At 44.7% G+C, this 57,671-nt stretch carries 48 protein-coding genes (2 of these 48 running past the window's edge); 19 read left to right on the top strand and 29 right to left on the bottom strand.

Annotated elements, in window-relative coordinates; translation table 11 throughout:
* Positions 1-3,615 carry the 3' portion of a VCBS domain-containing protein gene (locus ACE1OE_RS09885; RefSeq protein WP_449210920.1) on the top strand. 8,379 nt of this gene lie to the left of the window's left edge, so 3,615 of the gene's 11,994 nt are visible here — the last part of the coding sequence; the start codon falls outside the window, past its left edge; it ends in the stop codon at positions 3,613-3,615.
* 90 nt (positions 3,616-3,705) lie between these two features.
* Here ACE1OE_RS09885 and sstT read toward each other — a convergent pair whose 3' ends face one another.
* From sstT to ACE1OE_RS09855, 6 genes are all read right to left on the bottom strand, one after another.
* Entirely contained in the window at positions 3,706-4,923 is a 1,218-nt protein-coding gene (sstT, locus tag ACE1OE_RS09880; protein ID WP_102468133.1) for a serine/threonine transporter SstT, read from the bottom strand.
* Positions 4,924-5,152: 229 nt separating this feature from the next.
* On the bottom strand, positions 5,153-6,208 hold the full coding sequence (gene rsgA, locus ACE1OE_RS09875; protein WP_449210906.1) for a ribosome small subunit-dependent GTPase A: 1,056 nt from the start codon (positions 6,206-6,208) through the stop codon (positions 5,153-5,155).
* A 390-nt stretch (positions 6,209-6,598) separates the two neighbouring features.
* Positions 6,599-7,057: a copper chaperone PCu(A)C gene (locus ACE1OE_RS09870; protein ID WP_102468130.1), complete on the bottom strand. Its 459-nt coding sequence runs from the start codon at positions 7,055-7,057 to the stop codon at positions 6,599-6,601.
* A 29-nt stretch (positions 7,058-7,086) separates the two neighbouring features.
* Positions 7,087-7,698 carry an SCO family protein gene (locus ACE1OE_RS09865; RefSeq protein WP_449210905.1) on the bottom strand — a complete coding sequence of 204 codons (612 nt, stop codon included), beginning with the start codon at positions 7,696-7,698 and terminating at the stop codon, positions 7,087-7,089.
* A complete protein-coding gene (locus ACE1OE_RS09860) occupies positions 7,695-8,117 on the bottom strand; it encodes a hypothetical protein (RefSeq protein ID WP_449210904.1) in 423 nt (140 codons plus the stop codon). Before ACE1OE_RS09860 ends, ACE1OE_RS09865 begins: the two co-directional genes overlap by 4 nt.
* Positions 8,118-8,336: 219 nt before the next feature.
* Positions 8,337-10,187 carry an ABC transporter ATP-binding protein gene (locus tag ACE1OE_RS09855; protein ID WP_102468127.1) on the bottom strand — a complete coding sequence of 617 codons (1,851 nt, stop codon included), beginning with the start codon at positions 10,185-10,187 and terminating at the stop codon, positions 8,337-8,339.
* 499 nt (positions 10,188-10,686) lie between these two features.
* Between ACE1OE_RS09855 and ACE1OE_RS09850 the strand changes: the two genes are divergently transcribed.
* Both ACE1OE_RS09850 and ACE1OE_RS09845 read left to right on the top strand, forming a co-directional pair.
* Positions 10,687-11,682 carry an arginine deiminase-related protein gene (locus ACE1OE_RS09850; RefSeq protein ID WP_449210903.1) on the top strand — a complete coding sequence of 332 codons (996 nt, stop codon included), beginning with the start codon at positions 10,687-10,689 and terminating at the stop codon, positions 11,680-11,682.
* Positions 11,683-12,219: 537 nt separating this feature from the next.
* The gene (locus ACE1OE_RS09845) at positions 12,220-12,405 is read left to right on the top strand and encodes a hypothetical protein (RefSeq protein ID WP_102468126.1); all 186 of its coding nucleotides are present in this window, start codon (positions 12,220-12,222) and stop codon (positions 12,403-12,405) included.
* A 78-nt stretch (positions 12,406-12,483) separates the two neighbouring features.
* On the opposite strand, the gene ACE1OE_RS09840 is transcribed toward ACE1OE_RS09845, so the two are convergent.
* Positions 12,484-12,858 carry a YybH family protein gene (locus ACE1OE_RS09840; protein WP_102468125.1) on the bottom strand — a complete coding sequence of 125 codons (375 nt, stop codon included), beginning with the start codon at positions 12,856-12,858 and terminating at the stop codon, positions 12,484-12,486.
* A 109-nt stretch (positions 12,859-12,967) separates the two neighbouring features.
* Here ACE1OE_RS09840 and ACE1OE_RS09835 point away from each other — a divergent pair, with 109 nt between their 5' ends.
* Complete coding sequence (locus ACE1OE_RS09835; RefSeq protein ID WP_449210902.1) at positions 12,968-13,843, top strand: LysR family transcriptional regulator; 876 nt, start codon at positions 12,968-12,970, stop codon at positions 13,841-13,843.
* 159 nt (positions 13,844-14,002) lie between these two features.
* Here the strand turns inward: ACE1OE_RS09835 and cspE are convergent, their stop codons facing one another.
* Positions 14,003-14,215: a transcription antiterminator/RNA stability regulator CspE gene (gene cspE / locus ACE1OE_RS09830; RefSeq protein ID WP_102468123.1), complete on the bottom strand. Its 213-nt coding sequence runs from the start codon at positions 14,213-14,215 to the stop codon at positions 14,003-14,005.
* A 739-nt stretch (positions 14,216-14,954) separates the two neighbouring features.
* Entirely contained in the window at positions 14,955-15,893 is a 939-nt protein-coding gene (locus ACE1OE_RS09825) for an aldo/keto reductase (RefSeq protein ID WP_449210901.1), read from the bottom strand.
* A 126-nt stretch (positions 15,894-16,019) separates the two neighbouring features.
* On the opposite strand from ACE1OE_RS09825, the gene ACE1OE_RS09820 reads away from it, so the two are divergent.
* Entirely contained in the window at positions 16,020-16,889 is an 870-nt protein-coding gene (locus tag ACE1OE_RS09820) for a LysR substrate-binding domain-containing protein (protein WP_449210900.1), read from the top strand.
* Between the two features lie 170 nt (positions 16,890-17,059).
* On the opposite strand, the gene ACE1OE_RS09815 is transcribed toward ACE1OE_RS09820, so the two are convergent.
* Entirely contained in the window at positions 17,060-18,109 is a 1,050-nt protein-coding gene (locus ACE1OE_RS09815) for a DUF1214 domain-containing protein (RefSeq protein ID WP_449210919.1), read from the bottom strand.
* A gap of 272 nt (positions 18,110-18,381) precedes the next feature.
* On the opposite strand from ACE1OE_RS09815, the gene ACE1OE_RS09810 reads away from it, so the two are divergent.
* Positions 18,382-19,335 (top strand): LysR family transcriptional regulator, encoded by a 954-nt coding sequence (locus ACE1OE_RS09810; RefSeq protein ID WP_449210899.1) that lies wholly within the window; start codon positions 18,382-18,384, stop codon positions 19,333-19,335.
* Between the two features lie 181 nt (positions 19,336-19,516).
* Here the strand turns inward: ACE1OE_RS09810 and ACE1OE_RS09805 are convergent, their stop codons facing one another.
* The 4 genes from ACE1OE_RS09805 to ACE1OE_RS09790 all read right to left on the bottom strand — a co-directional run bounded on the left by ACE1OE_RS09805 (position 19,517) and on the right by ACE1OE_RS09790 (position 23,360).
* Positions 19,517-21,271 (bottom strand): sodium:solute symporter family protein, encoded by a 1,755-nt coding sequence (locus ACE1OE_RS09805; RefSeq protein ID WP_449210898.1) that lies wholly within the window; start codon positions 21,269-21,271, stop codon positions 19,517-19,519.
* Between the two features lie 161 nt (positions 21,272-21,432).
* Positions 21,433-22,056, bottom strand: coding sequence for a bifunctional 4-hydroxy-2-oxoglutarate aldolase/2-dehydro-3-deoxy-phosphogluconate aldolase (locus ACE1OE_RS09800; RefSeq protein WP_102468118.1), 624 nt, complete (start codon positions 22,054-22,056; stop codon positions 21,433-21,435).
* A 13-nt stretch (positions 22,057-22,069) separates the two neighbouring features.
* Positions 22,070-22,999, bottom strand: coding sequence for a 2-dehydro-3-deoxygluconokinase (locus tag ACE1OE_RS09795; RefSeq protein ID WP_102468117.1), 930 nt, complete (start codon positions 22,997-22,999; stop codon positions 22,070-22,072).
* Positions 23,000-23,024: 25 nt separating this feature from the next.
* Entirely contained in the window at positions 23,025-23,360 is a 336-nt protein-coding gene (locus ACE1OE_RS09790; protein WP_102468116.1) for a cupin domain-containing protein, read from the bottom strand.
* Between the two features lie 305 nt (positions 23,361-23,665).
* Here ACE1OE_RS09790 and ACE1OE_RS09785 point away from each other — a divergent pair, with 305 nt between their 5' ends.
* From ACE1OE_RS09785 to ACE1OE_RS09765, 5 genes are all read left to right on the top strand, one after another.
* Positions 23,666-25,807 (top strand): heparinase II/III domain-containing protein, encoded by a 2,142-nt coding sequence (locus ACE1OE_RS09785; RefSeq protein WP_449210897.1) that lies wholly within the window; start codon positions 23,666-23,668, stop codon positions 25,805-25,807.
* Complete coding sequence (locus ACE1OE_RS09780; protein WP_449210896.1) at positions 25,804-27,954, top strand: heparinase II/III domain-containing protein; 2,151 nt, start codon at positions 25,804-25,806, stop codon at positions 27,952-27,954. The genes ACE1OE_RS09785 and ACE1OE_RS09780 overlap by 4 nt, the downstream gene beginning before the upstream one ends.
* A gap of 68 nt (positions 27,955-28,022) precedes the next feature.
* The gene (locus tag ACE1OE_RS09775; protein ID WP_449210895.1) at positions 28,023-29,780 is read left to right on the top strand and encodes a sodium:solute symporter family transporter; all 1,758 of its coding nucleotides are present in this window, start codon (positions 28,023-28,025) and stop codon (positions 29,778-29,780) included.
* Positions 29,781-29,986: 206 nt separating this feature from the next.
* Entirely contained in the window at positions 29,987-31,357 is a 1,371-nt protein-coding gene (locus ACE1OE_RS09770) for an MATE family efflux transporter (RefSeq protein WP_372061079.1), read from the top strand.
* A 203-nt stretch (positions 31,358-31,560) separates the two neighbouring features.
* Positions 31,561-32,691, top strand: coding sequence for a DUF3080 family protein (locus ACE1OE_RS09765; protein WP_449210894.1), 1,131 nt, complete (start codon positions 31,561-31,563; stop codon positions 32,689-32,691).
* A gap of 103 nt (positions 32,692-32,794) precedes the next feature.
* On the opposite strand, the gene ACE1OE_RS09760 is transcribed toward ACE1OE_RS09765, so the two are convergent.
* From ACE1OE_RS09760 to ACE1OE_RS09750, 3 genes are all read right to left on the bottom strand, one after another.
* Positions 32,795-33,520 (bottom strand): nitroreductase family protein, encoded by a 726-nt coding sequence (locus ACE1OE_RS09760; RefSeq protein WP_449210893.1) that lies wholly within the window; start codon positions 33,518-33,520, stop codon positions 32,795-32,797.
* A 42-nt stretch (positions 33,521-33,562) separates the two neighbouring features.
* A complete protein-coding gene (locus ACE1OE_RS09755) occupies positions 33,563-34,633 on the bottom strand; it encodes an acyltransferase (protein WP_449210892.1) in 1,071 nt (356 codons plus the stop codon).
* 268 nt (positions 34,634-34,901) lie between these two features.
* Complete coding sequence (locus tag ACE1OE_RS09750) at positions 34,902-35,561, bottom strand: pyridoxamine 5'-phosphate oxidase family protein (RefSeq protein WP_449210891.1); 660 nt, start codon at positions 35,559-35,561, stop codon at positions 34,902-34,904.
* A 92-nt stretch (positions 35,562-35,653) separates the two neighbouring features.
* Between ACE1OE_RS09750 and pdxR the strand changes: the two genes are divergently transcribed.
* Positions 35,654-37,123, top strand: coding sequence for a MocR-like pyridoxine biosynthesis transcription factor PdxR (gene pdxR / locus ACE1OE_RS09745; RefSeq protein WP_449210890.1), 1,470 nt, complete (start codon positions 35,654-35,656; stop codon positions 37,121-37,123).
* On the opposite strand, the gene ACE1OE_RS09740 is transcribed toward pdxR, so the two are convergent.
* The gene (locus ACE1OE_RS09740; protein WP_449210889.1) at positions 37,116-37,652 is read right to left on the bottom strand and encodes a hydrolase; all 537 of its coding nucleotides are present in this window, start codon (positions 37,650-37,652) and stop codon (positions 37,116-37,118) included. The genes pdxR and ACE1OE_RS09740 overlap by 8 nt on opposite strands.
* Positions 37,653-37,959: 307 nt before the next feature.
* Between ACE1OE_RS09740 and ACE1OE_RS09735 the strand changes: the two genes are divergently transcribed.
* Positions 37,960-38,394, top strand: coding sequence for an Mpo1 family 2-hydroxy fatty acid dioxygenase (locus tag ACE1OE_RS09735; RefSeq protein WP_449210888.1), 435 nt, complete (start codon positions 37,960-37,962; stop codon positions 38,392-38,394).
* Between the two features lie 44 nt (positions 38,395-38,438).
* On the opposite strand, the gene ACE1OE_RS09730 is transcribed toward ACE1OE_RS09735, so the two are convergent.
* A complete protein-coding gene (locus ACE1OE_RS09730) occupies positions 38,439-39,995 on the bottom strand; it encodes a hypothetical protein (protein ID WP_449210887.1) in 1,557 nt (518 codons plus the stop codon).
* A gap of 312 nt (positions 39,996-40,307) precedes the next feature.
* Positions 40,308-41,762 (bottom strand): sodium:proton antiporter NhaD, encoded by a 1,455-nt coding sequence (nhaD, locus tag ACE1OE_RS09725; protein ID WP_449210918.1) that lies wholly within the window; start codon positions 41,760-41,762, stop codon positions 40,308-40,310.
* Positions 41,763-41,934: 172 nt separating this feature from the next.
* On the opposite strand from nhaD, the gene ACE1OE_RS09720 reads away from it, so the two are divergent.
* Positions 41,935-42,453, top strand: a complete 519-nt coding sequence (locus tag ACE1OE_RS09720) for an SPOR domain-containing protein (protein WP_449210886.1) — start codon at positions 41,935-41,937, stop codon at positions 42,451-42,453.
* A 29-nt stretch (positions 42,454-42,482) separates the two neighbouring features.
* Here ACE1OE_RS09720 and ACE1OE_RS09715 read toward each other — a convergent pair whose 3' ends face one another.
* From ACE1OE_RS09715 to ACE1OE_RS09700, 4 genes are all read right to left on the bottom strand, one after another.
* Positions 42,483-43,349 carry a glycerol kinase gene (locus ACE1OE_RS09715; protein WP_449210885.1) on the bottom strand — a complete coding sequence of 289 codons (867 nt, stop codon included), beginning with the start codon at positions 43,347-43,349 and terminating at the stop codon, positions 42,483-42,485.
* An 11-nt stretch (positions 43,350-43,360) separates the two neighbouring features.
* Positions 43,361-44,002 (bottom strand): thiamine phosphate synthase, encoded by a 642-nt coding sequence (gene thiE, locus ACE1OE_RS09710; RefSeq protein ID WP_449210884.1) that lies wholly within the window; start codon positions 44,000-44,002, stop codon positions 43,361-43,363.
* A gap of 8 nt (positions 44,003-44,010) precedes the next feature.
* Positions 44,011-44,802, bottom strand: coding sequence for a hydroxyethylthiazole kinase (gene thiM, locus ACE1OE_RS09705; protein WP_372061065.1), 792 nt, complete (start codon positions 44,800-44,802; stop codon positions 44,011-44,013).
* Between the two features lie 102 nt (positions 44,803-44,904).
* The gene (locus ACE1OE_RS09700) at positions 44,905-45,861 is read right to left on the bottom strand and encodes an AEC family transporter (protein WP_449210883.1); all 957 of its coding nucleotides are present in this window, start codon (positions 45,859-45,861) and stop codon (positions 44,905-44,907) included.
* 202 nt (positions 45,862-46,063) lie between these two features.
* Between ACE1OE_RS09700 and ACE1OE_RS09695 the strand changes: the two genes are divergently transcribed.
* From ACE1OE_RS09695 to ACE1OE_RS09685, 3 genes are all read left to right on the top strand, one after another.
* Positions 46,064-46,660, top strand: a complete 597-nt coding sequence (locus tag ACE1OE_RS09695) for a TetR/AcrR family transcriptional regulator (protein ID WP_449210882.1) — start codon at positions 46,064-46,066, stop codon at positions 46,658-46,660.
* A 67-nt stretch (positions 46,661-46,727) separates the two neighbouring features.
* A complete protein-coding gene (locus ACE1OE_RS09690) occupies positions 46,728-47,579 on the top strand; it encodes an alpha/beta hydrolase (protein WP_449210881.1) in 852 nt (283 codons plus the stop codon).
* 378 nt (positions 47,580-47,957) lie between these two features.
* Positions 47,958-49,346, top strand: coding sequence for an SLC13 family permease (locus tag ACE1OE_RS09685; RefSeq protein WP_449210880.1), 1,389 nt, complete (start codon positions 47,958-47,960; stop codon positions 49,344-49,346).
* 92 nt (positions 49,347-49,438) lie between these two features.
* On the opposite strand, the gene ACE1OE_RS09680 is transcribed toward ACE1OE_RS09685, so the two are convergent.
* From ACE1OE_RS09680 to ACE1OE_RS09670, 3 genes are all read right to left on the bottom strand, one after another.
* Positions 49,439-50,053, bottom strand: coding sequence for an SGNH/GDSL hydrolase family protein (locus ACE1OE_RS09680; RefSeq protein WP_449210879.1), 615 nt, complete (start codon positions 50,051-50,053; stop codon positions 49,439-49,441).
* 135 nt (positions 50,054-50,188) lie between these two features.
* On the bottom strand, positions 50,189-50,848 hold the full coding sequence (locus ACE1OE_RS09675) for a DUF2057 family protein (RefSeq protein WP_449210878.1): 660 nt from the start codon (positions 50,846-50,848) through the stop codon (positions 50,189-50,191).
* Positions 50,849-50,972: 124 nt separating this feature from the next.
* Complete coding sequence (locus ACE1OE_RS09670) at positions 50,973-51,419, bottom strand: PACE efflux transporter (protein WP_449210877.1); 447 nt, start codon at positions 51,417-51,419, stop codon at positions 50,973-50,975.
* Between the two features lie 411 nt (positions 51,420-51,830).
* Here ACE1OE_RS09670 and ACE1OE_RS09665 point away from each other — a divergent pair, with 411 nt between their 5' ends.
* Complete coding sequence (locus ACE1OE_RS09665; protein ID WP_449210876.1) at positions 51,831-52,997, top strand: hypothetical protein; 1,167 nt, start codon at positions 51,831-51,833, stop codon at positions 52,995-52,997.
* Between the two features lie 126 nt (positions 52,998-53,123).
* The gene (locus ACE1OE_RS09660; protein ID WP_449210875.1) at positions 53,124-53,999 is read left to right on the top strand and encodes a LysR family transcriptional regulator; all 876 of its coding nucleotides are present in this window, start codon (positions 53,124-53,126) and stop codon (positions 53,997-53,999) included.
* 122 nt (positions 54,000-54,121) lie between these two features.
* Here the strand turns inward: ACE1OE_RS09660 and ACE1OE_RS09655 are convergent, their stop codons facing one another.
* Together ACE1OE_RS09655 and glgX are read right to left on the bottom strand one after the other, a co-directional pair.
* Positions 54,122-55,882, bottom strand: a complete 1,761-nt coding sequence (locus tag ACE1OE_RS09655) for a sensor domain-containing diguanylate cyclase (RefSeq protein WP_372061054.1) — start codon at positions 55,880-55,882, stop codon at positions 54,122-54,124.
* Between the two features lie 145 nt (positions 55,883-56,027).
* On the bottom strand, positions 56,028-57,671 hold the 3' portion of the coding sequence (glgX, locus tag ACE1OE_RS09650) for a glycogen debranching protein GlgX (protein WP_449210874.1). Its footprint extends 318 nt past the window's final position; the window shows 1,644 of its 1,962 coding nt (coding positions 319-1,962); the start codon falls outside the window, past its right edge — the gene reads right to left on this strand; the stop codon is at positions 56,028-56,030.

Raw genomic sequence — 57,671 nt, 5'->3', positions numbered from 1 at the left:
ATGGTCGACGTCGGTGACGTCACCATTGTGGAATCAGATGCAGTGCTCTCTACGGGCGGTCAGCTCAGTGCAACCGATGTCGACAATACGGATGATATTTTTATTCCGCAAGCTGATGTGAGCGGTAGTTACGGAGTATTCAACCTGGGTACTGATGGTACGTGGAGCTACACCACCACGACGGCAATGAACCAGTTGGCGCAAGGAGAGGAAGCCACGGAGGTCTTTAATGTGGCCTCTGAAGATGGCACGCCTTCGACGGTGACGGTGACAATAACGGGTACTAACGATGCTCCGGTCATTGAGTCAGGAAATTCTACCACCACAGGCACTGCATTTGAGAACGCCACAGAAGGCAATGATTTTGTTGCTGGCAATGTGAATTTCTCTGATTTAGATACGACCGATACGCACCGAGTGAGCTTAACCGAATCAGGCACCACGACCTCCGTTGATGGCACTTACGGTACATTGGTCTTGGTGGCTGGTGATAACGCTAAAGATGTGCGTTGGGAATATCAATTGGATGCCACGAAAGCCGCGGCGTTAGGTGATGTTAGTGTCCAAGAAAACTTTACCGTGTTTGTCGAGAGCATTCATGATGGTCAGCCTCAAGGTGATTTTGTTTCGCAACCAATTATCGTGACGGTCGATGGTTTCAATGATACTCCGGTTGTAACAACGCCAGATAGCGAAGTGCTAGGAAGTGTAGTCGAAGACAGTGGCCCACTCACTGCAACCGGGACATTAACGTCAACGGATGCTGAGTCTGAAATGGTCACTTACTCATTTGATACCGCGCAACAATCGCAATACGGATCATTCGAGGTGACCAGCGCCGGTGTATGGACATACACGTTGGACTCCGAGGATAGCAAAGCACTCAATGCAGGTAACGTCACGGAAACCTTTAGTGTGACGTTGACTGATAGTGATGGGAATTCGACGACAGAAGACATCACAATTACGTTTACAGGAAATAATGATACGCCAATTATTACTTCTACCGATGCTGATCGAGCGGGTAGTGTGGAAGAAGACAATGGACTAGCCTCCGTCGCAACCGGTCAGCTTTCTGCTACGGATAGTGAATCGGAAACCATTACCTACCAGCATACTTCTGGCAGCGCTCAGTATGGGGTGTTTAGTATCAATGCATCTGGTGGTTGGACGTATACTCTGGACCCAGACTTAAGTCAGGGTCTCGATGATACAGGGGCTGTTGAGTCGTTCGTTGTCACCCTGACTGATGGCACCAATACCACAACAGAAACGGTGAATGTTTCTATCCAAGGGTCTAATGATGGTCCTGTCGTTGATGTCCTTAGCTCAACCGTTACTGGAACCGCTTATGAGAACAGCAGTGAAGGTGCTGGGTTTGTTGCTGGTAATGTGATGTTCTCCGATGCGGATGCTAATGATACTCACCGTGTTAGTTTATCTTCGACAGGAACCACCACCACGCTGGTTGGTGCATACGGTAAGCTAGAGTTAATCTCTGGTGCAGACGCTAACGATGTTCGCTGGGAATACACACTCGACCCAGATAAAGCCGCGCTACTCGGTGATGTGGTTGTTCAAGAGAACTTTGATGTCTTTGTTGAAAGTATTCAAGGCTCAACGTTGCAAGGTGATACCGTCTCACAACCAATCACAGTAATGATTGATGGCTTTAACGATACGCCTGTAGTGACCACTCCAATGGGTCAAGATGAAGGGGCTGTCGTTGAAGATGGGAGCCCACTGTCTGTGACCGGAACGTTGACCTCAACGGATGCGGAATTAGAGACGATCACCTACAGCTTTGACCCTGCTCAGCAATCTCAATATGGCACATTTGCAATCACAAGTGCGGGTGTTTGGACTTATAACTTGAGTGCAGATGATAGCCAGGCGCTGAACACGGGTAATATCACGGAAACTTTTGCAGTGACGTTGACGGACAGTGATGGTAATTCAACAATAGAAGATGTGACCATCACGTTAACGGGTGAAAATGATGCGCCTATTATCACGTCAACTCTCTCAGATCGTGCGGGCAGTGTAGAGGAAGATAATAGCTCGGCATCCGTCGCGACAGGCCAACTATCGGCAACAGACAGCGAATCTGAAACCGTGAGCTACCAGCTAACATCGGGTACGCCGCAATACGGCACATTCAGTATCTCGGCGGCAGGAGCCTGGACATACACCTTGGATCCTGTGCTGAGTCAAGCGCTTGTTGATGCTGGTGCGGTCGAGTCCTTTGAGATCACATTGACCGACGGAACGAACTCATTAACTGAAACCGTAAACATTAATATTCAAGGTCACGATGATGACGTTGATATCACAGGCGACTTTGTCGGTGATGTTCAGGAAGGAACGCTTGAAGAGGTTGATGGAACGGTTACTGCGAATGATATAGATGGACCCGCGACAACGATGCGCTTGCAAAATCCAACGCTTCCACAAAGTGGTGATGCATTTGAGCGAACGGGCAGTTACGGTCGATTATCGTTTAACGCAGCAACAGGAGCATGGATATATGTTCTGCTAACCGACAAAGCCTTGCCAGCATTTGGTGAGACAGAAACCGATAGTTTTACGGTTGAAGTTCTGCAACAAAATGACGCTGGTCAGCTAGTGGTCACTGGTACTCAAACGATTAATATTGCGGTTGCTGGTAATAATGTCGTGAGCGGTGAAAGTGATATGAGTGATTTGCTTGCCGCGACCAGTGATGATGAATGGCTATTTGGCAATGATTACACATCTAGTGGCGATATCACTGCAGACGCTAATGCTCGCGATAGCTTTGTTTGGGAAAGTGCGACTTTAGGTGGCGCAGACATTATCAAAGATTTTGATACCAAGCACACAGGTCCTGTGGCGGCATCGAACTTTGATAGTGTTGACTTGAAAAATGTCCAGTTCTCAGATGCGTCTCGCCTTGATGAACAACTGTTGGTGACAGAAGACTCAGGCAATACAGTACTGACGATTAATGGTGTGCAAACAATCACCCTCGAGGGCGTCACGTTAGAAGGTCTGCTTGATATGGACCGCAGTGATATCGATGCGCTGTCCAATGCTGAGTTAATTGTTGCACTTCACGAGACTGGCCAGTTGTTACTGCCGAGTGAAGGCGGCAGTTCACAAGTTAAAGTCGGAGATGCTTCAGACGACAGCATAGTCGGCACCGCCGGTAGTGACATTATCTTTGGTGGCGGCGGAAACGACATCTTAACAGGAGGAGACGGGCATGATCTGTTCTTGTTTACCGAAGATTCGGCGGGCACTGATCAAAGCCCTGCGACGACAACCGTGACGGATTTCCACATTGGTGATGATCTGTTGGATATCTCTGACTTGTTACCGGCCCACAACAGCCTAGGTGATTTGCTAGGGAATATTACCGTAACCGTCAATGATGATGTTAACAATGACAGTGATGCAACCAGCACCGTCATTAGTGTGACAAAAGGGAATGAACAAACGGACATTACACTAGAAGGGGTAGGGTGGAGCGACTTGGGTATTTCTGATGCTAACGTCATCAATAATCAAGCGAGTCATCAAACCGATCTCATTAACCAATTGGACACACTCAATATCATTAAGGTCGATTTATAACGCCTGAATGAGCAGTATGAAAAAAGGCGGTACATCAAATGATGTACCGCCTTTTTTATTATGTTTTAACTATTTTATGTGATTGAACAATCAACCTAATTTTTGCTGTTCTGCTTTACAAACCGCAGCCGTAAACACAACATCAGTTGAGCTGTTCAGCGCTGTCTCAGCAGAATCTTGAATCACACCAATGATAAAGCCAACCGCAACGACCTGCATTGCTACGTCGTTTGAAATACCGAATAGGCCACAAGCCAGTGGAATCAGTAGCAACGAACCACCAGCAACGCCTGATGCACCACATGCAGAAACGGCAGCAACCACACTGAGTAGCACGGCTGTCAATAGATCAACCTCAATGCCCATCGTATGCACCGCAGCTAACGTAAGTACAGTAATCGTAATTGCCGCACCCGCCATGTTGATCGTCGCGCCTAGTGGAATAGAAACAGAGTATGTATCTTCGTCCAACTTTAGTTTTTCACATAACGCCATGTTAACTGGAATGTTAGCGGCGCTTGAGCGAGTAAAGAACGCAGTGACGCCACTTTCACGTAGGCATTGAAAAACCAGTGGGTATGGGTTTTGTTTTGTTTTCACGTAAACAATGATTGGGTTCACGATAAGCGCAATGATGGCCATTGAAGACAGCAGAACGAACAGTAGTTTCGCGTAGCCAGCCAATGCTGAGAAGCCTGTTGTTGCGAACGTAGCAGCAACAAGACCAAATATACCAAAAGGTGCTAGACGAATAATAAAGCGAACAATTTGAGATACGCCGTGGCTCAGATCTTCGAAAACGGCTTTCGTTGTATCTGAAGCATGGTGTAATGCAATACCTAATCCGACAGCCCAAGCGAGGATACCGATGTAGTTCGCATTCATGAGTGCGCTGACTGGGTTATCAACAAGCTTAAATAACAGTGTGTGAAGTACTTCAGCAATGCCTTGAGGCGGTGTTGCTCCTTCAGCACCTGCAACGAGCGTTAGCTCAACAGGGAAAAGAAAGCTTAATAGCACGGCAGTTAACGCTGCGGTGAACGTGCCAATGAGATATAACACCACAATTGGACGCATGTGTGTGGTTTGATTTTTCTTTTGGTTGGCAATGGAAGCGGCCACAAGAATGAAGACTAAAATGGGAGCAACGGCTTTTAACGCTCCCACAAATAAGCCACCCAACATGCCAAAACTTTGCGCAGTTGCTGGAGAAGCAACCGCTAGGATGACACCAAAAACGATACCCGCGAGGATCTGGAGAACCAGATTGCCATTGGCATAACGGGCCAACAAGCTAGAGTTCTGCATTTTTTTACCTTTATAGTTGTTTTATATGAATGTGTGTTTGCGCTTGTTATATTATCGTTGCGAATATATGTGTCCAGTTCTAATTTGTTTGTGGTGTAAAATAGTGCGACATGTTTTATTGTGTAGGTTTTAATGTTGCAAATTGGTTGCAAATAAGAATATAAAAAAGACCCTAGTAAATAGAGTCTTTTAGAAGTGAAAGGGGGTTTATTTGAAGGCTAATCGATAATCAATAACCTTTTTTTCGACCTCGACTTTCAGTTTGAACGGAGCGGATGAACTTGCCAAATTGTTTATCGGTGCTGCGTCTCTCTGCTAGCGAAGCGCTATTATGAGCTTGCTCGCGAAGCAGTTTGTAATAATTATCCAATCGTCTTGTCTCGATAGTCCCAGCTTCCAATGCCTGTCGAACAGCACATCCAGGCTCGTTGTTATGCTGGCAATCACTGAACCGACACTGAGTGATCAGCGCTTCAACGTCGCTAAAGGTTTCGGCTAGCCCGTCTTCACTTGCGGTGAGTTGAATCTCTCTCATCCCTGGAGTGTCGAGAAGCAACCCGCCGTCCATCATTTTGTGAATTGAACGAGACGTTGTGGTATGGCGTCCCTTACTATCATCTTCGCGAATGCCGCCGGTCGCTTGAGCTTGAGTCGCCATTAAACTATTAACGAGTGTAGACTTACCCACGCCTGAAGAGCCCATAAAGGCAACCGTTTGGCCGTTTCCACACCAAGATTTTAATCCGTTTAAGGTAGCGCTATCGAGTGCATTCACCATTTCGATCATCAGAAATGCATCTAAAGCTTGGACCTGCTGGCGTTTTTCGTTGGCATCGTCGCAAATATCGGCCTTCGTTAGCACGATAACGGCTTCTGCTTGCGATTCGTTGACTAACGTCAGATAGCGTTCAATTCGGCTTAGATTAAAATCATCGTTGAGAGAGCAGACAATAAACACGGTATCTACATTGGCCGCGATATACTGTTCTTCAATCTTTGACCCTGGTGCTTTGCGGCTGAATAACGATTTTCGCTCTAATGCGCGAAGAAAACGTTGGTCCTCATGAAGTAAAATCCAGTCACCAACCGTCATCGTTGGGTGTTGTGAGTGATGTTCCATGTGGAATTCTTCGTCTTCGGCACAGACGATGTAACCACTACGGTGGTGCGCGATCACGCGCCCAATCACAATACCTTCGTATTCATCAAGGGTAAGCTGCTGTTGAAAAAAGGACTTCCAACCAAGTTCATTAAGAGAAATAGGGTGGGTAAAAATAGAATTCATTGCTAGTACCTAAAATATTACATTTTTTAAATTTAAATAGGGTCAGGTACTTACATGTGTAAGTGTGTGCGTTCAGCACATAAACCCCGGATGTTAAACACCGGGCAAACAGAGAAGGCTACAAACAAAAAGGTGCAACTGTCGTTGCCACTTAAAGCGTCATTGCTGCCAGAGTTGCCGGGTGGCGGTGTAATACAATCATTTTGTTCTCCTTTTTGGGTCGTTTTGGTGATTCTAACATCATCCTCAAGAGCGTTCATGCTCAAAATCTTGATGTAGCATTGATGCGGTATCGATGGAGAAGGTGCAGCGTGCAGTGATGGAAATTAAAAAGCGCATCTAAGTATGCGCTTTTTAATTTTATACGTGTGACTATGTTACTCGTTAGAATCAATGATGCGCATGCTTCATTTTACTCATACCCGCCATTACTTTCTTCACTGGAACCGTGACAACTTGCACTTCACCGTTTGCAAAGGTGAGTTCTACATCAATGGTTTGGGTTTCTTTCAATGGCTCGTTTATATTTAGCAGCATGATATGCAGGCCACCTGGTTTTAACATCACGTGCCCGTCTGCGGGAATTTCAATGCTTTTAACCTGACGCATTTGCATAACTTCACCGTCCATCACTACATCATGAAGCTCAACTACCTCTGATGCTTGTGAATTGGCTTTCACTAACGTTCGTACTGTGTCACTGGTGTTTTCAATAGTTGCAAAAACGGCACTGGTGGTCGCATTTGGTGCGGTCGCGCGTGCGTAAGCGTCTGTGACATCAATGGCGGCATTGGCAAAAGACAAGGGTGCAAGAGCAATGAGAGCGAATAGTGTTTTGTTGAGCTTCATGTTGATTCCGATTCTTTTTGTTGTGTTATCTATCCCTGATTATTCAGCCTTTTAATCGCCTCAATAATAGGAGCAGGAGTAAGAGTGTGCGGCACCTTTTCAATCAGGGTGCCATCTGGTTTTAGAAAGTAGAAATACGAACTGTGATCGAGCGTGTAGTCGAGCTTGGAGCCTTCCAGTTCGGTTTTTCGAAATATGACGCCATATCGATGAGCAAGTGGTTTGGTCGTCTCAAGCGGTGCGGATAGACCCTCAATCATCGGATGAAAATAATGCGCGTATTCAGCAGACGCAGAAGCCGCGTCGCGTTCTGGGTCTAGCGAGATAAATAACGGACGAATATTGGCTTTAGCAGTGTCATCAATTTGGTTGAGAGCACCAGCAAGCATAGCAAGCGACGTCGGACAGACATCTGGGCAGCGAGTAAAGCCAAAGTAAACGATTCGAGTTCGCGGATCTTGTTGGTCGAAAATGGCCACGGGCTGCTCATCTTCGCCAAACAAAATGGCATGGTCGGTTTCAGCAAGCAGGCGTTGGGCGTCGTCTTGCTTCTGTGCTTTGTCGTGTTGTTGCAAGTACAGATTAGCTCCTAGCCCAATGGAAAACGCGCCAATAAGTAGTAGAATCCATTTTTTATTCATCGTGTCATCCTAACCGCGGCTTGTACCGATTTATCCCCATTTTCGATAGTGCCATACCAAGTCATACTGTCTTCAGTACAGACGGGTAACACAATCTCACCTTGGTAAACATCGGGTTTAATCATTTCTAGTTGGTACTTGGCCATGCCCATGTCCATTTCTTTGCCTTGCAGGGAAACCATGAGGCTTTCCGCATCGGCTTCTGGCCAAAACACCTGAACTTGGACTGGTATTAATGGATGGGCTCGGTCTTTACTGAGCTGAATCTTAACGCCATCCTGTTCGCAAATCTTGGTCGATAGCATGCAATACTCAGTCAAATCAACATGGTTATCTTGAGCTTTATTGAGAAGATTTGGCAGCACAAAGCCAGCACCAAGTGCCAGCGCGACAAACGAGAACTTTACTTTGTTGTTCAAATTGTTATCAACTCAGCAGGGAAACGTAAGCGCATCGTAACATAATCTCAAGAGGGCGCTGTGCGGTTTACCTAATAGTGTGGCTTTTATACCGAAATTTGCTGGCTTCATAGTATTTTGCTGGCTTCATAGTATAAAGCCAGCATACATGGCAAACAGAAAGGAGAGGATAACTAAAAGCTATAGGTCGTTTACCTCTTGGTGGTCTGATGCTAAAGATTATGCGACGTTGCCGTCGTTATCTTCGTCATAAATAAAACCGCCGGTTTGATGTGCCCAGAGTTGCGCATATACCCCTTTTTGAGCGATCAACTCTTGATGTGTACCTTCTTCCAGCACTTGTCCTTGATCTAATACGATTAAGCGATCCATTGCTGCGATGGTCGATAATCGGTGAGCAATTGCGATCACGGTTTTACCTTCCATCAGTTCGTTGAGGCTCTCTTGAATAGCCGCTTCTACTTCGGAATCGAGAGCGGATGTTGCCTCGTCCAAGATTAGTATCGGTGCATTTTTTAATAGTACGCGGGAAATCGCTACTCGTTGGCGTTGCCCCCCTGATAGCTTCACACCGCGCTCGCCGACTTGTGCATCATAACCTGTATTACCAAATGGGTCCGTGAGGGTGTCGATAAACTCGTCGGCATGGGCTTGCTTCGTTGCGGCGTAAAGATCCGCGTCTGAGGCATCTGGCCTGCCATACATGATGTTATCGCGGATCGAACGGTGCAATAGAGAGGTATCTTGCGTCACCATACCAATCTTGCTGCGCAGCGAATCTTGTGTGACGTCAGAGATGGTTTGACCATCGATACGAATTCGGCCGCCCTCGACGTCGTGGAAACGAAGCAGAAGGTTTACAAGTGTTGACTTCCCTGCACCGGAGCGACCAACCAATCCTACTTTTTCACCCGGTTTGATATTAAGGTTTAGGTTGCTAATGACGCCTTTATTTTCGCCGTAATGGAAACTGACATCATCGAATTCGATGCCTCCTTTATCCACCACAATCGGCTTTGCGTTAGGCTTATCTTGAATTGCAATTGGTTTCGACATGGTTTTAATACCGTCAACGACGGTGCCCATATTCTCAAATAGTGCACCGACTTCCCACATGATCCACATCGACATGCCATTGATACGCAAAGCTAAACTGATAGCAATCGCAATCGCACCAATACTGATGGCACTGTCCATCCACAAATAAATAGAGATACCCGCAATGGAGAACAATAGGATGTAGTTAGCAAGTTGCACACAAACATCAAACCCAGTCACCAAGCGCATTTGTCGATGTACGGTATCGAGGAATCCATCCATGCCTTCTTTAGCATATTCGGTCTCTCTTCTACTATGAGAGAAGAGTTTGACGGTAGATATATTGGTGTAACTGTCTACGATACGGCCGGTCATCAAAGAGCGAGAGTCTGCTTGTTCTGCCGCCACTTTTTTAAGTTTTGGGACAAAGTAAAGCTGAATACCAATATAAGCGAACAGCCAAAATAGCATTGGAAGCATGAGCCAAAGGTCGGCTTGAGCCAAGATAAACAGCATAGAGGTGAAGTACACCATGACATAAACGAAGACGTCAGCCGTCTTCATTACCGTCTCGCGAACGGCTAATGCGGTTTGCATGACTTTAGTGGCGACTCTACCGGCAAAATCATCTTGGTAAAAGGACAGGCTTTGCTTGAGCAAATAGCGATGCATTTGCCAACGAATAGACATAGGATAGTTGCCAAGCAGCGTTTGGTGTGTCAGTAACGAATAAACCAAAATAAGTGCAGGCATGACAAGCAGAATCACCAGTCCAACCCAAAATAGAGTAGAGCCATTTTCTGCCATAAAGGTTTCGGGAGTACTGGCTGTCAGCAAATCGACCAGCTTACCCATGAAGCTAAATAAGGCCACCTCAATAATGGCGACGGTCGTACTCAGCAGCGCCATAATAATTAATGGCTTTTCAAAGCCACGAGTAAAGTGTCGGCAAAAAGCAATAATACCCTCAGGCGGTTGATTGGGATCCGGTTCTGGGAAGGCTTTTGTGAATGATTCAAAGCGTTTAAACATGGTTCACCTAGGTGTTGTCAGTGCGGAATGAGCACTCTTAAAGTAGCGAGGAGGCGTCTTTGGTCGCAATCGAAAACGTCTCCCTATAAGCAATGTTTATTGATTGTTTTTATTGACTATTTACATGGTGAAGATTCCGTTTCGCAGAGAAGGTGACGCAGACCAGCGTGGCATTGGGCGCGCAACTAAGTGTATAGCTTTCGACCAAATGGCTCAAGTGATGTCATAAACTTTGTTAAACACCAGGCGATACCTGTTAATAATAAGGCAGTGTTTGTTAACGTAAAAATAATTAATTTGACTTATCCCCCTTCACCCTAAATCTGACCTTTTCCTGAGTTTTGTGGATATTCAGTGAATATTGCTGAATATTTTGACTCACAAAGGTAATAGTTGGTCTTTATGATCTTAATTAATCTGTAATTCAGTTATTTTGTGATTAACATTTTAATTACAATTCAAAAATTGTTGATGAAGTTAGTAGATGAGTGGGATCAATATGAATCAAGGAACCGCTATAAACCTGAAGTGGCACCGTCAGTCTCAACCGTTAAACACGGTACAAAACGCAACCTGTGTAGTCATGGTTCCACCTAAGGAATTTGGTTTTAATGCTGAAACCGCACAGGATAACGAATTTCAGCAGTCGTTAACTTTAGACGCCAACACGGTGAAAGCACAAGCGATGGGTGAGTACATGGCTATGGTTGCATCACTTCGTAAGGTTGGTGTGCAAGTTGTCGAGTTTGATTACCCGCAGGGTGATCAAGAGACGCCGGATGCGGTTTTCCCAAATAACTGGTTCAGCACCACTCAAGACGGGGTGTTCTATACGTTTCCAATGGCCTGCAAAAATAGGCAGTATGAGGTTCGCCCTGACGCCTTAATAGAGCATTTGCGAGCGGCGGGAAGAACTGTTGTGTCTACGGATTCGCTGGAGAAGTATGCCAAGCAGAGTGCTTTTTTAGAAAGTACGGGCGTCATGGTCAAAGATCATGTCAATCGAACGATCTACGCTGCATTATCTCAACGCTGTGAGAGAGAGGCCTTAGAGGATTACGCGAAACGTATTGGTTATCATCGTGTGGTGTCGTTTCAGACTGCGTTACCATCAGGACAACCGATTTATCACACGAATGTAATGATGGCGATTGGTGAGCACTTTGCTGTTATTTGCGCGGACCTCATTCCAGAATATGAGCGACGGTTTGTCATTAAGTCACTCGCGAAATCCAAGCAAGTGATAACGATTAGCGAACAGCAGATGAACCAGTTTTGTGGCAATATTTTACAGTTGGAAACCGTGAATGGGAACAAGGTGATTGCGATGTCGCAGTCGGCGTTCAACGCATTTACTCCCGCGCAGAGGCAACAATTAAGTACTCATGGCAAATTGTTAGCGTTTGATGTTTCGACCATAGAAACCATCGGAGGCGGGAGTGTGCGGTGTATGTTGGGGGAAGTATTTTTGCCAACAAGGGCTCAATCGTTATAGCAAGACGGCTCTGAGAATAGTTTAATTGCTAAGCGATGATTAACCAAAGCGACGTAGCATTGAATGTTGCTTTGGTTTTAAAAATGAACAATAAAGACGCTCGAAGCTTAATAACCCAGGGGGCTCGCAAGCTTTACCACGGTTTTTTGATAAGTGTTGCACAAACGTTCGCCTGAGCACCGCTATCCATCGTCGCGCTTGCGTTCGTCTCAACTAATAAAACGCGATGAATACAACACTTCCCACCATAATGATACCGTTCCCTAATTTGCTTATTGCTAGGTCTAAATAGTCGTAGATTCGCTTTGAGTGTTGGTCTTAATCGGCGGATCAAAGAGGAATTAAGCGAGGTGCTGATTTAAGTTTTATCCTTATTTTTTAAAAGGTTAAGTGTCAATACTGAGATTTTTATCACGAATTGACGGTGTAAATGTGACATTTGTTCGATTTTGATCAATTGTTTAACATCTAAGCCAAAGGTTTATACACTAGACCGCTGGAGTGCACCAAAGATAATAAACCGAAGTGAATAGGGATATGATGCTTAAGATTGTGACGGTAGTACTCGTAAGTGCAGGGGTGGTCGTTGGCGCGAAATACAGCAATGAGGTGAACAGAGTGCTCGATATTGATGGGTACGCGAATGTTGTTGATCAAGTACTGGAAAGCCGCACTGTCATTGAGGAGTGGGGGGAGGAGCTTGTTGGCATGTTTGATCGGTAGATAGAACCAGCAAAAGTTTAACGAGACTCTTTTGCTGGTAATACAATACGAGATTCACTGTCTGAAATGAACTTGTTATTATCGTTCGCCTTGTACTTCAAAATCATCGCTGTCTAGGCGAGCAAGGCCATCTTGTCCTACGACCCAAAGCTCTCTATGGACAACACCAAAAGCCTTGTTCATTGTCCATTTTGACGTTAGAACATAGCCATTATCACCATGGGCTTCCCATTGTGTTTCCGTGTAATCCACGTCTTTAAATCCCTGATCCATGATGTTTTGCCAGAAAGCTTGAATCGCATCCCTCCCTTCAAAGGTGCCAAATGGACGAGCTTGCATGACACAGTGTTGGTTATATTGTTCAGCACATCCTTGCGCATCTTGAGTGTTGAATGCTTGTTTCCAGCGTGCAATACCTTGCTTACATGCGTCGAGTACTTGATTATCTGACATGGTGATTCCTCAATAAGATGTCTGAATACGGGGGGTAGCTTAACGCTATTATTAGTGCGGAAAAATAGCTATATTAGAAAGGAATGTTTAATTAAACAGAACAATAGTAATGAATCAATTAAGACAAATGTCAGTCTTTGCTCATATCGTAGAAGCTGGCTCTATTTCAGGTGCTGCAGACGCTCTCGATCTCTCTAAATCGGTGGTGAGTCAACATCTGAAGGCTCTGGAGCTTGAATTAGGTTTAACCTTACTGAAGCGCACGACACGACGACAGGTACTTACTTCAGCTGGAGAGCACTTTTATTACCGTTGTAAATCTCTTAATAAAATTGCTAACTCTGCTTGGACTGAAGCCCAACAACGAAAAGAGGTGCCGCAGGGAAGGGTGCGAATTACCGCGCCGAATGCCTTGATGGAAACACTCATTACTCCTGTGATTGGTCGCCTGATTCAGCAATACCCATTGCTTGAACCTGAACTAGTGAGCAGCGATGACCAGCTCGATTTTTATGAGCACAATATTGACCTCGCGATTCGCGTTGGGCAGTCAAAAGATAGCAATCTAAAGCAACGGCGATTAGGGGAGTTTAGAGATGTACTATGTGGAGTACCGTCGATATTGTCTGATACAGATTTGGTTGATTTAAACTATATCTCAAATAGTTGGCAAGGAAGGAAGATCCATCACGTCTTTAGAAATCAGCAAGGCGATGAAAAGGAGTATCACCAGGAGGCTCGCTGTTTAACCAACTCATTCCATAGCTGCCTATCACTAGTAAAATCTGGGGCGGGTATTGGTCTGATTCCCGATTTCTATTTGCCTTTTGTTGAGCCAAGCCTTGTTGAGATCCTGCCTGATTATCAGCTACCACCAAATACGATCTATGCTTTAAATCCATTCGTTCAACATGTGCCGATGTCAGTGAATGTTTGTATCAAAGCGATTGAGGAGCAGTTAAGGGCGTTGGTGGTTAATGGGTGAACTGCATATCTAGAATTATGGAAATATGGCGTATTTGAAAGTCGACTAAAACATCGATAGGTTTTTTTGAATTGTATTTTGCTAGGGAATTTGTTTTTTTAGAGGGGGTAAAACGGAAAAGTGGCGCAAACAGTAAACTGCTTGCGCCATTTTTGAAACTTAGATAGCTACTACGTTTGCAGCTTGTGGGCCTTTTTGGCCTTGCTCTACTTCAAAAGACACTTTTTGGCCTTCAGCAAGAGTTTTGAAACCTTCAGAAGCGATAGCACGGAAGTGAACGAATACGTCAGCACCGCCGTTGTCTTGAGTAATGAAACCGAAACCTTTCTCTTCGTTAAACCATTTTACGATGCCAGTAGTTTTGTTAGACATGAGAGCCCCTTAATATATTAAATTTTATAAAGTTATCGCTAAATTGCGATGCGCTGATAGCTCGAATTATTTAATGTTACGATGAAGCAAGGGAAACACTGAGAATAACAACACTAACGATGGCATACTAAGGCTTTACTTTCACTTGATGTTTCATTAATAACTCTGTACAACAGAGCGAGACGAATAATACCCGACCCTCAGTGTATGTAAAGTATTATTTTATTGGTTTTAAAATTATTTTTTCAGTTTTTTGCTGAGTATATTTTTCATGTATGAGGTTTTTGTGTTTAATGCGTTGATAATAAAGCTTATTTTTTGTTTTCTCGAGAGGGGTAATGAATGGTAAGCGATAATGTTCATATTGGCTCGCTTACCGTTGAGGATGTTAATTACACCATTTTATTGCTTCTTTGATGACTGACGTAGGGTGGCAATTTCATCGGCATAGATGTTCAGCGATACGAGGAACATAAGCTTGTGATAGACGATGAAAATGGGAAGACATACATGACCGCATGGTAAACTGAGACGGACGCACAAAGTCGGCACTGAGAAACGGCTCAGCCTAGATGTTCAAAGTGTCACAAACGAAGTTCTCTTTTCTAAAATGAGTCAAAATATAAGAGAAGGATCACCCGCGAATTCAACTACCCATCCTCCTGCCTTTTTTGAGTTCGTTGCTAGGCATGACATCGCTATTATTGAGTTTGACATAGATTTGCGAGCGCTCCTTTTATTAAGGGACGGCATGGCCTCGAGCACTTTCATAGAGCAGATACCACTCTTCTCTGCTCAGCTTGATATCACTGGCATGACCACAAGCAAGGATACGTTGTGGATTTGTGGTGCCAATGACCGGTTGAATATTAGCGGGATGACGCATTAACCAAGCCAGTACGATGGCTTCTTTAGACGCCTCATGGCGCTGGGCTAGTGAAGCGACGACATTGGCGGTGTTTCTAATATTGTCAGGCTGCTGTGATACGTCGCGCCCAGAAAATAGCCCCTGGCTAAGACTTCCCCATGCTTGCAAGGATATTTGCTTCATTTGGCAATACTCGAGCGTCCCTAACGCTGAGCTGGCAAATGGGGTGATGCTTTCCTCTAGCCAATTGAGTTGCGTTAGACTCATCTCCAATTGTGAGCAGACGATCGGGGTATTTAATGCCGACTGCAAAAAGCGGATTTGATGGACATTCATATTGGACACCCCAAGGTGGGCAATCTTTCCACTGCTTTGTAGATATTCGACCGCGTCAGCAACCTCATCGGGGACCATCAAGGGATCGGGTCGATGAAGTAGTAGCGTGTCGAGTTGCTCTATTCCCAGTCGAGTTAAGATGTTGTCAACAGCGTCAATAATCCATTTTTTAGAGAAATCATAGCGATTAGGACCGTGTTGATCGGCGAATCGAATCGCACACTTTGACTGAAGTGTGATGAGGTCTTTTAACTGCGGCCTTTGTGAAAGAACCTGGCCAAAGGCTTGCTCTGCTTTGCCTAGTGTGTAGATATCGGCATGATCAAAAGTCCGTATATTCGCATCGAGTGCTGCGTCGATAACCTCGTGAGCTTGTTGCACATGCGCGGCGGAAAGAGTGCTATTGTCCCAGCCACCGCCTAACCCCATACAGCCATAAATCAATGAAGACTGCTGGTGTGTTGATATCGTCATAATTCATGTTATCCAAATAAATGTTTGATGAACCCAGCATGCCTGAATCTATTGTTTACAAAAACATCGCCAATAGAATTCATTGTTTGGTATAACAAACAATGAATAACGAAGAGAGAAAGAGCAATGCAACATAAGAAAATTGAGCGTTTGATGTTGTATTCGGAAGTGGCGAAACAACGGAGCTTTACCAAAGCAGCGGAAACGCTTGAAATGTCAAAAGGTTACTTGTCAACGCAGATTAAGCAGCTTGAGAAGGACTTGGGTTACACATTGATGATTCGCTCGACGCGAAGCCTTCGCCTGACCTTGCAAGGTGAACGTGTGCTGGCTGGTATGGAGTCGATCCAGATGACGTTGCTTGATCTTGAAAGACAAGCCGATTACGAAAATGAAGCACTGGAAGGGATCATTCGTATCACTGCTCCGTTGCAGTTTACGCAGTCGAAGTTGACTGATTTATGTGCGCGCTTTAATGAGCGGCACCCACAAGTGCAATTTGAGATTGAATGCAGTTATCAAAGCCATGACTTGGTCAAAGATAATTTTGATGTGGCTTTTCGTGCCACACAAGCGCCACCTGAAAATATGGTTGCTCGTAAACTGTTCAGTTATAAAAAAATAGTCACTGCTACAACAGGTTATCTTTCTATGCACGAGCCGCTTATTCATCCTAATCAACTCATCAATCACAATTGCCTTACCGGAAACGGCATCACGGAGTGGGGGTTCAAACAAGGCCGTTATCCGATAAAGGGCTGGCTCTTTACCCAAGAGAATACCGTGCTTAAATCACTGGCACTTGAGGGGAAGGGGTTGATTTATACCCCCGATTATTTTGTAGCCAAAGAGGTGGACGCTGGCACACTTCAACCCGTGTTGAGTGCCCAAACTGATATAGAAAACGATATGTATTTACTGTATCCGTCACTGGTCAGTCGCTCAAAACGGTTAAGTACATTTATAGAGTTTGTACAGCATCGACTGAAACGCTGATGTTGCATGATATTCGATCGCGAGTGTGCAGAGCGAGATGCCTGAAATAATACATAACCTGTCATCTGCAGGCGTCACCCAAGAACGTCATCTTGGGTGACGGGTTGTGTCATCACTGATAGCGATTGAACGTGTTGTTTACTTACGAGCCTTGCCTTAACTTATATGCCTTACTGGACAGCTTTCATCGTTGGCAGCAAGCGTACGTTATCTTTAAGCACGGCGTCACTTGGCTGATAATGACGAATGCCGATGTTAAACTCCCCTGAGTCGTTCTTTGTTTGAATGTTATTGGGCGCAGCGTCGCCACAACCAAAACTAATCGTGTAGGTACCATCAGCATTTGGTGTCGCGGTATTAGAACTGTAGTTCGCTAAATCGTTGAACATAAAGCCAGCTTTGTTGTAAACCGTGATAGACCAAAATGCGTGGTTATTGGGATCGTTAAACGTCGCTTGGTGGCAAACATTATCAGGGAAGTTTTTTGATATTTCATAAATATTATCAACGGCCTGCGCTCCACCCCAGCCAACGGCTGCACCCACTTCATATTTTTCTTGGGTAAAATCTTGCTGTGAATCATCGGTTGGTGCGGTAAACATACCTAATAGTGCATGACTACCATCACGTTGAGAGATGGCTGGCATTTTTGCTTTCAGCTCACTTTCGATGTTCTTAAACGAGGCGGTGTCGACGGGTTCTGCCATGAATGCTTGGTTGTTAGTAGCAGTGATTGTCATCTGGTCTTGATATTTCGCCGCTTCAGCTTCAGTAAACGTTGAGTCTAATCGAACCACCAGGTACACATGATTACCAGCGTGTGTTGAGAGTTCAAAGGTGCCCGATCCATAAAACATAGGTTGAATACGATGGTCTTCGGTCACGGGTTGAACGGAAATGTATTTGCCTTCGGGCACGTTAGGCATAGTGACCGTAGCGCCTCCAGAGACATCCACCACAGCCATCGAATAATACGTATCGCGGTTCATTCGAACAACGGGTTGCTGATCAGTAGGCGTGAGTTGTCGTTTATGTAAAAACTGGTTTACGCCCACCGCATCTTGATTTTTTAGCATCTGATGGGCGGTTTCTGCCGTTGGGTAACTCGCCGTGGTGACCGTTTCACCCGTATCGCTCATAAATGCTTGAAGTGAGTCAACCGGTTCCGCTAAAGCAACAGAAGCATTTAAGGTAAGCATAGCGAGTGTTGCGCCTTTCATGACATTCCACGCACCAGTTTTTGAAAACACATTCATCTGATTAGCACTATTCATATTGAGCCCTTTTAGGTTGTTCACTGTTAAAGTCAGTGGATACCAAAAGAATAGGGCAGAAGAGATATGATTAGAAATGAATACTTTCTATTTCTAATATGCACGAAAATTATATCACTGGAGACAGAGTCTTTACCTCAATAGTGCGCCATTGACTTGAACATGCATGCTTCAAAGTTATACTAAATTAAATGAAGTATACTTAAGGTGCATATCACATGGTTTCTTTAGAGCAACAACTATCACGGCTCGATCTGAATTTATTAGTGTCTTTGAGCGTGTTGCTCAAAGAAAAAAACGTGACGAAAGCAGCCCAAGCGCTGTATTTATCACAACCGGCGATGAGCCGAACGCTGGGCCGTCTCCGGACCTTGTTTGATGATCCGCTATTTTATCGTGAATCCGCCGGTCTGGTTCCAACTCAAAAGGCGCTCGAACTTGAAGAACCATTAGATGCAATGCTACGGTCGGTGCAAAGCCTGATTGCTCAAACCGCATTTGATCCTAAAACCTGCGAACAGAGTTTTACGCTCTCTTTGCCACCGTTAATGAGTCAATGGTTGTCTGTGCCATTGGCTAAAGCTTTTATCACACAAGCCCCGCGAGCCAGTTTGTTGGAATACCCCATAAGCAAAGATCCCGGACAACAGCTTATCGAAAGAAAAGTCGATTTCTCTATTCATATTACCCAGCCCAATGATCATGAAGAATTGCCAAGCACGGTTATTGGCCACACGTACCCTGTGTTTTATACGGCGGTGTCACATCCATTAGCCCTGCAGAGTATGGTCACGTTAGAAGACTGCTTGGCCTACCGTTTTGTCGATCTGACGTTGGATATACGCTCAGGATTTAGTGTCCAAAACCCCATTGATGATTACCTGTCGAAAGTGGGGTATCGCCGTGATGTGGCCTTTCGAAGTGGGCAGCTAATGACACTCGTTGAAGTGATGCAAGAGACAACATGCGTCCTAGCTTCTTCACATCAGCTCTCACAACTAGAGTGCGTTGCGAACAAGCTTGTTCCGGTATTTGCTATTGATGATGTTGAGGCGATGCGCATTACGCTCTACCTTATCGAACATAAACGGACAGCGTCGAGTGTGGCACATCAGTGGTTAAAACAGCTTATCATCGAGACCACAAAGTCGTCATCAAACGTGTGCACATAAGAAAGGGCGAAGAGGCATAGAGCCAAAAGAGGGATAATTGTAAAGGTGGTATTTCGAGGTGACAAAAAACAACAAAGCCCCGTAAAAACGGGGCTAAGGATACAATCAACTCAGTGTCACATTGTGTGACCGGTAAACCGGTATTGCTACTGCAAACCGGTGTTAACCGTGTGAACTGATATTAGCTGCTTGCTTGGAGCTTGTCGTTGCCGTTAGATTTTGCTGCATTCATCAGCAAGATACCTACGACTAGAACAATTGAACCACATAACAAGAACAATAGACGGCCTGTTGGTTCATTTGGAATCAGAGCCATCGCTAAGATACCGAAACCAGCAGTACTGATTAGCTTACCAAGCATTGAACGTTGCTTAGTATCTAGGTTCTGTTGCTCTTCAGACTCCGCGATAACTGGTGTGTTCCAGTTCTCGAATAACTTCTCAACTTCAGCTTCACGTTCAGGAGTGCGACCTTTGTAAGCAAGCGTTGTTGCAATGAAGAAACCACCTGTAAACACAACGTGTGCACATAAGCTCAGCGCTACTTTCAAATCAGACCATTCACGACCGGTTAGAGCGTGGTCTAGGTTGAAGAAGTTCTCAATATGCTCTGCTTGTAGAGAGATACCGAATACCCAAGAAACCACACCACCCACAATCAGTGTAACCCAGCCAGCCCAATCTGGAGTTTTACGAATCCACATACCTAGTAGCACAGGGATAAGCATTGGGAAGCCAATAAGTGCGCCCACGTTAAGAACGATGTCGAACAAGCTTAGGTGACGTAATGAGTTAATGAACAGGCCAATAGCGATAACAAGAAGCGCCATGACAACCGTTGTTAGCTTACTGACCACTACAAGCTCTTTTTGAGAGGCGTTTGGACGCACTATCGGGCTGTAGAAGTTCATTACAAAGATACCAGCGTTACGGTTCAAGCCTGAATCCATAGATGACATCGTAGCCGCGAACATCGCAGACATTAGCAAGCCAACCATACCTGCAGGCATGATGTTTTGCACAAACGCTAGGTAAGCTGCATCTGCACCCACAGAACCGTATTGCTCTGCGAAGTCTGGCATAAATGCACTAACATACCATGCTGGTAGGAACCAGATTAGTGGACCGACAACCATTAGCACACAAGCAAGACCTGCTGCTTTACGTGCGTTCTCACTGTCTTTAGCACAAAGGTAACGATAAGCGTTGATGCTGTTATTCATTACACCAAATTGTTTGATGAAGATGAACACAACCCAAAGCACAAAGATACTCATGTAGTTTAGGTTATTACCAACGTAGAAATCACCTTGGAAGTTATCAACGATATTGCCGATACCACCACCGTGGAAGTATGCCGCAACAGCACACGTGATGGTGACCGCCATGATAACAAGCATTTGCATGAAGTCAGACGCTACAACCGCCCAAGAACCGCCAGTTACAGACATTAGCATTAATACTAAGCCGGTAACGATAATGGTCGCTTCCATTGGAATATCAAAAACAGCGGCTACGAAGATAGCAAGGCCGTTTAGCCAGATACCTGCAGAGATTAAGCTGTCTGGCATGCCTGCCCAAGTGAAGAACTGCTCAGACGTTTTACCAAAACGCTGACGTATTGCTTCGATTGCCGTCACTACTCGGAGCTGACGGAATTTCGGAGCGAAATACATATAGTTCATGAAATAACCAAACGCGTTGGCTAAGAATAGGATAACAACGACGAAACCATCGCTGAAAGCGCGTCCTGCGGCTCCCGTAAACGTCCATGCTGAAAACTGTGTCATGAAGGCGGTTGCACCAACCATCCACCACAACATTTTGCCGCCCCCTCTAAAATAATCACTCGTGGAAGTGGTGAACTTACGGAACATCCAACCAATTGCGATTAAGAAAAAGAAGTAGGCGAGTACTACAAGAGTATCAATAGTCATGATTCAGCCTTTTTATATCATTCATACTGAGTATGATAATAGCAATTCGCTGGGCTTATTGTATGACAATATAGCATTTATGTGATGTAGAACATGTTAATTTCGTAGGTAAAAAAAAAGCGAGCACTCGGCTCGCTTTAGTTTGTAACAGCAGATTTCAATTAGTTTACGTGTGCAACGGCATCTTTTACTAGTTGGCCTAACTCTTCCCAACGACCTTCGTCCATGAGTTTAGTTGGAACCATCCAAGTGCCACCACATGCAAGAACAGAAGGAATCGATAGGTACTCGTCTACGTTCGTAAGACTTACACCGCCGGTAGGCATGAAGTTTACTGGGTAAACGGCTGTCAGTGCTTTTAGCATGCCAACACCACCTGATGGTTCTGCAGGGAAGAACTTCAACGTGCGCAGACCCATTTCCATTGCTTGCTCTACAAGGCTTGGGTTGTTTACGCCGGGTACGATAGCAACACCTTTGTCGATGCAGTATTGAACCGTGCGAGGATTAAAACCTGGGCTTACGATGAAATCAACACCAGCTTCGATTGACGCGTCAACCTGCTCGTTAGTTAGTACCGTACCAGAACCGATTAGCATGTCTGGGAACTCTTTACGCATTACGCGAATGGCTTCAATTGCACACTCAGTACGTAGTGTGATTTCAGCACAAGGCATGCCGTTGTCAACCAACGCTTTACCCAGTGGGATCGCATCTTCAACTTTGTTGATTGCAATGACAGGAATTACTTTTAGGCTTGCTAGCTTGTCGTTCAATGTTGTCATGTTATTTGTCCTACTAATCGATTGTTGGTGTAGCTTCTTTAGGAATGATCGCGCCTTGGTGCTGGATAACCGCACCGGCGACTTTATGACCCGTTGCAGCAGCTTGTAACGCAGTACCACCAGTCAGACGCTTTGCAAGATAACCCGCGCTGAATGAATCACCCGCTGCAGTCGTATCGAGCACGTTGTTTACAGGCTTAGGAGCAACATAGTTGGCTTGGCCTTCAGCAACAACGAGGCAGTCTTTAGCACCACGCTTAATTGCAATCTCAGAAACGCCGGCTTCGCTAGTACGTTCAATACACTGTTCAACGAACATATCACCAAATAGCGCTTGATCATCTTCAAATGTAAGCAACGCGGTACTGGTGAGTTCAAGCATCGCAGTATAATTTGTGATCGCTTGTTGTCTGTCGGCCCAAAGTTTTGGACGGAAGTTATTGTCGAAGAAGACGTGTCCGCCTTTTTCTTTAAACGCTTTAAGGAAGTTAAACAAAGTATCGCGACCTGATTGTGTCAGAATCGCTAGTGTGATGCCACTTAGGTATACCGCATCGTATTCTAGCAAAGATTCAATCAGTGCTGCTGACTCTGGTTGGTCGAATACGAATTTAGCGGCTGCATCGCTGCGCCAGTAAAAGAAGGTGCGCTCACCGGTATCATCAGTTTCGATGTGATAAAGACCTGGCATTTTGTCATCAAGCTTAAGAATAAGGCTGGTATCAATGCCTTCGCTTTGCCACGTCGCCATCATCTCATTTGAAAAAGGGTCGTTACCAAGTGCAGTAATGTAGCTAACAGTGAGGTTGTGTTGCTGAGTGAGGCGAGAAAGGTATAGCGCAGTGTTGAGTGTGTCACCGCCAAAAGATTGTTTTAGCAGCTCACCTTTACGTTGTAGCTCTACCATACACTCGCCAATGATTGCGATTTTGTACTGATTCATTAATTTGTCATCCACTTTGGAGCGATCAACCAAGAAAGTCTTCACGCGAAGGAGAAAAAATATCGAGTATCACACTGTCTTGTTCCAGCGCGGTCACTCCATGACGTAGCAGTCTTTTTACCATAAAGGCATCGCCCGCTTTTAGTTCACGTTCCTCGCCATCAACGACGGCATCAAAACGACCACTGACCACATAAGCAATTTGGTCGTGGATATAATGTTGATGCAGTGCACTGTGTGCACCCATATCAAAGCACAAATGTGCCGCCATTAAGTCGTCGGTAAAACCAACTACTTTTCGCTTGATGCCTTGTTCAACCTGTTCCCACGGGTGTTCGTCGGCGGAGAAAAAAGTGTGCACTAACAGCCTCCCAGACTACAGTCATTGTGTACTCTTAATTACGTTGCAAGTATCATAAAGGTATAATTCAAATTGTCATACAATAAGTTTACAGCTTTGTGATTGTGATCAATTTATAATTGCTTAACACCACAAAACTACGTTGTTAATAGGGTTTTAAGTAAAACACAATGTGTTTAAACCGCAATTGTATGAAAGTTAATTGTGATTAAAGTCCACTTTCCACCACTTTTTTGTATGACAATAAGGCATATTGTATTACTTTATATGGTAAATTATTGCTGCATTGAGAGTCGAGGGTAAACATGTCTACATTGGTTCAACCCATTTTGCTGGGTGAAGATGAAATCGCTGAGCTAAGAAAAGAGATTGGTCGCGATACCTTAATGGGTAAAGCTATTGCAAAAAATATCAAGGATGCTGAAGCATTCATGAAGCTGCCACTTGAAGTGCCAGGACACGGTGAAGCGGGCGGTTATGAACACAATCGCAATAAGCAAAACTATATCCATATGCACCTTGCAGGCCGTCTCTTCTTAATTACAGGCGAAGCGCACTACGCTAAATTTGTGCGTGATCTTTTGGCATTGTACGCAGAACGTTACCTCACCTTTGACTTCCATGTTCAGAAAAACACCAACCCAACAGGTCGTCTTTTCCACCAGATTTTAAACGAACACGTTTGGCTATTATACACCAGTATTGCCTATTCTTGTGTGGCTTCAACCATGTCAGAAGAAGAGCGCCAAACGGTGATTGACCGTATCTTTGATCCAATGCTTGAGATGTTCACCGTGAAATATGGTCATGATTTTGATCGTATTCATAACCATGGCATTTGGGCAGTAGCCGCTGTCGGTACATGCGGCTTGGCGATCAACAAGCGTGAATACTTAGAGATGTCAGTGTTTGGGCTTGAGAACAACAATACTGGCGGCTTTTTAGCACAAGTATCACAATTGTTTGCACCATCAGGTTATTACATCGAAGGTCCGTATTACCACCGCTATGCTATTCGCCCAACCTGTGTATTTGCAGAAATCCTTGATCGCCATATGCCTGAAATCGATATCTTCAATTATAAAGATGGTGTGATTGGCAATACTGTTCAAGCGATGCTTTCTACGGCTTATCCGAATGGCGAGTTCCCAGCATTAAATGATGCTTCTCGTACAATGGGTATCCGCGATTTAGGTGTTCAAGTGGCGGTCAGCCAATACGCAAAACATTATGGTATTGATGATAATCTACTTGGTATGGCTAAGATTCAAGATTCAGTATGGATGCATGAATGTGGCCTAGTGTTGTCTCGTGCGTTTGAGAAAGCCAACGACCTAGACATGCCTTTCTGGCCAAGCGTTGAGCTGAATGAAGGCCCTAACGGTGACCGTGGTGCTCAAGGTTTTATTCGTGTTCAAGATGACAACAAAGATGTCTTCCAACTAGTGATGAACTACGGCCAGCATGGCATGGGGCATGGAAACTTCGACACGCTAGGCATTTCCTACTTTAACCGTGGTGACGAAGTACTTCGTGAATATGGTTTTGCACGCTGGGTAAACGTCGAGCCAAAGTTTGGTGGTCGATACTTAGATGAAAACAAGACTTACGCTCGTCAAACGATTGCTCACAATGCAGTAACGATGGATGAAACATGTCAGAACTACTTTGATGTAGAGCGTGCAGACAGCGTACACGGTATTCCACACTTCTTTGAAACAGATAATGCTCAGATCTCGGGCATGAGTGCGTATGCGAATGGCCACTACGATGGCATGAAGCAGCAACGCAGCGTGTTCTTGTTTAAACACGACGAATTTGAAGCACCATTGCTTATCGATTTGTTCCGCATTGCCGGAGAAGGTGAGCATCAATACGATTATTCACACCAGTACGATGGCCAAATCATTCGTACCAATTTCGAGTATCAAGCGCACAAAGAACTTAATACGCTGAGTGACAACCTAGGTTACAACCATTTATGGAATGTGGCTGAAGGTGAAGCGAATGATACGGCGTTGGTTAGCTGGGTACAGAATAACTCGTATTACACTTGGTCAGGCACAAGCTCAAACGATAACGGTAAAGTGATCTTTACTCGCACTGGTGCGAACGATCCGAGTTTCAACCTACGCAGCGTACCGAGTTTCATTCTTCGCTCAAAGGGCGAAAGCACTTTGTTTGCCTCTGTGTTAGAGACACACGGCTATTTTAACGAAGAATTTGAACAGTCAGTCAATGCACGCGGTGTTATCAACAATATTAAGGTGATTGGTCATTCTGATGAAGGCTCAGTCATTACATTTGAAACAGAAACAAAACGCTTCACGCTAATGGTCAGCAATAACCCAGATGCGGATAAGAACACAGAGCACTCTGTGGCGCTTGCCGGCAAGTCTTATTCATGGGCAGGCTACTTTGCAGTTGAGCAGGAGACACTAATATGAGTTACCAACCACTATTACTAAACTTCGACGAAGCAGGAGAGCTTCGTAAAGATCTCGGTAAGGACACATTACTAGGCAACGCTTTAGCGCGTGATATCGCACAAGTTGATGCTTATATTGCGCAGGTTGGTATCGAAGTTCCGGGACACGGCGAAGGCGGCGGTTATGAGCATAACCGTCACAAGCAAAACTACATTCATATCGATTTAGCGGGTCGCTTGTTTCTTATTACGGAACAAACAAAGTACCGCGATTATATCGTAGATATGTTGACGGCTTACGCGAAGGTTTACCCGACGCTAGAAAGTAACACCAGCCGTGATACTAACCCTCCTGGTAAGATTTTCCACCAGACGCTAAACGAAAACATGTGGATGCTGTACGCATCATGTGCATATAGCTGTGTTTATCACACGCTTTCTGATGATCAAAAGCACCTGATCGAAACCGATTTGTTTAAGCAGATGATCGATCTGTTTGTTGTGACTTACGGCCACGACTTCGACATCGTTCATAACCACGGCCTTTGGGCTGTGGCGGCTGTTGGTATTTGTGGCTACGCCATCAATGATCAAGAGTCAGTAGACAAAGCACTCTATGGCCTGAAACTAGACAAGGTGAGCGGCGGTTTCCTTGCACAATTAGATCAATTGTTTTCGCCAGATGGTTATTACATGGAAGGCCCGTATTACCACCGCTTCTCATTGCGTCCAATTTACTTGTTTGCAGAAGCGATTGAGCGCCGTCAGCCGGAAATTGGCATCTACGAATTTAATGACTCTGTAATTAAGACAACATCTTACGCGGTATTCTCTACAGCGTTCCCTGATGGCACATTGCCTGCATTGAATGATTCGTCTAAGACGATCAGCATCAATGATGAAGGCGTTATCATGGCAACAAGTGTTTGTTACCACCGTTATGAGCAGAACGAAACGCTGTTGAGCATGGCAAATCACCAACAGAATGTTTGGGTTCATGCATCCGGCGCAACCTTGTCAAATGCGGTAGCAAACGCGACAGAAATTAAACCATTTAACTGGGGCAGCTTGTACGTAACAGATGGACCAAAAGGCGAGAAAGGCGGGCTTACAATTCTCCGTCACCGTGACGCTCAAGATGATGATACGATGGCTTTGCTTTGGTTTGGTCAACACGGCTCTGATCACCAGTATCACTCTGCTCTTGATCACGGTCATTATGATGGGCTTCACCTAAGCGTATTCAACCGTGGTCAAGAAGTCTTACATGACTACGGTTTTGGTCGTTGGGTAAACATCGAGCCTAAGTTTGGTGGTCGTTACATCCCAGAGAACAAGACTTACTGTAAGCAAACTGTCGCTCATAACACCGTAACGGTTGATCAAGAGACACAGAACGAATTTAACACTGCAATTGCAGAAAGTCGTTTCGGTGCGAAGCATTTCTTTAAAACAGATGATGCAAAACTGCAAGGTATGAGTGGTAAAATCAGTGAGTACTATGCCGGTACTGACATGCAGCGTTCAGTATTGCTGGCTGATATCGAAGAATTTGAAAAGCCACTAGTCATTGATGTTTACCGCATCAAAGCAGATAAAGAACACTCTTATGATCTACCAGTTCATTATTCTGGTCAGATTATGCGTACTGACTTTGACTACAAAGCGGAATCAACGCTACGTCCAATGGGCGAGAAATTTGGTTATCAACACCTATGGAACCTAGGTTCTGGTCAGGTTGAAGGTAGCTCGTTGGTCTCTTGGCTACACGGCTCTAGCTACTACAGCCTAGTGACTACGGCAAACAAAGGCTCAGAAGTCTTCTTCACTCGCACTGGTGCGAATGATCCAGATTTCAACCTACGCAGTGAGCCTGCATTGATTCTTCGTCAATCAGGTCAAGACCATGTGTTTGCTTCTGTATTAGAGACTCACGGTTACTTCAATGAAGAAATTGAAGCATCAGTAGGCGCTCGTGGTTTGGTCGAGTCTGTGAAGACTTTGGCGAATAACGACGATGCAACGGTGATTGAAATCAATACGACAAGTGGTAACCAATACCGCTTTGCTATTAGCAACAAAGACGAAGCGGCGCAAAATGAGCGTCACGAGCTCACGATCGACGGTGAACTTGTTAGCTGGAACGGTTCGTTCGCTAGAGTATAAAACGTTTTGAATTTTAAGCCGGGCATTGCCCGGCTTTTTTTCGTTATGGGATAAGGAAAAGGAGAATCATGGAGACATTAGACGGGATTATTATCCTAGGTTATTTCGTTTTTATTCTAGCAGCAGCGTTAGCATTTAAACGCTTTGCCACCGATTCGTCTGGCTTTATACGTGGCGGTGGCGCGATGATGTGGTGGATGGCCGGGGCAACCGCCTTTATGACTCAGTTTTCGGCTTGGACATTCACGGGAGCTGCGGCAAAAGCGTATGAAGATGGTTTGACGGTTTTGTTTATCTTCTGGGGTAATGCGTTGGGCTTTTTCGTTGCAGCTTGGTTTTTTGCTGAGCGCTATCGGAAGCTTCGAGTCGAAACGGCCATGGAAGTCATCCGTGTTCGATTTGGTAAAAGCTCTGAGCAAGTTTACACCTGGATTTCATTCCCGCTCACGATTCTTTCGTCAGCGATTTGGTTGAATGGTTTAGGTATCTTTGTTTCCGCGGTTTTCCAAGTGGATTTGTTCGTTACGATTATCGGAGTGGGGTGTTTGGTTACCTTCATTGCGGTGAGTGGCGGATCTTGGACCGTGTCGGCGACCAATGTGATCCAACTTATTCTGTTGCTTGCGATTACCTTGACGGTTGGTGCCTTTGCCTTGGTTGAAATTGGTGGGCCATTGTCGCTTGCTCACTCGTATCCGACTGAAAGCTTTATGGGTCATGATATTAATTATTGGCAGATTTTCTGGATCTGGGTGGTCGTGATCATGATGAAGCAAACCATGAACACCAATAACGCGTTGTCGTGCTACCGATTCTTAGTGACCACCAACGAGCGAGAGGCAAAGAAGGCGGCTTTTGTCACCGGTTTATTGTTTATTATTGGCCCAGTGATGTGGTTTATTCCCCCATGGGTGACGGCGTCAATGGGCGTGGATTTAATGGCGTACTATCCGATGCTGGGAGAGAGTGCTAATAATGCCGCCTACGTGTATTACATCGATCATTATCTACCAACCGGCATGCTCGGTCTTGTGCTGGCGGCGATGATTGCAGCGACTATCTCACCAATGACAACGGCGCTCAATCGTAACGCGGGTATTTTTGTTCGAAATGTCTATCAATCGGTGATCAACCCGCAAGCAACAGAAGCTCAGCAAATGCGCATGGGTAAGCTGTCGACGGTCGTGAATGGTGTGTTATCGGTTGGAGCGGCATTGCTGTTTGCTTCGATAAAAGAATACAGCTTCTTTGATATTATGATGTTGTTTGGTGCGTTATTGCAGACGCCTCTGTCAGTGCCGTCTTTGCTGGCGTTTGTGACTCTTCGTACGCCTGATTGGTCTGGATGGGCAACGATCGTTGTGGGCTTGTTAGTCTCGGCTTTTATGCACTTTATCTTTGAAGTCTCTTGGTTGTTACCGCTATTTGGTGCTGAAAGCTTCACTCATCGAGAGACGGTGGATTTACAAGTTGCGGCAACATTAATTGCTCATCTGCTGATTACGGGAGGGTTCTTTATGCTTTCTCGTTACTTTTACCGAGAGCCGGTTGGTGAGCGTGAAGGCGAGAGAAGTAAGCTCGAACATAATCTACAAACACCGATCAGCGCGGATGAAGAAGCCAAGGTCGATTTCAGGCAAGGGGCTTACTTAGGTAGAATGTGTCAAGCGTTGGGGATGCTAGTGATGGCATTAGCGGTGACGGCGGGCACGGTGTCTGGTGGGGTAATTTTTGTTGTGATTGGGGCTTTAATTGCTCTGGCTGGCACCCACTTGTATCGAACCCGCCATGGTGGGGGGGATCGTGAAGCGCTGGGGCAACCTTAGCCCTTCCTCCCCTATCTGACTACCTCTCTATTGCCAAATCTATGAGTTGGCGATAGAGAGCCTTTTCGTTGTCATCCTCTATGCTCTTTCATAAGCTAATGACAAGCCGTTTACCCTGATCTAATAAATAATAATTAATCATGGTGGTGAATTTCATTATTCATTATCATTCGTGCTGGTTATTTATAAATCTTGGAACTCAACTCTTGCATCGTTATCAAACAGAAGCTAAAGACCTAATAAAACTGGCTTCCCCCGTTCTTATTGCCTCCATTGCTCAAACTGGGATGGGGTTCGTCGATACGGTTATGGCTGGTGGCGTAAGCGCTGTCGACATGGCGGCGGTTTCTATTGCAGCAAGCATATGGCTTCCTTCGATATTATTTGGTGTTGGCCTACTTATGGCGATCATCCCGGTCGTTGCCCAACTTAATGGTGCCGGAAAACAAGACCAAGTGCCGTTTCAAATCCATCAAGGCATTATTCTCGCGTTAATGATCAGCATTCCAACTATTGTGGTGCTTCTGCAAATTGAAGGCATACTGAATGTGATGGACATTGAGTCGGTAATGGCCGAAAAAACCGTAGGCTATATCTATGCCGTTATATTCGCGGTTCCCGCTTTTTTGTTGTTCCAGGCATTAAGAAGTTATACCGACGGGATGTCATTAACTAAGCCTGCTATGGTTATCGGTTTTATTGGGTTAGTCGTCAATATTCCTCTTAACTGGGTGTTTGTATATGGGCAGTTTGGGGCGCCAGCATTAGGAGGGGTAGGATGTGGTATCGCGACGACTATCGTTTATTGGTTGATGTTTTTCATGATGCTGTTTTACGTTGCGACGACCCAAAGACTCAAACACATAGGCTTGTTTAGTGCATGGCACAAACCTGATCGTAAAGCATTAACACGATTGTTCAAACTTGGGTTTCCGATTGCAGCGGCCATTTTCTTTGAAGTGACGTTGTTCGCCGTCGTTTCATTGCTTGCTGCGCCTCTGGGGTCGTTGGTCGTTGCGTCTCACCAAATTGCGATGAACTTCTCTTCTCTAGTGTTCATGATACCCATGAGTATTGGTGCCGCCGTCAGTATTCGGGTTGGCCATAAGTTGGGCGAAATAGATACAGCGGGCGCCATTATTGCTTGTCGAGTAGGGTTAATTGTCGGCCTAGCCGTTGCTATGTTTACGGCGACGGCAACGCTACTTTTCAAACAACAGATCGTCTATCTGTATACCGATAATGCCGAGGTGGTGACACTCGCTATGCAGTTGCTTATCTTCGCCGCTATTTATCAATGTACCGACGCCATTCAAGTTGTCGCGGCTGGTGCGCTGCGTGGTTATAAAGATATGAAAGCGATCTTCAATTGCACATTTATTGCTTATTGGCTGATTGGACTTCCCCTTGGCTACCTGCTTGCGATGACGGATGTCATTGTTGATAAAATGGGCATTGTTGGCTTTTGGTTCGGATTCATTGTCGGTCTGTCAGCCGCTGCGCTTATGTTGACGATTCGCTTGCTATGGATGCACAGACAAACGGATGAACTGCAACTTGAGTATGCAGAGCGCTAACCATCGCTTCTAAAAGCGTTGAAAAAAAGCACACGGCATTGCTGCTATTTCTGATCGATAATAAGCGCACGTCACGTAATAAGTTGGATACTAGTAAGCACTTAATACCTGTAAACGTTTAATGTCTGTAAACACTTAATACTTGTAAACACTGGACACCTAATGCTCGGTGACCCGGCTTAGGTTTTCAGACGGTTTCTTGAATGCGTAACAAGGTAGAGAGAGCGAATACGCAACGTCAGGTGGTCGCGATGTCAGCAAGAAAAATAGCCAACAAACGAAATTCGACGTGGTGTAATGTGCGTCGACATCTGATGGTATGGACGACTACGTCGATCGCTTTATCTGGTTGCTTTCAGCCTGACACCATGACGGAAACCTTTACAGACTACCAACGTAAGGTCGCATCAATCCAAGAGCGACCCTTGTTGGCACCACCAGAAACCCCGCTGGTTCTTTTACCCGGTAAACGAGATATGCTCCAGGCGATACCTGTGACAACGCTGGGTATCGTCGACACGTACCAACTTCGTCAGTGCCAATTGTTTGGCATTATCGCAGAGCGAAACTCTAGCCTTGGCAAGGTACAAGACGCCTTCAGAAACTTTGACTACCAAATTCAACTCATTGAAGGCTTAGAGCGTTGTATTGGCTCTAGCCAAATTGATAGTGCGCTTAAGCAAGATTTACAGGTCATTCTCGGCATCAAATATCGCTACCTTTCGAAGCATTTCTACAATTTACTGTTTACCAGTGATGCGATGAGAACCCAGTTAAACAGTAGTGGCTGGCTAGAGCCCACCTCCGGCAGTGTCATGATGAAGGTCAAACCATCGTTGCTTGCACTGAATGATATTACTGAGTCTATTGCGCAATTAGAATCTGATGGTGTTCTCATGCCATTTCCTCCCTTCATTATGCCGTTTCAAGAAACGCTTGAAAAAAATCCTGTTATTGGCAACCTTGCTTATTCATTGCAAGCCAGTACGCAATGGCTCGATGCTGTTACCAGACAGCTAAGCCAATATGACTCTGCAATCGTGTGCGGTGAACATCGCGATACCACTCGTTTTAACTATCTCGTCAACGTATTTAATCAGGTGTTTATCGCCAAGATCCAACCTTATCTCTCTTTTCTAGATTCGGAGTATCGCGTCGTGTCTGGTGAGTTGCGGTTTATCGAAGCGGCAAGTAAATACAATAAGGCAGACAGTGTTTATGACGTTCGTGCGCTGTATAATCAGTTTTCATTGTCGAATCGAGAGCACGTCAATTATTGGCAGGCGTTGTTTTCTCGTTGTGGTAAAACCCTACGAGATGTTCGCAATCACTGATTCGAGGTGGCGTCATGGGGGCCGGGATAGGTGGGTACCAAGAAATAGTAAGTGTTGTCGGAGCAGATATCGACAGGACCGCGCCGATATCTGCTGTTAGATATCAGTGTTCAAATACGACCTCAGACATGGGTACACGGTGTCGTTCCCCATATACACCATCTTGAGCGCCAACCCCACAGCTGATGATCATGGTAATCTCGTGGCGCTCATCAAGCCCTAGCAACTGCTTGGCACGACGAGAGTCAAATCCTTCCATTGGGCAAGTATCATAACCTTGCTCGCGCATCGACAGCATAAATGTCATTGAGGCCAACGCCGCACTTTTGTGTAAGCACACACGTACATCTTCTTTGCTCACTTCGCGCACCATCGGTTTTTTGCGACCTATCCACGAGGTGTATAGCTTGCGAGCGATGCCTCTTAGGCCGACTCTGTCGTTGTTGTACAGTGTCGGGATCAGTGAGTCGTAATATTTTAAGGCACGTTTAGTGGTGTTGTCTTCACGCCCTGCAAATGCAGCCCTCACAGTTTCTGCGTTCATTTCCGCGCGTTGTTTCCAAATGTTGGGTGTTACGGTGACAACAATCAGTTCATTGGCCGTTTTTGCGGCGTTTTGACCCATACAAATGTCAGCAAGCTGGTGGCGTTTTTCTTCACTGATCACGCGGTGAAATGCCCACATCTGCATGTTGCTGCTGTTAGGGCTTAGTGTGGCAAGTTCTAATGACTTCTGCACCGCTTGATGGTCGAAATTTGCCTTCATATCGTATTTACGAACGGAGCGGCGCGTATTGAGAATGTGCTCGAGAGAGGGGGATGAATTCATAGAAAAAGTGACCAAACAGGAAAGTTGGCCACTTTCTATCAGTTATTTAGGAGTGGTACAAGTGCTAGTAGGTAACGCTTGTTTTTGCTTCCTAAATGAGCGGGTCGACAGCGGCGTTTTTTCGAGAAGCCACACCAAGATTGGCGTCACCAAAACGGTGCCAAAGAAGACCACTGCATCTCTTGCCATATATTCCATGCCATAAAGGCCGGAAAGGTTATTAAACCCAATTGTGACGAGCAAATGAGCTGCGTAGACCGGCAGTACAAGCTTAGCGAGCTTATGGACAATAGGTGTGTTACCTAGGTTCGGCTTACTCTGTAACCAGAAGAAAATACCGGTTGCCCAAAATGGGGTGCCAGCAAGAAAATCGTTGCTGTTAAACTCTTGCCCTAATGGGTGTAAGTAAAATGCCTCAGCAAAGTGGATAGTCATCCCAAAAATAGCGAGAAGTAGTGCTTTGTTTGATGACATATGCCAGTTTCGACGTCGAATCTCAAACCCAATAGACACCATTAGAAAGCTAATAAACGGGCCATTACGGGTGAAAATGGCGGTCTCATCTTGAGTGATAACCTGGTAACTGCCTGCAATAAGACCGTACGCATAAATAATAGCGGCGAACGGTATCAAGAGTGTGCGGCAATGATTATCAACAAACCACGCGATCATTAATACGGCTAAGCATAAAGAGGGGATAAACCAGAGGTGGACTAAGCCGCCCTCAAATAATGTATTGAGTGGGTTTTGTAATAAGTAGCCCCAATACCCCATCCTTTCTGCGAGATAGCCATGCTCGGCGACAACAGCAAAATTGAATGGGGTTGCAAGACAAATGACGCTCCATACCAACCAGATCATCATAAGAGGATAGCTGTAGCTCTTGGTGGTTTGATAGGGCTTATTGTTAAGCTTGGGCTGTATCAAATAGCCAGCAATGATGAAAAACAGCGGAACGGCAAAGCGAGCCGCTTGATTCGTAATGTAGTTGAGCCAAGGCTCATCGTTAATGAAACTATGAGTCAAAAAAAGCTGACTATGGATAGATATAACAGCAATTAAAGCAACAATTCTGGCAAGTTCAAAGCTGCTCACTATCTTGTTATTCGTCACACTGACTCCTATTAATTGACCACAAAAATAATGTAGCCCGTTCTCTCAGGCTCCCTCAGATTGTCTCATGTGTTGCATCAATAGTGGCAACGCTTGGTGCGTAAAGAAGTGTAACAGTTTGGCATTCGTCGCATATTTAGGACTATCTTTTCACGTCATTGTAGAGATTCAATGACAACGCTTGTCTTGAACACTAATGAAGTGTCGAATGTTGTTCGATGATGAACCGCATAGTACTTTCACGGCACATCATCGTTGCTACGGCCTATTAATCACTATGCCAACGGCCGGTATAAGCTTGCTGATAATTGGGTGCGGTGATCTCGGGGTTGAGGTCGTCGCAAGGTTCCAGAGGGCCAATGACCGTCCGATAGGGCAAAATACCAGCCCATACCTTCACGTCCATATCACAAGCGTCATCATTGACTCCATGCCGACCAATCTTGACAGAGGCCTCTGTTAATTCAATTGCCAACAAATCCGTTGCTGCCAGCTCTTTATCGTTGCTCAGTCTTACCTCATTCGTCCGTCCGGGTGCAATATGCTCGATGAAGTGATTGAGTATTCTATCTTTGTCTTGTTTATCCTCAACGGAAGTAAACGTGCCAAATATCATCGCACTGCGATAGTGTGCGCTATGGTGAAAGGCTGAGCGAGCTAACACCCAGCCATCAAATAGCGTAAACGTTAAGCAGGTTGCTTGTCCCGATTTTAATGAGCGTAACAAGCGGCTGTTTTTTGCTCCGTGAATATATACTCGTTTATCTAAACGCCACGCCAACATCGGTATGACCACAGGCCCGTTTTCATCAGTGATGGCGACATGGGCGATAAGCGATTCATCAATAATATCGTAGAGCGCTTGTTGCTCTAATACTGCTTTGTGACTGCCTTTTTTTATCTCTGTGCGTTTAGTCTGTGAAAGCATACTTTTATTCCTCAATCCATGTGATGTAACAAAAGTAATTGAAATCTGGTACTGTTATTAGAGCCAATTAATACAAAAGGATGGATCCAAAGGTGAGTGAGATTGATGTTGGTGATATTACGTTATCGACGCAAAAACAGACGCTTCAACGCAGCTTATTTGAGCAAATCAGAGAGAAGATACTTCAAGGGCATTGGATATCAGAAGCGAAACTGCCCTCAACACGAAATATGGCGATTGAGCTCAAAGTGAGCCGGAATACGGTGATACAAGCCTATGATCAGCTGGTGGCTGAAGGGTATTTGATTGCCAAACCAAAGGCGGGTTTCTTTGTTGCAGTGGCGTTGCCAGACCGTTTTCTTTCGGCTCACTCTTCACCTGCTGAAACCATGTTGGGAACGAGTCGTGCACCAAGTAATGGCTTATTTTCTCCCGGTATTGCAGACTTGTCGCTATTTCCAGATAAGCAGTGGCAACGCTGTCTACAAAGACACGCTGGACGAACGTCGCTGTTAGGTAATCAAGATTTACAGGGGTTACTGACACTTCGAGACGCGTTAGCTCGCTATCTATCCAGCAGCCGTTCCGTCGCATGCAGCGCCAACCAAATTATTGTTACATCGGGGGCGCAACAATCCATCGCTATAGCGTTACTGGCCACTCAAAGTGAGAACGCACATTCACCGCGTCATTTTTTGGTTGAGCGACCGGGATATCGCCAAGTTGTTAAAGTCTTAGATCTGTTCTCTATCGCCTATGATTATGTTGATGCGACAGCAAAAGACGGCTTAGATTTGGAGGCGGTATTATCTAAATCAGCGTCGGGTATTTATCTAACGCCAAGTAACCAATATCCAATGGGCTACTCACTGAATACTGCGCAAAGATTGCAACTGATCGAGTGGGCTAAGAAGAACGAAAGCTGGATCATAGAGGACGACTATGACAGCGAGTTCCAGTTTGATAGCCGCCCTTTCAGTAGCATGCAAGGGTTGGCGGCAAAAGCGGATGCAGCAAAGCAAGTTATCTATATCGGCTCCATGAGTAAGGTGATGTTTAACGCATTGCGAGTGGGTTATATGGTGGTGCCTACTGATCTAGTCGCTAAGTGTCTAGAAATTAAAGATGCACTAACAGGAGATACCCCTAGTCATATTCAAGCGGGGTTGGCCGACTTTATTGAAGAAGGCAGTTTAGTGCGTCATATTAGAAAAATGCGACGTGTTTATGAAGACAAGTGTCAGGCAATGACGCGTGCGATTGAAGACCATTTTTCAGGTGACTGGAGCGTCATTTCTCAAGCCGCTGGGCTGCATACTACGGTTCAATGGCATAGCGGAGTGGACGAAGAAGAATTATCTAGGCGAGCCAACGAAATAGACATAATTGTTCGTCCGCTGTGTTTTTATGAGCCTAAAGAAGACAAGGTAACAGGGAAGCATATCTCACCTCGCAAACAAGGCGCATTGGTGTTGGGTTTTGGAAATGCGCCGATGGATGATATATCGCCATGTATCAAACAGCTTTCTGTGCTTTACTATGAGTTGTTGGTCGCTATTTAATCAATGTTAATAACGCTCGAAATTGATCGCCTTCGGCGACCTTTTGCAGCTCAAATAAGGCCATCTCTGTCGAAGTGAGTGTGGCGCCTTCTCGCGCTAGGCGTTGGATGGCGAGTGCTTTATTTTCTGCGGTTCGAGATGAAATAGCATCGGTTACTAGATGTACCTCAAAGCCTTGTGCCAATAAGTCCATCGCCGTTTGATACACACAAATGTGTGCCTCGATGCCGACCAATAATATCTGCTTTTTATTGCTATCAATACTGTCGCGAACAGAGCTTTCACCCCACGCGCTAAAGCTACTTTTAGCCATTGCCTTTCTATCAGGTAATTCGCTTGCGATCTCTTGTATTGTTGGACCAAGTTTGTCTGGGATTTGCTCTACCCAAACAATAGGAAGATCCATCAAAATCGCGGCTCGTGTTAGGCTGTTTAAATTCGAAAATAGGGACTCTTTTTGATGCATAATCTGAGCAAGTTTACCCTGTACATCAATAATCATTAATTGCGTCTTCGCCTTATCTAACATTGAGAACCCCTTTATCTTTAGGTCTTGGATTAGAAAAAATTATCGGTTAGGTATCATAACGGACAGTATTCATTTGTTTAACTAGACCAAGGTCTAAGTTAAATTAACCTCTTGATTTTTTTGAAAAACAATAAAAGTAATGGAAAAGGGATTGTAACAACCTTAAATCTAAGGCCTTATGCTGCAAGGGTTTACACTGTAAATCTATTTGGTGTTATTTGTGGCATGAGTGAATGATTAAAGCAGATGGGCAAAGAGCCGGTTTATGTTCTAGAGTAATAATTCCAAAAGGGATTAGAGGACATTCATGAAATCACTACAAGAGTGGCTGAGTGCTTATGGTGAAAGCCATCAACATGAGACCAATCGGAAAATTCATAAAATAGCGGTGCCGGGTATTTATTTGTCGATTGTTGGGCTGATTTGGTCATTACCCCAATTTTCAATCGTGGGTTTTCAGATGAATTGGATATGGATTGTGATGGTACCTGTGATGATTTTCTATGCAAAATTGTCACGTACAGTGTTGATTCAAATGCTGGTCTTCACCATGGCGTGCCTAGCCGTCATCTCATTTCTCACGCTGCTTGCCATACCCATTTTGCCGGTGTCGAGCGTGTTGTTTGTTTTATTATGGGTTCTGCAGTTTGTGGGGCATAAAATAGAAGGAAAGAAACCGTCCTTTTTTGATGATGTTCAGTTTTTATTGATTGGGCCAATTTGGGTGTTTCGACAGAAATAATACTCAGAATTAGACCTAGAATGAACTAGGTCTAATAGTCACGTCTATTGAACGAGTATATAAGGGTGAGCAATACGCTGATTTGATTGAATGTCTAGCTCCATATCAGGAGGCAGATTATAGCCTGAATCATCGCCTAACCAAATCAACTGACCCAATATTGATTGTGGTAATGTCGACGTTCGTGATGGATCAAGAAATGAGGAAAATGGGCTTATTTGAAGAGTATTGCAGATAATTTTTCCGTGACCATTAGTGATGGTGACTATAGCGCAATCATTATCTACTGTAGGCACCCAACGCCATAAATTCGCAGGTGTTTGCAAATCTACGCTTAGTGAGAAAGGATTGATATTAGCGGCGTAATACGGGGAAATCAGCCCTTCAAGTTTCAGCTGGTTGTTGACAGATTTTGTCCAGAGCAAAGCCAAGTTGGCGTTAGGGGTATTATCAGGATCTGCGGGGTCAGTGAAGGCCAAAAACTCACTTAAATTCGTAAATTGATCGTTGTCTAAGTGTTGATTCGCATCATCGTTTAATGGGTCCAGCCCAAATACATTCTCATAGCCATCCCACATGCGATCACCATCGCTATCGCTAAAATTAATCAGTTCTGGCATGCTCAACATCCATGACGGCATTCGAACGTTTAGTGACACATCATTGGTTGATGCGTCCTGCAAAAGGAGATGGCTGCTCATTTCAAATTGACTTGGCATGTCAGCACCTTGCTCGGTTGGATGATATTGTGCAGTAAGAACCATCTCTTGATTTAAAGCACGGATGGTGAATTGACCTGATGCGAGGACTAATGGTGTCCCTAATTTCTTAGGGAGCGAAAAATCTTGTTGGAAATAAACTAAATCTTCAGAATTAATATCGTAATAACCTTTGTTGGCGATGTAAATGCGTCCAGATTGATTCAAATGCTTGGCATAAAAGTTTTCACTTTCACCGGTGCACTGTGCGGATGTAGTAACATTTACCCAGAGTGATTCCGAAGGTACATTGGTGTTGATACTTATATTGTTTTCTCGGGTATGATGGCAGGATGTTAATGCTGTATCTTTGATTGAACCGTCTATTTGTTTGTAATTTCCATCGGAGTTGGCCATCTTAAAATTAGAATATGAAATCTTCATACTAACAGGCTGCATGACGAGCAAATCAGTTTCTGTAACCTCAACTAATAACGTTCCGTCAATGGTATTACCATCGCCATTAATATCGCACTGGTGGTAGTTTTGGATTTGATAGCCCGTTTGTGCTTCAGGGTTGATTTTAGTTGTGATGCTCTTAGTACCGATGAAACAATTGATAATTCCCTCTGTTTTATTTAATGGAGCTATTGCTTGTTGCGAAGATGTTGTATTTATTGTGGATGTCCAATCAGAGTTCTGAAAATATAGAGCATGAGGAAGAACTGTGCTTAGTTCACTTATATTAAGATTACTTGCTGGCAGTTTGTTACCGTCATAAAGTGCAATTGCATCTATATTTGGTTTAGTATCAAGGGTATTTGTATCCTCACTACTGCCACCACCACATGCGCTAAGTAGAGATAGGGTAAATGATGCGAGTATAAACCGATTAGTGTTCATTGCTTTATCCAATATTGATATATTAAAATGTTATTTATAATAAATAATCTTATATCATTGGCTGATTTTTATTTGTCCAATATTAGTATAAAGATTACTTTTATTTTAAGGTGCAACTATATTTGTTAGTTGTCATGCCTTAATTAAAGGAATCTATAATGTATGTGGGTATACAGAATGTGATGTTGTCCTTATTTACAGGAACAATTTATAAATAATCACTTTCTAGCCTTTGAAAAATGATCTAGCTCTACTTTTGTAGAGCTAGATTAAAAATGCACTAATGGATATTAGTTGGTAACAGACGCTTTGTTAGAACAAATGGTTATTTAAAATCAAATGAGCCAAAATACTCGCCGCATACCCTAGTGCAATAACAGGTGCCCATTTTAGGTGCCCAAAGAAGGTATATTTTCCATGTGCGGCGCCCATTAAAGCGACGCCAGCAGCGGAACCAATAGAAAGTAAGCTGCCGCCGACGCCTGCGGTTAAGGTAACGAGTAACCAGTTGCCGCTTGAAAGTTCTGGGCTCATTGTCAGAACAGCAAACATCACGGGGATGTTATCGACAATGGCAGAGAGGATGCCCACCATCACGTTCGCCCATATTGGATCCCATTGCGTGTACATGATTTCAGAGACCACGCTAAGGTACCCAAGTAGACTCAGTCCTCCCACGCACATGACCACGCCATAGAAAAACAACAAGGTGTCCCATTCGGCATGGGATACGCGACGAAAAACATCGAATGGCACGATAGACCCTAATCGCTTAAGCGCGGCATCATCGTTGTTGGCGATGGCCATCGCTTTCTTTTTAGCGATAGAGACGGGTAAAGTTCGGCGTAAATAGAAGCCAAAAAATTGTAAATACGACAGGCCCATCATCATTCCGATGACGGGTGGGAAGTGCAGAACCGCGTGAAAGGCGACAGCGGTTGCTATGGTTAAAATGAACAGCCCTACTATCCGGAACGCCCCACGTTTGAGCTCAATGTGCTCGTGTACGGCGTCAGGTTGTGTCTTAGGCACAAAGAAAGACATGATGACCGCGGGGATAAGGTAGTTAATCACAGAGGGTATGAACAGTGGCATAAACTCAGAAAAAGAGACGTGTCCAGCTTGCCAAACCATTAGCGTAGTAATATCACCAAACGGGCTGAATGCGCCGCCAGCGTTAGCGGCAATGACGATGTTGATACAAGCAATATTAACGAATTTTAAATTGCTTCCTCCAACTTTGAGTACCACGGCGCACATCAATAAGGCGGTGGTGAGGTTATCAGCGATAGGTGAGATAAAAAACGAGAGAATACCTGTCAGCCAAAATAACGTTCGAAAATTAAACCCTTTGCCGACCATCCAAGATTGTAAGGCATCGAAGAGCCGCCTTTCTTCCATTGCGGAGATGTAAGTCATTGCGACAAGCAAGAACAACAATAACTCAGCGTATTCAAGTAGGTTGTGTTCGAGTGCGGCTTTGGCAACATCGATCTGATCAAATTCTTTGTAAACAAATCCAATCATGATCCAAATAAGCCCTGCGGCTAACAGGACGGGCTTAGATTTTCGGAGTTTTAGGTATTCTTCCATCATTACGAGCGCATACGCGAGACCAAATATCAGCAATGCGGCGTAACCAATTGTTGATTGTGTCAAATCTAGGGCGTGTATAGTGCTAGTTTCAGAGGCGAAAGTAGTGGTACTGAAGAGCAAGCTGGCCAAAAAGGTAAAAACTAAAAAGGGGGGCCATTGACGCGTTTTCATCATGTTTTGATCCTTCAAAAGCAAATAAAATCAGTCGTTAACATTAACTACACGATATTTTAAAGTGAATTCAACAATTTCTTTGTGAGCTAACGCTAATCTGAAGAAAACATCGTTCATTTTTTGACAAGTCTTAGTGCTCTTCTAGGCTCTCTAAAGAGGAGGACCGAATATGTGGAAGTTAGGACTAGTCATAGTGATACTGATGGCAAATATTGCAACGCTACGTGCTGAGCCGTCGGTCTGCGTTGCATCAGATAATGAGCGGTCTCAGGGGATGATATTGGACACACAATGTCCAATAGGAAAAGGCGTGTGGGGGCCTGTCGAGAACTCGCTACATGACGAAGCATATTGGTTGCAATGTGGTTTTTTAAAGCATGAGCCATCCCAACGTCTCTTACAAAGCATCGCAACGACAGTTGGTGATAATGTATGGCTAAAGGCTGAAACACAAGGGCACCGATGCCTAGTGGGACCGTATAAACAATACCGCGCTGCAAAGCGTGCACAGGCAAAGCTACGTGCACTTCCTGGATATCATGATTCTTTTTTACGAGCCTTAGCTAAGCCAATTGTGGTACAGAAGGAAAATCATCACCAATATTCAGAGCCAGTGACCGTGTTAGCCGCGACACCTTATATGATTTCTGGTGAACATAGTCGTCAGGATTGTATGTGCCTGTTTTAACCATTGCTATTTAGACTCGCGGAGCCCAATTAGTACGCTTTGATACCAAACGGTCGTAATTTAATTGGTAATACCGTGTCGAGTTGTTCGAGATCATCAGGGTAAACCTCAATGAGTTCGAAATTATGGTCGTGATAAAGCTGGCGTGTTTTTTCGATTATTTTTGCTTCAACCGTGCCGTTGTCGGTACCCCAAAATTGAATGTAGACCTTCCCTTGGGGCAGATAAAAATCACTGATGACATCGTCTTCAATCGGCAACTGACGCTGGTAGGCGTGCAATACTCCTCCCATGTACAACCAATTATCAATAATAAGCTCGCCTTTTGATTGCACATAGTGGCCATCGAGTGTGCGGTGCTTGGCGGAGAATTTTTGCTTAAAGCGTGAGAATGAACGGTCGGTAGAGTGGTTGTCGGCGTCATTGCCTTTAAACTCAACGACCGATTGCTTGAGTCTTTTATTGCGCAACACACTTGGGTGCCACATAACAAAGGCGACATTTTTATCGGCGTCTGAACGTTGTAATGCACCTGCCCGCAGGCCACTCGTTGTCGCAAGCCACTGGCTGCCGTCGCGTTTTATCCAACCTAATTCACTAAGTAGTAAGTTGATTTTCTTTGCCGGCATGGAGAAATAATCCCCGACCTGTGTTGCGTTTAGGTGGGCGTCTGAGATGAGGGTGTCATCAATGATGAGATTACTTGGCCAGACAATAAAACGTCCGTATTTCTCACTGTCACGATACTCTCCACCAAAACGACTGCCGATGTCGGTCAGTAACCATTTTGACTCATGCCACGATACGTAACCGGCACGTTTTAGTGTCGTGAATAAGTCTTTGGCGATGATATCTCGGCTTTTGGCCAGAGCGGATGTGGAGAGTTTGTCGTTCATTTTTGTCCTTATCAGCGCTTGGTTGGTGAAGCTTGAGTAAACAAATCGATGAGCTCACGAGCGGCCAGTTGTGGCGATTTGGCATGGCTGATAGCGGAAACTAAAGCCACGCCATCAACACCAGTTTGTGCAATAGTTGCTAGGTTGGAGGTATTGATCCCACCAATCGCAACAATGGGTAACGTGGTTTGCTGGAGTGCAAATTGCAATCCTTCAAGTCCCCATTCTTTTTTGATATTGGTTTTCGTTGGCGTTGAAAAAATGGCGCTTAAGCCGATGTAATCGATAGGTAAAGTATTTGCTTGCTCAAGCTGTTGTTCATTTTCAATGGAGAGGCCAAGTAGCTTATCGTTGCCAATCAGGCGACGAGCGAGATGAACAGGCATGTCCGATTGCCCCAAATGGACGCCGTCTGCGTCAACAGCGAGTGCGACATCGACACGGTCATTAATGATCAAGGGAACGCCTGAGTCAGCAAGTATTTCCTTGACCGCTGCTGCTTTTTCAATGAACGCACGAACATCATGGTGTTTTTCGCGTAATTGCACCATGGTGACGCCACCTTGCACGGCTTGCTGTACAACGTTGAGTAACGTATCGAGGTCTTGTTCGTCGTCTGTCACTAAATACAGGCGATAAGGATTGTGAGTCATTGATGGCCTTAACTAACGGTGATATTCAGTTTGTCGAATAGCGTCTCGGTGTCGAGTTGATACAAAGCATCGAGCAAATTAAGTTGTAAAGAACCAGGACCTTTAGATTGTTCAGCAGCCAGTTCGCCAGCAACACCAAACACGGCTGCGGCAGCGGCTCCTGTTGTATCGCCTACGGCGGCGAATGCGCCAGTAACCGCAGACAGAGAGCAGCCCATAGCCGTCACGTAAGGCATCATTTCATGGCCATTGTTGAGCGCAATCGTGTCATTAGGTGTGACGATATAATCGGTTTCACCGGAGATCACAACGCTGCATTGATACGCCTCGACTAAGGCTTTTGCCGCGTGCAATGCCATCTCGCTGCTGTCTAGCGAGTCGACACCTTTATTACGGCCTTTTTCGCCTGCCATTGCGATGACTTCAGAAGCATTTGCTCGAATAATTAGGTGCTTGGCGGTCTCGGCAAGTTGACGCGCAGTCGAGGTTCTAAGCTGACTCGCACCGCAACCTACAGGGTCAAGTACCACCACTTTACCGTGCTCATTGGCTTGCTCTACAGCAAAAAACATACCTGGGCGCCAGACGCTATCGATGGTGCCGATGTTGATCACTAACGCACCAGCGAATGACATCATCTCAGCCATCTCTTGTTTAGAGTGTGCCATGATTGGCGATGCGCCAACGGCGAGTAATGCGTTGGCGGTATTATTCATCGCAACATAGTTGGTGATGTTAACCACGAGTGGCTTGGTTTCGCGCACTTGTTGTAAAAATTCTGCAATCTGTTTTTTGTTCATTGTTCGGTAGTCTGCTAGTTTGACGAGATGCCAGTATTCTAGCAGAGTGCCTTAACAAATATGAATGATTCTGCGTTTAAGTCTAGGTATTCAAGAGGAAGCTTATAAAAGATTCATTGACGACAAAATAACAATGCCAAGTGTGCATGTGATGGCTGATAAAACAGTAGAGAAGGCAATGATGTTGGCAGCAAGTGTTGAGTTGGCTCCCATTGCACGCGCCATGACATAACTTGCAGCGGCGACGGGCGCTGCGTTCATAAAGAAGATGACACCCATTTCAATACCTTTAAAACCCATCAAGTACGCGGCAAAAGTAATACAAAGTGGTGCAAGAACCAGTTTGTAACTGGTCGCAAACCAAGAGGCGCCTTGCTCTTTTTTCATTGAGCTGAGATTGAGAGAGCCGCCGGTGCACAATAAGGCGAGTGGCAGTGTCATACGAGCAAAATAATTACCAGCATCAACGGCAATCGTTGGCACTGGGATAGACAGTAAATAGAACGCCATGCCGAGCACAATCGCGATGATCAACGGGTTTTTGGTTAGTGTTCTGACCATCACTTTACCAGCTTGTGCCCCCGACGCTTCCGATTTTGGTGTGAGGCAGATGACCGCCTGAATGTTGTATAAAAATGTGGTAGCCGCGACGTATAAAGCGGCGACGGCAACCCCTTGGTCACCATAGGCGTTGGCCACATAGGCTAACCCAATAATTGCAGTATTTGAACGGTACCCGCCTTGGATAATTACGCCTTTATCGGGTGAGTTTTTAAACCAGTAATTGACGGTTATGGTAGTAAAAATAAAGAAGGTGATACTGGCAATGAGGCTAAAACCCACAAACTGACTAGCGGCAGAAAAATCATGTTCTGAGGTGACGATGCTCAAAAACAACATAGCAGGCAGAGTGACCTGAAAGACTAATTTGGAGGCAACCTCTATGAAGTTTTCGTTGATCAAGCCGACGCGTTTAAAGACCACTCCCAGAATCAGCATGAGACAAATTGGACCTGTGATAGATAAAGAAAAATGCAGCTGATCCAAGAGAAAGTTCATGAGGTTATCCATAGTGAATTGAGGCATAACAATGCTGAATGTAAGAGGGCGCGCGTTTAGCGTTATTAGTGTCCCATATCTTGTCATACAATTAAACGCTTGTTGAAAAATAGTACGGTCGTGCTAAATTCTTAGTAAGCAGTAAGCAGTAAGCAGTAAGCAGTAAGCAGTAAGCAGTAAGCAGAAATTTAGTCGAGGTCTAATGAGCAAAGGAAGAATTACTAAGGAACACATCCTGAGTCAGGCGTTTGAATTAGCAAGCCGAGATGGGTTGGAGAGTTTGACTATTGGCGGGTTAGCAAAGCAGTGCGGGTTATCCAAAAGCGGTTTGTTTGCGCATTTTAATGCCAAGACAAACCTACAGGTTGCTGTCGTTGAATTTGCGGATATTACTTTTCAGCAGCGGGTGATCAATCCGGTTCGTGAGTCACAGTACCAACATAGTCGCGTGAAACTAAACCATCTTATCGACAATTGGATGAAGTGGAATCAATCGTTTCAAGGCAGTTGTATGTTTATTGATGCTTGGCGTGATAGCCGACAAGATGAGCTCCAAGCAGCATTGCGCAACGCTATTTATCGCTGGATAAGCTATCTGACCATTCAAATTGAGAAAGGCATTGAGGCGGGGGAATTTGAACCAGACCTTGATCCTCGGCAGGCCGCTTTTGAGCTTTATGGGCAGTATTTAAGTGCTCATGTCTTTTATTCGTTGGTCGGTGAAAAAGAAAGCAGTCAGCGCTTTTGGAAAAGTGTTGAGCGTTTAATGGACTCTTGGATGAATGATTCTAGAGACTAACCCTATTTACGCTAAAATTTATTTTAAAAAAGCACGGTCGTACGAATCGAGCGAAAGGAAATCAGTCATGAGTGACAAAATATATTTCAATACATCGAAGAAATTCAGTTTTAAGAAACGCATGGTGAACCTTACAACCGGCGCTCATTATATATTGGCCCCAAATCATGCCAAAAATACAGCAAGACGATTGTTGCTTACGCCTGTGCGCTCGAAGCCTAAGAATGTGCAACCTGATGGTCTTGTTGTGTCTGATGTGAAAACGACAGAAGGTGTGCTGAAAACGTATCGTTTGGGGCAGGGCCCTGTGTGGATACTGACGCATGGTTGGTCTGGAACGGCGAGTCAGTTTTATCCATTGATGGAGCACATTGCGCAGCAGGGGTATACCGCATTAGCCTATGATCACCCAGCACACGGGGAAAGTGAGGGGCAATACGGTCACATTCCTGGTTTTATTGGTGGTTTGGAAGGGCTGCTTGATAACGAAGATGATATAGCCGGGCTGGTTGGACACAGTATGGGGACGGCCTCAGCGCTTGAGTGCAAACATGCCAAGCTGGTGGATAAACCGTTCTTATTGATCGCACCCGTCTTGGATTATGTTGATAATTTGTTTGGTAGCGTCGCGCGCTCGGGTTATTCAATGCGACTATTTGAAGCCGTCGTCGGTGATATTCAAGACCAGTACCGATATCCAATCCAATCCATCGATCCTTATCAGAAGCTATCCCTCCGACGGGCGGATACGATCATCGTTCATGATAGAAATGACAAATTCACGAAATATGATGTCTCTGAAAAGGCCTCAAAAGAAATGGATAGTGTCATGCTGGTGACAACCCAAGGGCAAGGGCACGGGCGAGTGATGCAATGCCAAGAAACGAAAGAGAGCTTTGATCGGTTGATAAATGGATAAGTTGACAGGTAATAGAAGTGAGCTCGTTATCGGAGCCGCCAGTAGAATCTAGACAGCTGAAGTTTAACGAAGGGACGCTAATAAAAAATCGACATTCAGAGTGTGTAATCTAAAATTGTTGCCAATATATCCATATTGTTGATGTGGTTAACAGAATGATAAATTTGTATTATGCGCTTGATTGGCTATGTGGGATCATTTACAGGTTCCACAAGCCTTAACAATCGAGTATCACGCTTTGCCTTCATTTTTATTATTATATTGGGCAGTGTCAGCCTGTTTGATCGAACTGAGGTTCCGGTTTTTATTGAGTGCTTGTGGTTTTGGGGAATTCACCCCAGGGGATTCCACCCCATTTAACAAAAGGAAGCCATAATAATGAATAGAAACGATAGTGTCCCGTTACCCTCCAATACCCGAGAATGGTTTTTAAATCGCAACAGCTTGATCATCCTGGCTGATATTGCGTTGTTTTTTGTCCTGTATAAAACCTTGCCGTTTGATCCTAATGTTGTCCTTGGGATCAGTATCTTGGCGTTTGTCGCCGTCCTTTGGTTGACTGAAGCCCTCCACGTGACGGTCACCGCAATCTTGGTACCGGTTATCGCGGTGATGTTTGGGGTGTTTGATACCCAAACAGCGCTTAATAATTTTGCCAACTCCATCATTTTCCTATTTTTAGGTGGTTTTGCGTTAGCCGCCGCCATGCATAGGCAAGGTCTAGATAAAGTCATCGCTGATAAAGTGCTGGTGGTTGCTAAAGGGCGAATGAGTGCTGCCGTATTTATGTTGTTCGGTGTGACCGCTGTGCTATCGATGTGGATCAGTAATACGGCGACAGCAGCAATGATGTTGCCATTAGTGCTTGGCGTACTAAGCAAAGTTAATGAAGAAAGCGGACACAATACTTATGTGTTTGTTCTGCTTGGTATTGCTTACAGTGCCAGTATTGGTGGTATTGCAACCATGGTAGGTAGCCCTCCAAATGCCATTGCAGCCGCTGAGGTTGGGCTGACGTTTACCGATTGGATGAAGTTTGGGCTGCCAACCGCTATGATTTTATTACCGATCGCGTTAGCCGTTCTCTTCGCAGTATTGAAGCCAAAACTGGATGGTGAATTTGAAATCAACCGTGAAGCTGTCGAATGGGATAAGGGCAAGATTGTCACTTTATTGATTTTCGGCTTAACCGTTTTCTTTTGGATATTCAGTAAACCGATCAATGCCATGGTCGGCGGTTATGCGAAGTTCGATACCATTGTGGCACTCGGTGCGATTGTCGCGGTGAACTTTGCTCGTGTCGTCCACTGGAAAGACATAGAAAAAACAGCAGATTGGGGCGTTTTACTCTTATTTGGTGGTGGTATTTGTTTAAGTAATGTCCTTAAAGCAACAGGCACCAGTGTCTTTCTCGCGAATGAATTGAGTGGGCTTATTTCACAGTTTGGCTTGTTGTTCATTATTCTCGTAATCGCGGCGTTCGTTGTGTTTTTGACCGAGTTTGCCAGTAATACGGCCAGTGCTGCTTTGCTTATTCCGGTATTTGCTGGGGTAGCAGAAGCCTTTGGCTTATCACCCGTCGTCTTGTCGGTCTTGATTGCGGTTGCCGCATCGTGTGCGTTCATGTTGCCGGTTGCGACACCACCGAATGCTATCGTATTTGCCTCCGGTCACATCAAACAACAAGAAATGATGAAGATTGGTATTATCTTGAACATTGCTTGCATCATGGCGTTGACCTTGATCGTAATGATGTTTTGGGCTTAAGAAGCTAAGAAGCTAAGAAGCTAAGAAGCTAAGAAGTCAAAAATCCCCTTATTCGTTATCGCGATAAGGGGATTTTTACATTGTAGGATTGTCTAACGTGAGCGTGCGGCAATGACGGGCTTCAATTGCTTAAATATAAGCGATGCCCCTTGCTCAGATAAATGTATACCATCAGCTTGATAGAGAGGCGAGTAGCCATGATCTGCAGCATAGGCTTCAAAGGCTTGATAAATGTCGACAATCTCTAGCGCGTTTGGGCCGTTTCCGTACATTACCTCCAGTTTCTTTGCGTGCACGGTACTGAGCGTATTTACAGCATGTCGTATCTGATCGACAACGTCTTGCTGTTGACCAAACATAGGCAGTGCGTTAACTGGGTCAATCGCGGAAGTGATTATCACGATAGGGTGGATATTATGGTGTTGCGACTGCGCGATCATGGCGTTGTAATTACTGGCGATATCGTTGATAGAACCGTGCCAATTGAGGTCATTTAATCCTCCAAAAATCACAACAATATCCGGTTTTTGCGCAATGACTTGTTGCTGAAATCGAGACAGCATCCCAGTGGTGGTGTCACCAGGAATACCTCTGTTGATGAATTGATAATCGACGAATTCTGATACCAAAGAATCTGACCAGTTTTGTCCTGCAGGCAGTCCCCAACCCGCAGTGAGGCTATCGCCAATCAAGATGATTTTTTTCATGAATACCGCCTTCCTATGTCTTTTCTGGTGTTTTTAGAATCTAAGTATACCGATCTTCGACTCGCTAGTAAGCATGACCGTTTATCAAAAAAGCCGCTTAGATAAGCGGCTTTTTTCTGGTTTTTCAATGAGTAATCAGTTTTTGTTTACATACTCTTTAAAGCGAGCTTGTGTCTCTGCATCTGCTTTTTGGTACCAGAACATCAACATTTCTTCTGCTGTTGTACCTCCGGTGGGAGCATCTACATTCGCAGGAAGGGTAGCAGGCGTTGCCATTACAGCTGCTGTTGCTCCCGTTGCCGCTATTGCGGCTACGCCACCTTTGCGATTGTAGTCTTCTGCTTCACGATTATAGTCACGACCAATCTGCATGCCATCTTTGATGAGTGCATCTTGTTCAACAGATACGACGTTGCCTTGCTCGTCTTTAAGACTCCACGTAAAGGTTTTAATGTCTTTTTTGGCTTGACGTTCATTTTGATAAGTAGGGACTTCTAATGTCAGCGCGGTATTGCTGGCATCAAACTTAGCGATGACCACTTTACTTGGCACACTCACACGTTCTTCACGATTAAGATCAAAATAGGGTTCAAAACGGAACACAATCTGATTCGTACCATCGGGCAATGTTGCGGTTTCGCCTGATGAGAAAAAGCCGTTCGATTTTGAATCAGGATCGCTGGCGTTCACCGATAATAGATCAACAGATTCAGGGACTTTGATCGTGACGTCAGCAAACGCCGTCGTGCTGCAGCTCGCTAAAAGAGCGCAGGAGAGAATCTTAAGTGCTTTCATTATGTTTGTCCTTAAAGGAGTGTTCTCTGTAGTTTAGCGCATCCTAGCTTGCCTATATTGCATAATGAATGCAACGAGTTACTGATCGAAAATCAAAAATTGAACAAGAATTAACATACGGTGTTTATTCGGTACGGTGTTGATCAGGTAGCGGGTAGACGTTGTCATACAGTAAATTGAAAAAGTAAGCATAGAATAAGGCGACAACGACAAAACCAATATCAACGAGCAGTGCGTCTAAAAATGAAAGCTCTAGAGACCATGCGAGCAATGGTATGGTGGCGAACAGCAACCCAAGCTCAAATAATATGGCGTGATAGACGCGTTGGGTGGCGCTTTTACTGGTGGTACCTCGCAGTTTGTAGAGTATGAAGTCAAAGAGATAGTTGTATATAAAGTTCCATGCCATGGCTATCGTCGATAGAGCAACGGCCGTAAATGTAGCACTACTGGCACTCGCCCCGAATATCGCCATACATAATGGCGCAGCGATGAGGAGCAAAAATAATTCAAATAATACCGTGTGCCTTAAGCGATCTGCGGGTGTGCGCATTGCTTTCCTTTTCGTCATTTCATGGTTTCCCTTCCTATCAACATATTTTATAAATGTTATCCGATTTTTTGAATGGTTAGAAGAACTATCTATCTGCTAATCGAATTGGTCAGAGGTGTCTTTACTCTAATGCTCGGTCTCGACTATCCAACTGTAATATAAAGGTTTTATCACTAAGTGATTTGAATTTAAAATCTATTTGCATTCACTTAGCTTATGGTTGCGGTATTTACTGAAACAACCTATTAATGAACTATATGGTGTCTATATGAAATTATAATAGATTGTGTTTTGTCTATGGACATTATTCTAGTAGCATTCCAAGGGCTTATCACCATAAGCACACACAAGGCATGGTCAAATTGATTCTGCTCGCGGAACGGAATCTCAGTGTGGTACGTATTTAAACACGGCTAATCGAGAACCCTTGTGCAAACGACAATTGTAACGACCTCATTGCTTTCTATGATCCTTCTGGCCTCTGCCTATTCTGTTTCGGCTGCTGAGTCACCTGATCCGCAATCCCATTCTATTACGTCATCTGACGGCCAACTTGTTGAGACTGAACCTCAGTCCGAAGACATTACTGAAGCAGATGAACCACTACCTGATCGCAAATTTGCCGCATTTCCTGTGCCGATTACCGATGACGCCTTAGGAGTTGGCCTGGGTGTGAATGCCATGTACTTACATGACCGTGCCGAAGGAGCAAAAAACCCATCGACGAGTATGTTTTATGGTCAATACACGGACTCTGGTAGTGGTATGGCAATCATAGGGCACGAGCATGTTTTTGCCTATGATGCATGGCGTGCCGGCTTTTGGGCGGGTCATTTTGGCTTGAATCTCAAATATACAGGCCGAGTTGGCATGCAGTTACCCAAAGCTGCGCAATACTCTAGTTATTCCAGTTTTGTGTACGGAGAAGTCCGTAAAGAGTTAGTGGAAAACCTGTACTTCGGTGTACAAGGGTTATGGAGTGGTGGCGATGCCGATCTTAAGGAGAACGCGACCGCTGAGGAAAAGAAAGAATTTGAGCGTCAGATGAGTGGCCATAATAGCGCATTAGGCTTGTTGATGACCTATGATTCTCGAGACAGTATGCTAGGGGCAACCCAAGGCGTTAACTTAGACTTAAGCACTCTGCATTACTCGAAAGACAGCCGGACAGGCAAACGTTTTGACCGCTATGATGCAGAAATGAGTCAGTACTTTCCGGTCGGTGATGATGTTTTTGCGTATCGTGTCATTGGCAAAGAGATCGTGGGTGATGCACCTGAAAATGAATTTGTTACTCCTGATTTACGCGGAGTTGACTGGAATAAATATCGTGGTACTTCGGCCTATCAGGCAGAAATTGAATATCGCCATAAGTTTTCTACATTGTGGAGCGGGGTCGCTTTCGCTGGCGCTGCGATTGTTGAAAATGAAGACCGTCATCTTTCCAATAGTGTGAAGTCTGAAATTATCCCGAGTGCTGGTGTAGGTGTTCGGTACTTATTGAATGCGAAAGAGCGCTTTTCGATTGGTGCTGATGTTGCGGTATCTAAAATGGGTAACACGAGCTTTTATATTCGATTTGGTGAAGCGTTCTAATAAAGGTTATTTCTCTCACCAATAAACCACACCCTCTCATTGGTTTGGCTGATAAGAAGGGGTGCAATTATTGTGCTATTGTTTTACGATGGTACGGTTATTAATAAGTGATTCAAAGGGTTGGATATGCTGAACATTGAACAGCTAGTCGCGTTTGTCGCAGCCGCAGAACAAGGGTCCTTTTCTGCTGCAGCACGGCATTTAGGCAAAAGCCAAAGCTCGGTAAGTATTGGCGTCAATAACCTCGAAGTCGATCTCGGGATTACGTTGTTTGATAGAAGTACTAAATACCCGAAATTAACCCCTCAGGGCGAGCGGATGCTGTCTCAGGCAAAAGTGTTACTAAGACAAGCGGAACGAATCCGAAACTATTCGAGAGCGAGCGTAGACAATGTAGAAGATACATTGAGGATAGCGATTGATCCTTTACTACCGTTGAGCTTGCTGGAGTCTGCGATAGAAAAAATGTCGCAACGCTTCCCATTTACTCAAGTTGATGTCTCCCGCCTTGGCGCTAGTCACCTGACATCGGCTGTGGCAAACGATGAGATTGAACTCGGGTTTAACATCGCTTCTGATGCCGTACCTGAAGGTTTAGATTTTGTGTCGATCGCTAGCATTGAGTGGGTGTGTATTTGTAGCCCGGATTCAATTTTTGCGGATATGCAGCAAGTGAGCAATGAGACCCTGATAGGTGAAAGACAAATTGTCTGCCGCAGTATGGTGCAGAATCAGGTGCTTAATTTACAAGGTGCTTTTTCACAAGATATTTGGCAAGCCGATGATCAGGAAGATGTGATTAAATTGGTTGAGCAAGGTATCGGCTGGGCGATTATCCCTAAAGACTTCATTGTCGAAAAACAAGCACTGGGCACATTGATTGACTTCAGACCTGAATTTCAGCGCTATGAAATGCTGAACTCTGCAGACGTTCTTTGGAAATCCAATGCACGCCTCGGTCCTGCTGCAAAGTATCTGTGTGAAATGTTAGGCGTGTTTTAGACGCTATGTAATGGGCATCAGTAATGCCTAGTCAACGTAATCAAGAAACAACGGCTTATCAATGATGTTTGATAAGCCGTTGTTGTTTTTTGGGTGGGGGATTCGTCGTTCTTTTGCCTGATTCAGCTGTGAAAACAAACTAGGTTTCTTCCTTTTATCTTAGCCTGTTGTAAGCTCTGCTTTGCTCGTCCAAGCACAGCATCTGGCGTCTCCCCAATCGGTGTCGCGCCAATGGTAACGGACGTGTGTATCCATTGGTCATGAACATTAATCGGTTGCTTCGCGATCATCTGTCGCAACCAATCGAGTTGTTTCTCAGCATTGGCTCGGTCGCTTGCCTGAAAAAGTAGGGTGAAGCCTCCATTTTCATCACGAGCAAGGCATAATGCGTTTGGCTTCATGAAGTTGCGTTTAATGGCGTCGACAACATACAAGATGATCGTATCACCTAATATATCACCGTGCCTTTCATTTATTTTTCCTAACCCGTCAATGTCGATGACCGCAAAATACGCATTGGCATTTCTAAGTTCTAAAGATAACGTGGCCCGCATAGCTTGTTTGTTGTCTAACCCTGTTAGCGAGTCCTTACTATGTAACTCTTGGAATAAAAGGAGATTGGATAAGGCCACTTCCGAAAAGTCACGAATTGCACGCATCACGCCTTCAAAAGCAAAGAAAGCACTCTTTAAGTAAATTACACCAATTAAGGTATCTCGCTGATAAAGAGGCATCGCGTAGTAGTGACCTTTTATTTGCAGTTTTTTCGCAACGGCGTCTGCATCGGTGCTATACACATAATTAAGTTCTCGGCAGCTAAGTACCGTAGGCAGTGATTTAGTTTGATGGATGACTTTGGTATTACCGTGAAAATCAATAGTTTTGAAGCGACCTGACTCGTGCTCATAAAGGCATAATTGCATACCTTTGTGAAATGTGAACTGGTCAAAAATGGTTTTTAGGTCATGTTTAAAATGGGCGATGTCCGGAGATGTATTCAGCTTTGCTAATGCCTTATTGAGCTGAAACGTAATATAATTAATAGACAATAAAATAAATAACAACGAAAAGATAACCACTGCAGTCAGTGAGATTTGGTATGAGGTAAATAAAATGTCAGCTCGGTTAGTACCGGAGACAAATATCCAATTCATAGGGTTCTGTGCATCAAAGACACTGACTTTATACTGCCCGTTATAATAGTATTCGTACTCTCCTCTCTTCTCTTCGTGCTCAATGCGATCTTGTAATCCACTGGCGAAACTCACAGAAGGAGAGCCAATTCTTAATGGATTTGGGTGGAAAACCAATCGGCCGGTCTCGGCGTCAATGACAAACACGTACCCATCTTTTAAGGTCTTTAAATTCGCCAAATATTGTGTGGTATGTTGAACATCAAACTCAACCCATACCTCGTGGTCATTTGATTTATTGGCTTGTTTTACCGCGAAAACCCAGAACCCATTGGCTTTCTGGTAGATGCTGGAAACATAATAACTATCTGAAATAGCGGTATATTGGTTCCATTGAATGGTATCAGCAACATGCTTTGATATTGATGCGCCATGCACTGGTTGATAATGGAATGAGTTAAGGTCGACACGCGCGATATTTTTGTATAAATAACTATTTGAAAGGATGTCCTTTGCCAACATAGTGAAGTCGTCTGAGTTGACGTGAGTTTGTAAAAGGTCAACCTTACCAAACGTGGCTTCAATCTGAGCCCAAACCAACGCAGACGCCATTTTTACATTGGATTGTGATTGCGCTACAGCAAGGTCTTGAGAGCGTAAATACTGCTGATATGAGAGAAAAACAAGGCTGGCGATAAGCCCAAAAACAAATGGTCGAAAAACACGCAATAAAATTTTCGGCAAAAGCATAAAATATTCAATTGGTTGAACCTGTGCCCGATAATACTATTTATCTGCAGTATTATTCAAAGGAATATTACATTATTTAATGGTATTTAAGTATTGAATAGATTTAATAAAAGAGCCTAAATATTAGGCTCTTTTTATATCAACATTATGACTTGGGCGTGAAATGTAATATGGTCATCGACATTGGTGCTTGTAAAATTTCACCTGCCGCATGACCTACCTCAGAATCAGAAATGTGGGTATCACAGATCGTTTTCCAGCACTGATTTCGGTCACTCGGGAGCGTAAATCGAGCTGGGGCTTTCGTTTGGTTAATGAGATAGAGCATCTCATCGCCGTCCTCACCGATACCGATATGCAAAGCGACACTGCTCAATCGGTTCCAATCTTCCATGCTCATAAGCTGACCATCGACTCGGCTCCAGAAAATACGGTTGTTGTTACGACTTTCACCACTGAATGCACGAATAAACGGCACCATGTATTGTTGACGAGCGTTAATCATGTCTGCAAGCCAAGCTTTAAAGTGGTTTTTTGATGGGCTATCGTCCCAGTTCAACCAGCTCAGTTCATTGTCTTGGCAGTAAGCATTGTTGTTACCCTTCTGAGTATGTGAAAGCACATCCGCCGTAAGGATGTGAGGAATCCCGAATGAGAATAATAACGTTGCCATGAAATTGCGTTTTTGCTTTTCACGTGTCGCTAAAATAATAGGATTATCCGTTTCACCTTCCACACCATAATTATCAGAACGATTATCGCCATGACCATCACGGTTATTTTCGCCATTGGCTTCGTTATGCTTGTGTTTATAAGACACAAGATCTTGCATGGTAAATCCATCATGGTAAGTGATGTAATTAACCGTCAGTTTATAAGGCCAATTCGCCGCGCTGTACAAATCGCGAGAGCCCATGATGCGTGTAGCGAACTCTTTCAAGTACCCTTGATCACCGCGCCAAAAACTTCGAGTGATGTCTCTTAGGCGATCGTTACATTCGTTCCAACCGAATGGGAAATTGCCCACTTGATAACCATTAGGGCCGATGTCCCAAGGTTCGGCGATGAGCTTGATTTGTTTTAAGGTCGGATCTTGGGCAACGGCTCTAAAAAAAGCAGCCTCTCGGTTAAAGTTATCCCCATTACGTCCAAGCGTCGCTGCTAAGTCAAATCGAAAGCCATCAACTTTGAATTCTTCAACCCAATAACGAAGTGTATCCATGACTAGATTGAGAGCAGGTTGGTAGTTGAGATCAACGGTATTACCGCAACCGGTGAAATTCGCGAAGTATTCGCCATGTTTTAAGTAAAACTGTTTGTCTAACGCTTTCAGGTTAAAAACGGGGCCATTATCGCCACTTTCGGCCGTGTGGTTATAGACCACATCAAGAATAACCTCAATGCCGTTTTGGTGCAGCGCTCGAATCGCGGTCTTAAGTTCCGCTACCGCATCTTTATCGGCATACCTAGGGTCGGGAGCCATGAACACGTAAGGGTTGTAGCCCCAATAGTTGACCTTATCCATGTCTAATAGGTGAGGCTCATGCATGCAAGCCGCAACCGGAAGTAACTGCAAAGAGGTGATATTTTGTTGCTTGTAAAACGCCAGCATCTCGTCACTGACTAATCCAAGGTATTTGCCTTGTTGCTCTTGTGGAATGCGGTGATTGAGCTTGGTTACACCTTTGACATGGGTTTCGAATAACACCATTTCTTCGCGTGGGATGCGCGGCTGTATCGATTCCTGCCAATCGAATGCGTCATCAACCACGACACTTTTCGGCAGTGC

Source organism: Vibrio sp. E150_011 (assembly GCF_053544015.1).
Note: the sequence above shows the minus strand (reverse complement) of the source record. Positions and strands in the feature narration are given on the sequence as shown.

What these genes read in the sequence shown, in the direction of transcription:
- sstT (WP_102468133.1), bottom strand. Translation starts at nt 4,923, where the DNA reads ATGCAGAACTCTAGCTTGTTGGCCCGTTATGCCAATGGCAATCTGGTT.
- rsgA (WP_449210906.1), bottom strand. Translation starts at nt 6,208, where the DNA reads ATGAATTCTATTTTTACCCACCCTATTTCTCTTAATGAACTTGGTTGG.
- ACE1OE_RS09870 (WP_102468130.1), bottom strand. Translation starts at nt 7,057, where the DNA reads ATGAAGCTCAACAAAACACTATTCGCTCTCATTGCTCTTGCACCCTTG.
- ACE1OE_RS09865 (WP_449210905.1), bottom strand. Translation starts at nt 7,698, where the DNA reads ATGAATAAAAAATGGATTCTACTACTTATTGGCGCGTTTTCCATTGGG.
- ACE1OE_RS09855 (WP_102468127.1), bottom strand. Translation starts at nt 10,187, where the DNA reads ATGTTTAAACGCTTTGAATCATTCACAAAAGCCTTCCCAGAACCGGAT.
- ACE1OE_RS09850 (WP_449210903.1), top strand. Translation starts at nt 10,687, where the DNA reads ATGAATCAAGGAACCGCTATAAACCTGAAGTGGCACCGTCAGTCTCAA.
- ACE1OE_RS09845 (WP_102468126.1), top strand. Translation starts at nt 12,220, where the DNA reads ATGATGCTTAAGATTGTGACGGTAGTACTCGTAAGTGCAGGGGTGGTC.
- ACE1OE_RS09840 (WP_102468125.1), bottom strand. Translation starts at nt 12,858, where the DNA reads ATGTCAGATAATCAAGTACTCGACGCATGTAAGCAAGGTATTGCACGC.
- ACE1OE_RS09835 (WP_449210902.1), top strand. Translation starts at nt 12,968, where the DNA reads ATGAATCAATTAAGACAAATGTCAGTCTTTGCTCATATCGTAGAAGCT.
- cspE (WP_102468123.1), bottom strand. Translation starts at nt 14,215, where the DNA reads ATGTCTAACAAAACTACTGGCATCGTAAAATGGTTTAACGAAGAGAAA.
- ACE1OE_RS09825 (WP_449210901.1), bottom strand. Translation starts at nt 15,893, where the DNA reads ATGACGATATCAACACACCAGCAGTCTTCATTGATTTATGGCTGTATG.
- ACE1OE_RS09820 (WP_449210900.1), top strand. Translation starts at nt 16,020, where the DNA reads ATGCAACATAAGAAAATTGAGCGTTTGATGTTGTATTCGGAAGTGGCG.
- ACE1OE_RS09815 (WP_449210919.1), bottom strand. Translation starts at nt 18,109, where the DNA reads ATGAAAGGCGCAACACTCGCTATGCTTACCTTAAATGCTTCTGTTGCT.
- ACE1OE_RS09810 (WP_449210899.1), top strand. Translation starts at nt 18,382, where the DNA reads ATGGTTTCTTTAGAGCAACAACTATCACGGCTCGATCTGAATTTATTA.
- ACE1OE_RS09805 (WP_449210898.1), bottom strand. Translation starts at nt 21,271, where the DNA reads ATGACTATTGATACTCTTGTAGTACTCGCCTACTTCTTTTTCTTAATC.
- ACE1OE_RS09800 (WP_102468118.1), bottom strand. Translation starts at nt 22,056, where the DNA reads ATGACAACATTGAACGACAAGCTAGCAAGCCTAAAAGTAATTCCTGTC.
- ACE1OE_RS09795 (WP_102468117.1), bottom strand. Translation starts at nt 22,999, where the DNA reads ATGAATCAGTACAAAATCGCAATCATTGGCGAGTGTATGGTAGAGCTA.
- ACE1OE_RS09785 (WP_449210897.1), top strand. Translation starts at nt 23,666, where the DNA reads ATGTCTACATTGGTTCAACCCATTTTGCTGGGTGAAGATGAAATCGCT.
- ACE1OE_RS09780 (WP_449210896.1), top strand. Translation starts at nt 25,804, where the DNA reads ATGAGTTACCAACCACTATTACTAAACTTCGACGAAGCAGGAGAGCTT.
- ACE1OE_RS09775 (WP_449210895.1), top strand. Translation starts at nt 28,023, where the DNA reads ATGGAGACATTAGACGGGATTATTATCCTAGGTTATTTCGTTTTTATT.
- ACE1OE_RS09765 (WP_449210894.1), top strand. Translation starts at nt 31,561, where the DNA reads ATGCGTAACAAGGTAGAGAGAGCGAATACGCAACGTCAGGTGGTCGCG.
- ACE1OE_RS09760 (WP_449210893.1), bottom strand. Translation starts at nt 33,520, where the DNA reads ATGAATTCATCCCCCTCTCTCGAGCACATTCTCAATACGCGCCGCTCC.
- ACE1OE_RS09750 (WP_449210891.1), bottom strand. Translation starts at nt 35,561, where the DNA reads ATGCTTTCACAGACTAAACGCACAGAGATAAAAAAAGGCAGTCACAAA.
- ACE1OE_RS09740 (WP_449210889.1), bottom strand. Translation starts at nt 37,652, where the DNA reads ATGTTAGATAAGGCGAAGACGCAATTAATGATTATTGATGTACAGGGT.
- ACE1OE_RS09735 (WP_449210888.1), top strand. Translation starts at nt 37,960, where the DNA reads ATGAAATCACTACAAGAGTGGCTGAGTGCTTATGGTGAAAGCCATCAA.
- ACE1OE_RS09730 (WP_449210887.1), bottom strand. Translation starts at nt 39,995, where the DNA reads ATGAACACTAATCGGTTTATACTCGCATCATTTACCCTATCTCTACTT.
- nhaD (WP_449210918.1), bottom strand. Translation starts at nt 41,762, where the DNA reads ATGAAAACGCGTCAATGGCCCCCCTTTTTAGTTTTTACCTTTTTGGCC.
- ACE1OE_RS09720 (WP_449210886.1), top strand. Translation starts at nt 41,935, where the DNA reads ATGTGGAAGTTAGGACTAGTCATAGTGATACTGATGGCAAATATTGCA.
- ACE1OE_RS09715 (WP_449210885.1), bottom strand. Translation starts at nt 43,349, where the DNA reads ATGAACGACAAACTCTCCACATCCGCTCTGGCCAAAAGCCGAGATATC.
- thiE (WP_449210884.1), bottom strand. Translation starts at nt 44,002, where the DNA reads ATGACTCACAATCCTTATCGCCTGTATTTAGTGACAGACGACGAACAA.
- thiM (WP_372061065.1), bottom strand. Translation starts at nt 44,802, where the DNA reads ATGAACAAAAAACAGATTGCAGAATTTTTACAACAAGTGCGCGAAACC.
- ACE1OE_RS09700 (WP_449210883.1), bottom strand. Translation starts at nt 45,861, where the DNA reads ATGAACTTTCTCTTGGATCAGCTGCATTTTTCTTTATCTATCACAGGT.
- ACE1OE_RS09695 (WP_449210882.1), top strand. Translation starts at nt 46,064, where the DNA reads ATGAGCAAAGGAAGAATTACTAAGGAACACATCCTGAGTCAGGCGTTT.
- ACE1OE_RS09690 (WP_449210881.1), top strand. Translation starts at nt 46,728, where the DNA reads ATGAGTGACAAAATATATTTCAATACATCGAAGAAATTCAGTTTTAAG.
- ACE1OE_RS09685 (WP_449210880.1), top strand. Translation starts at nt 47,958, where the DNA reads ATGAATAGAAACGATAGTGTCCCGTTACCCTCCAATACCCGAGAATGG.
- ACE1OE_RS09680 (WP_449210879.1), bottom strand. Translation starts at nt 50,053, where the DNA reads ATGAAAAAAATCATCTTGATTGGCGATAGCCTCACTGCGGGTTGGGGA.
- ACE1OE_RS09675 (WP_449210878.1), bottom strand. Translation starts at nt 50,848, where the DNA reads ATGAAAGCACTTAAGATTCTCTCCTGCGCTCTTTTAGCGAGCTGCAGC.
- ACE1OE_RS09670 (WP_449210877.1), bottom strand. Translation starts at nt 51,419, where the DNA reads ATGACGAAAAGGAAAGCAATGCGCACACCCGCAGATCGCTTAAGGCAC.
- ACE1OE_RS09660 (WP_449210875.1), top strand. Translation starts at nt 53,124, where the DNA reads ATGCTGAACATTGAACAGCTAGTCGCGTTTGTCGCAGCCGCAGAACAA.
- ACE1OE_RS09655 (WP_372061054.1), bottom strand. Translation starts at nt 55,882, where the DNA reads ATGCTTTTGCCGAAAATTTTATTGCGTGTTTTTCGACCATTTGTTTTT.